Origin of the sequence: Pseudoduganella flava, assembly GCF_007830495.1 — a bacterium.
Classification (GTDB): domain Bacteria; phylum Pseudomonadota; class Gammaproteobacteria; order Burkholderiales; family Burkholderiaceae_D; genus Rugamonas; species Rugamonas flava.
In genome coordinates this window covers 172,527-229,177 of sequence record NZ_VLKW01000007.1, presented here as the reverse complement: position 1 = coordinate 229,177, position 56,651 = coordinate 172,527, and the positions used below count along the sequence as shown (strand labels likewise).

General features: G+C 66.7%; 53 protein-coding genes (2 of these 53 cut by a window edge). 32 read left to right on the top strand and 21 right to left on the bottom strand.

The features are described from left to right. Positions 1-74, bottom strand: the 5' portion of a protein-coding gene (locus IP92_RS18900) for a hypothetical protein (protein WP_145877890.1). It extends 637 nt beyond the left edge of the window; only the first 74 of its 711 coding nucleotides appear in the window; the start codon lies at positions 72-74; the stop codon falls past the left edge of the window. A 257-nt stretch (positions 75-331) separates the two neighbouring features. Here IP92_RS18900 and IP92_RS18895 point away from each other — a divergent pair, with 257 nt between their 5' ends. The 8 genes from IP92_RS18895 (at position 332) to IP92_RS18860 (ending at position 10,126) form a co-directional block, all read left to right on the top strand. Then, positions 332-1,141 (top strand): endonuclease/exonuclease/phosphatase family protein, encoded by an 810-nt coding sequence (locus IP92_RS18895; RefSeq protein ID WP_145877888.1) that lies wholly within the window; start codon positions 332-334, stop codon positions 1,139-1,141. A 4-nt stretch (positions 1,142-1,145) separates the two neighbouring features. After that, entirely contained in the window at positions 1,146-2,315 is a 1,170-nt protein-coding gene (clsB, locus tag IP92_RS18890) for a cardiolipin synthase ClsB (RefSeq protein ID WP_145877886.1), read from the top strand. Positions 2,316-2,324: 9 nt separating this feature from the next. Then, complete coding sequence (locus tag IP92_RS18885; protein ID WP_145877884.1) at positions 2,325-2,705, top strand: RNA-binding S4 domain-containing protein; 381 nt, start codon at positions 2,325-2,327, stop codon at positions 2,703-2,705. A 389-nt stretch (positions 2,706-3,094) separates the two neighbouring features. Further along, entirely contained in the window at positions 3,095-3,682 is a 588-nt protein-coding gene (locus IP92_RS18880) for a TetR/AcrR family transcriptional regulator (RefSeq protein WP_145878158.1), read from the top strand. Positions 3,683-3,742: 60 nt separating this feature from the next. Beyond that, on the top strand, positions 3,743-5,533 hold the full coding sequence (locus tag IP92_RS18875; RefSeq protein WP_145877882.1) for an acyl-CoA dehydrogenase C-terminal domain-containing protein: 1,791 nt from the start codon (positions 3,743-3,745) through the stop codon (positions 5,531-5,533). 19 nt (positions 5,534-5,552) lie between these two features. After that, positions 5,553-7,946, top strand: coding sequence for a 3-hydroxyacyl-CoA dehydrogenase/enoyl-CoA hydratase family protein (locus IP92_RS18870; RefSeq protein WP_145877880.1), 2,394 nt, complete (start codon positions 5,553-5,555; stop codon positions 7,944-7,946). 25 nt (positions 7,947-7,971) lie between these two features. Beyond that, the gene (locus IP92_RS18865; protein ID WP_145877878.1) at positions 7,972-9,168 is read left to right on the top strand and encodes an acetyl-CoA C-acyltransferase; all 1,197 of its coding nucleotides are present in this window, start codon (positions 7,972-7,974) and stop codon (positions 9,166-9,168) included. Between the two features lie 181 nt (positions 9,169-9,349). Next, positions 9,350-10,126, top strand: coding sequence for an enoyl-CoA hydratase (locus IP92_RS18860; protein ID WP_145877875.1), 777 nt, complete (start codon positions 9,350-9,352; stop codon positions 10,124-10,126). Between the two features lie 41 nt (positions 10,127-10,167). Here the strand turns inward: IP92_RS18860 and IP92_RS18855 are convergent, their stop codons facing one another. Then, on the bottom strand, positions 10,168-10,695 hold the full coding sequence (locus IP92_RS18855) for a DsbA family protein (RefSeq protein WP_145877873.1): 528 nt from the start codon (positions 10,693-10,695) through the stop codon (positions 10,168-10,170). A 135-nt stretch (positions 10,696-10,830) separates the two neighbouring features. Next, positions 10,831-11,766 (bottom strand): LysR substrate-binding domain-containing protein, encoded by a 936-nt coding sequence (locus tag IP92_RS18850; RefSeq protein ID WP_229418853.1) that lies wholly within the window; start codon positions 11,764-11,766, stop codon positions 10,831-10,833. Between the two features lie 74 nt (positions 11,767-11,840). Between IP92_RS18850 and IP92_RS18845 the strand changes: the two genes are divergently transcribed. After that, positions 11,841-12,731 carry an NmrA family NAD(P)-binding protein gene (locus IP92_RS18845; protein WP_145877869.1) on the top strand — a complete coding sequence of 297 codons (891 nt, stop codon included), beginning with the start codon at positions 11,841-11,843 and terminating at the stop codon, positions 12,729-12,731. 41 nt (positions 12,732-12,772) lie between these two features. Here the strand turns inward: IP92_RS18845 and IP92_RS18840 are convergent, their stop codons facing one another. After that, positions 12,773-13,672, bottom strand: a complete 900-nt coding sequence (locus IP92_RS18840) for a LysR family transcriptional regulator (protein ID WP_199271797.1) — start codon at positions 13,670-13,672, stop codon at positions 12,773-12,775. A gap of 103 nt (positions 13,673-13,775) precedes the next feature. Between IP92_RS18840 and gstA the strand changes: the two genes are divergently transcribed. After that, the gene (gstA, locus tag IP92_RS18835) at positions 13,776-14,381 is read left to right on the top strand and encodes a glutathione transferase GstA (RefSeq protein WP_145877867.1); all 606 of its coding nucleotides are present in this window, start codon (positions 13,776-13,778) and stop codon (positions 14,379-14,381) included. Positions 14,382-14,412: 31 nt separating this feature from the next. Here gstA and IP92_RS18830 read toward each other — a convergent pair whose 3' ends face one another. From IP92_RS18830 to IP92_RS18810, 5 genes are read right to left on the bottom strand one after another with little or no spacing between them, the layout of a single operon-like run. Then, entirely contained in the window at positions 14,413-15,027 is a 615-nt protein-coding gene (locus IP92_RS18830) for a DUF6928 family protein (protein ID WP_145877865.1), read from the bottom strand. 9 nt (positions 15,028-15,036) lie between these two features. Beyond that, on the bottom strand, positions 15,037-15,318 hold the full coding sequence (locus IP92_RS18825; RefSeq protein ID WP_145877863.1) for a formate dehydrogenase subunit delta: 282 nt from the start codon (positions 15,316-15,318) through the stop codon (positions 15,037-15,039). Then, complete coding sequence (fdhF, locus tag IP92_RS18820) at positions 15,315-18,158, bottom strand: formate dehydrogenase subunit alpha (protein WP_145877861.1); 2,844 nt, start codon at positions 18,156-18,158, stop codon at positions 15,315-15,317. The genes IP92_RS18825 and fdhF overlap by 4 nt, the downstream gene beginning before the upstream one ends. 10 nt (positions 18,159-18,168) lie before the next feature. Then, positions 18,169-19,740 carry a formate dehydrogenase beta subunit gene (locus IP92_RS18815; protein WP_145877859.1) on the bottom strand — a complete coding sequence of 524 codons (1,572 nt, stop codon included), beginning with the start codon at positions 19,738-19,740 and terminating at the stop codon, positions 18,169-18,171. Beyond that, positions 19,737-20,213, bottom strand: a complete 477-nt coding sequence (locus IP92_RS18810; protein ID WP_145877857.1) for a formate dehydrogenase subunit gamma — start codon at positions 20,211-20,213, stop codon at positions 19,737-19,739. The genes IP92_RS18815 and IP92_RS18810 overlap by 4 nt, the downstream gene beginning before the upstream one ends. A 161-nt stretch (positions 20,214-20,374) precedes the next feature. Here IP92_RS18810 and IP92_RS18805 point away from each other — a divergent pair, with 161 nt between their 5' ends. Both IP92_RS18805 and frc (IP92_RS18800) read left to right on the top strand, forming a co-directional pair. After that, a complete protein-coding gene (locus IP92_RS18805) occupies positions 20,375-21,406 on the top strand; it encodes a substrate-binding domain-containing protein (RefSeq protein ID WP_307724864.1) in 1,032 nt (343 codons plus the stop codon). A gap of 148 nt (positions 21,407-21,554) precedes the next feature. Then, complete coding sequence (gene frc / locus IP92_RS18800) at positions 21,555-22,802, top strand: formyl-CoA transferase (RefSeq protein ID WP_145877852.1); 1,248 nt, start codon at positions 21,555-21,557, stop codon at positions 22,800-22,802. A 9-nt stretch (positions 22,803-22,811) separates the two neighbouring features. Here frc (IP92_RS18800) and IP92_RS18795 read toward each other — a convergent pair whose 3' ends face one another. Then, positions 22,812-23,723, bottom strand: coding sequence for a LysR family transcriptional regulator (locus IP92_RS18795; protein ID WP_145877850.1), 912 nt, complete (start codon positions 23,721-23,723; stop codon positions 22,812-22,814). 113 nt (positions 23,724-23,836) lie between these two features. On the opposite strand from IP92_RS18795, the gene gcl reads away from it, so the two are divergent. The 4 genes from gcl to IP92_RS18775 all read left to right on the top strand — a co-directional run bounded on the left by gcl (position 23,837) and on the right by IP92_RS18775 (position 28,317). Further along, a complete protein-coding gene (gene gcl, locus IP92_RS18790; protein WP_145878154.1) occupies positions 23,837-25,579 on the top strand; it encodes a glyoxylate carboligase in 1,743 nt (580 codons plus the stop codon). Positions 25,580-25,588: 9 nt separating this feature from the next. Beyond that, entirely contained in the window at positions 25,589-26,374 is a 786-nt protein-coding gene (hyi, locus tag IP92_RS18785) for a hydroxypyruvate isomerase (protein ID WP_145877848.1), read from the top strand. A gap of 110 nt (positions 26,375-26,484) precedes the next feature. Next, positions 26,485-27,372, top strand: coding sequence for a 2-hydroxy-3-oxopropionate reductase (gene glxR / locus IP92_RS18780; RefSeq protein ID WP_145877845.1), 888 nt, complete (start codon positions 26,485-26,487; stop codon positions 27,370-27,372). 15 nt (positions 27,373-27,387) lie between these two features. After that, on the top strand, positions 27,388-28,317 hold the full coding sequence (locus tag IP92_RS18775) for a histone deacetylase family protein (RefSeq protein WP_145877843.1): 930 nt from the start codon (positions 27,388-27,390) through the stop codon (positions 28,315-28,317). On the opposite strand, the gene IP92_RS18770 is transcribed toward IP92_RS18775, so the two are convergent. Beyond that, the gene (locus tag IP92_RS18770; protein ID WP_145877840.1) at positions 28,254-29,252 is read right to left on the bottom strand and encodes a LysR family transcriptional regulator; all 999 of its coding nucleotides are present in this window, start codon (positions 29,250-29,252) and stop codon (positions 28,254-28,256) included. The two genes, IP92_RS18775 and IP92_RS18770, sit on opposite strands and share 64 nt — an antisense overlap. Before the next feature lie 113 nt (positions 29,253-29,365). Here IP92_RS18770 and IP92_RS18765 point away from each other — a divergent pair, with 113 nt between their 5' ends. The 4 genes from IP92_RS18765 (at position 29,366) to IP92_RS18750 (ending at position 33,273) form a co-directional block, all read left to right on the top strand. Then, positions 29,366-29,674, top strand: a complete 309-nt coding sequence (locus IP92_RS18765; RefSeq protein ID WP_145877838.1) for an HAD family hydrolase — start codon at positions 29,366-29,368, stop codon at positions 29,672-29,674. A 304-nt stretch (positions 29,675-29,978) separates the two neighbouring features. After that, positions 29,979-31,325, top strand: coding sequence for an oxalate/formate MFS antiporter (gene oxlT / locus IP92_RS18760; RefSeq protein WP_145877836.1), 1,347 nt, complete (start codon positions 29,979-29,981; stop codon positions 31,323-31,325). A gap of 102 nt (positions 31,326-31,427) precedes the next feature. After that, positions 31,428-32,195: a fumarylacetoacetate hydrolase family protein gene (locus IP92_RS18755; protein ID WP_145877834.1), complete on the top strand. Its 768-nt coding sequence runs from the start codon at positions 31,428-31,430 to the stop codon at positions 32,193-32,195. A gap of 16 nt (positions 32,196-32,211) precedes the next feature. Beyond that, complete coding sequence (locus IP92_RS18750) at positions 32,212-33,273, top strand: 2-dehydropantoate 2-reductase (protein ID WP_145877832.1); 1,062 nt, start codon at positions 32,212-32,214, stop codon at positions 33,271-33,273. A gap of 105 nt (positions 33,274-33,378) precedes the next feature. Here the strand turns inward: IP92_RS18750 and IP92_RS29950 are convergent, their stop codons facing one another. Beyond that, positions 33,379-33,525: a hypothetical protein gene (locus tag IP92_RS29950; protein WP_158206786.1), complete on the bottom strand. Its 147-nt coding sequence runs from the start codon at positions 33,523-33,525 to the stop codon at positions 33,379-33,381. A 188-nt stretch (positions 33,526-33,713) separates the two neighbouring features. Continuing rightward, entirely contained in the window at positions 33,714-34,319 is a 606-nt protein-coding gene (locus IP92_RS18745; RefSeq protein WP_145877830.1) for a Crp/Fnr family transcriptional regulator, read from the bottom strand. Positions 34,320-34,459: 140 nt separating this feature from the next. Here IP92_RS18745 and oxc point away from each other — a divergent pair, with 140 nt between their 5' ends. The 3 genes from oxc (at position 34,460) to IP92_RS18730 (ending at position 38,024) form a co-directional block, all read left to right on the top strand. After that, positions 34,460-36,166: an oxalyl-CoA decarboxylase gene (oxc, locus tag IP92_RS18740; protein ID WP_145877827.1), complete on the top strand. Its 1,707-nt coding sequence runs from the start codon at positions 34,460-34,462 to the stop codon at positions 36,164-36,166. A 101-nt stretch (positions 36,167-36,267) separates the two neighbouring features. After that, positions 36,268-37,518: a formyl-CoA transferase gene (gene frc / locus IP92_RS18735; protein ID WP_145877825.1), complete on the top strand. Its 1,251-nt coding sequence runs from the start codon at positions 36,268-36,270 to the stop codon at positions 37,516-37,518. Positions 37,519-37,595: 77 nt separating this feature from the next. Beyond that, positions 37,596-38,024 (top strand): PAS domain-containing protein, encoded by a 429-nt coding sequence (locus tag IP92_RS18730; protein ID WP_145877823.1) that lies wholly within the window; start codon positions 37,596-37,598, stop codon positions 38,022-38,024. A gap of 34 nt (positions 38,025-38,058) precedes the next feature. Here the strand turns inward: IP92_RS18730 and IP92_RS18725 are convergent, their stop codons facing one another. Next, positions 38,059-38,886: a class I SAM-dependent methyltransferase gene (locus IP92_RS18725; RefSeq protein WP_145877821.1), complete on the bottom strand. Its 828-nt coding sequence runs from the start codon at positions 38,884-38,886 to the stop codon at positions 38,059-38,061. Positions 38,887-39,054: 168 nt separating this feature from the next. Here IP92_RS18725 and IP92_RS18720 point away from each other — a divergent pair, with 168 nt between their 5' ends. After that, the gene (locus IP92_RS18720; RefSeq protein ID WP_145877819.1) at positions 39,055-39,861 is read left to right on the top strand and encodes a MipA/OmpV family protein; all 807 of its coding nucleotides are present in this window, start codon (positions 39,055-39,057) and stop codon (positions 39,859-39,861) included. On the opposite strand, the gene IP92_RS18715 is transcribed toward IP92_RS18720, so the two are convergent. Both IP92_RS18715 and IP92_RS18710 read right to left on the bottom strand, forming a co-directional pair. Continuing rightward, positions 39,849-41,219 carry a sensor histidine kinase gene (locus IP92_RS18715; protein WP_145877817.1) on the bottom strand — a complete coding sequence of 457 codons (1,371 nt, stop codon included), beginning with the start codon at positions 41,217-41,219 and terminating at the stop codon, positions 39,849-39,851. The two genes, IP92_RS18720 and IP92_RS18715, sit on opposite strands and share 13 nt — an antisense overlap. Next, on the bottom strand, positions 41,216-41,881 hold the full coding sequence (locus IP92_RS18710; protein WP_145877815.1) for a response regulator transcription factor: 666 nt from the start codon (positions 41,879-41,881) through the stop codon (positions 41,216-41,218). The genes IP92_RS18715 and IP92_RS18710 overlap by 4 nt, the downstream gene beginning before the upstream one ends. Positions 41,882-42,030: 149 nt before the next feature. Here IP92_RS18710 and IP92_RS18705 point away from each other — a divergent pair, with 149 nt between their 5' ends. The 6 genes from IP92_RS18705 (at position 42,031) to IP92_RS18680 (ending at position 49,053) form a co-directional block, all read left to right on the top strand. Continuing rightward, positions 42,031-42,486 carry a helix-turn-helix domain-containing protein gene (locus IP92_RS18705; protein WP_145877813.1) on the top strand — a complete coding sequence of 152 codons (456 nt, stop codon included), beginning with the start codon at positions 42,031-42,033 and terminating at the stop codon, positions 42,484-42,486. Further along, a complete protein-coding gene (locus IP92_RS18700) occupies positions 42,483-43,091 on the top strand; it encodes a hypothetical protein (protein WP_145877811.1) in 609 nt (202 codons plus the stop codon). Before IP92_RS18705 ends, IP92_RS18700 begins: the two co-directional genes overlap by 4 nt. A 316-nt stretch (positions 43,092-43,407) precedes the next feature. Next, positions 43,408-46,590, top strand: coding sequence for an efflux RND transporter permease subunit (locus tag IP92_RS18695; RefSeq protein ID WP_199271996.1), 3,183 nt, complete (start codon positions 43,408-43,410; stop codon positions 46,588-46,590). Then, the gene (locus tag IP92_RS18690) at positions 46,580-47,713 is read left to right on the top strand and encodes an efflux RND transporter periplasmic adaptor subunit (RefSeq protein WP_229418852.1); all 1,134 of its coding nucleotides are present in this window, start codon (positions 46,580-46,582) and stop codon (positions 47,711-47,713) included. Before IP92_RS18695 ends, IP92_RS18690 begins: the two co-directional genes overlap by 11 nt. A 55-nt stretch (positions 47,714-47,768) precedes the next feature. Beyond that, the gene (locus IP92_RS18685) at positions 47,769-48,227 is read left to right on the top strand and encodes a MarR family winged helix-turn-helix transcriptional regulator (protein ID WP_229418851.1); all 459 of its coding nucleotides are present in this window, start codon (positions 47,769-47,771) and stop codon (positions 48,225-48,227) included. A 103-nt stretch (positions 48,228-48,330) separates the two neighbouring features. Next, positions 48,331-49,053 carry a siderophore-interacting protein gene (locus tag IP92_RS18680; RefSeq protein WP_307724863.1) on the top strand — a complete coding sequence of 241 codons (723 nt, stop codon included), beginning with the start codon at positions 48,331-48,333 and terminating at the stop codon, positions 49,051-49,053. Between the two features lie 80 nt (positions 49,054-49,133). Here IP92_RS18680 and IP92_RS18675 read toward each other — a convergent pair whose 3' ends face one another. The 5 genes from IP92_RS18675 to IP92_RS18655 form a co-directional block, all read right to left on the bottom strand. After that, a complete protein-coding gene (locus tag IP92_RS18675; protein ID WP_145877805.1) occupies positions 49,134-49,349 on the bottom strand; it encodes a hypothetical protein in 216 nt (71 codons plus the stop codon). Between the two features lie 221 nt (positions 49,350-49,570). Continuing rightward, positions 49,571-50,668: a porin gene (locus IP92_RS18670; RefSeq protein ID WP_145877803.1), complete on the bottom strand. Its 1,098-nt coding sequence runs from the start codon at positions 50,666-50,668 to the stop codon at positions 49,571-49,573. A 115-nt stretch (positions 50,669-50,783) separates the two neighbouring features. Continuing rightward, a complete protein-coding gene (locus tag IP92_RS18665) occupies positions 50,784-52,079 on the bottom strand; it encodes a gallate dioxygenase (protein ID WP_145877801.1) in 1,296 nt (431 codons plus the stop codon). A 24-nt stretch (positions 52,080-52,103) separates the two neighbouring features. Then, entirely contained in the window at positions 52,104-53,432 is a 1,329-nt protein-coding gene (locus tag IP92_RS18660; RefSeq protein ID WP_145877799.1) for an MFS transporter, read from the bottom strand. A gap of 188 nt (positions 53,433-53,620) precedes the next feature. After that, a complete protein-coding gene (locus IP92_RS18655) occupies positions 53,621-54,826 on the bottom strand; it encodes a LysR family transcriptional regulator (RefSeq protein WP_145877797.1) in 1,206 nt (401 codons plus the stop codon). 116 nt (positions 54,827-54,942) lie between these two features. Here IP92_RS18655 and IP92_RS18650 point away from each other — a divergent pair, with 116 nt between their 5' ends. Further along, complete coding sequence (locus tag IP92_RS18650) at positions 54,943-56,034, top strand: 4-oxalomesaconate tautomerase (protein ID WP_145877794.1); 1,092 nt, start codon at positions 54,943-54,945, stop codon at positions 56,032-56,034. A gap of 32 nt (positions 56,035-56,066) precedes the next feature. Then, positions 56,067-56,651: the 5' portion of an amidohydrolase family protein gene (locus IP92_RS18645; RefSeq protein ID WP_145878148.1), read on the top strand. The gene runs 441 nt beyond the window's last position; the window shows 585 of its 1,026 coding nt (coding positions 1-585); the start codon lies at positions 56,067-56,069; its stop codon lies beyond the right edge, outside the window.

The window sequence follows — 56,651 nt, the reverse complement described above, 5'->3', positions numbered from 1 at the left end:
GCCGCGGCGGCGGCGCAGGCCAGCAGTGCGCCGGCCGGTGAGAGCAGTCTCCCGATTGCTGTGATGCGTGCCATGATGAGCCTCCCCGCTCGTCAATGCTCCAAGTGCAATAGAAATCGTTAATATATTTTTATTAACCCCAATGTAGGGGATAACTCAGCCGTTGTGCGCGTGTTCCAATCGTGCGCCGCACACACTGTTGCGTGCGCGCCGCAGGCCGGCGGGGTGGGCAGGATTACACTGGTTGGCTTTGCTCGGCATGCTGTCAATCGTGTCCCCTGCGCACGATTGCCAATGAAGAAAGAGCCCGGTTGGCGCTAGAATGGGTTTCATGAAGATCAAAGTCGCCACCTACAACATCCACAAGGGCGTGAACTACCGCAGCAAACCGCGGGTCGTCGCGCTCAAGCAGGCCATCTCGGCCTTTGATGCAGATCTGATCTTCTTGCAGGAAGTGCAGGGCCAGCATGACCGCATCGCCGCCCGCTTTGGCGAGGAGCACCATGGCCACCGCCACTGGCCGCAAAGCAGCCAGCACGAATTCTTCGCGGGGGAGTCGCACCAGTCCGTGTACGGGCTGAACGCGCAATACGACCATGGGCACCATGGCAATGCGCTGCTGTCGCGCTTCCCCATCGCGAAATGGACGAATACGGATGTGTCCGATCATGCGTACGAGGCACGCGGCATCCTGCACTCGATCGTCGAGACGCCGCAGGGAACCATCCACTGCTACGTGATCCACCTGGGCCTGTTCGAACGCAGCCGCGTGCGGCAGGCGGAGGCATTGATCGAGGCCGTCAATTCGTCCGCACCGAACAATGAGCCGGTGATCATCGCCGGCGATTTCAACGACTGGCGCAATACTCTGAGCGCCAAACTGCGCAAGGCGTTGGGAGTGGTCGAGGTCTTCGACGAGGTCGGTTCCGGCTCCAGCCTGGGCGACCTGGTCCGTACCCTGGCGCGGAGGCAGGCATCGATCCGTCCGGCCCGCACCTTCCCATCCGCCTTGCCCTTCTTCCGCCTCGATCGCATCTATGTCCGTGGCTTCAAGGTAGAATCAGCGGAGGTCCTGCATGGCCCGATGTGGGCCAAGCTATCGGACCATGCGCCGCTGGTGGCTACTTTGAAACTCTCCTAGTGTCATGCGTCCCGTCGATTTTATCGCCGATAACGAAGTCAAACTCCTGCACTGTGGCACCGAATTCTTCCCCGACCTGATGGAAGCGATCGATGCCGCGCAGTATGACGTGTATTTCGAGACGTATATCTTCGCGGACGACGACACGGGCCATGCCGTGCTGGACGCGCTGATGCGGGCGGCGGAGAGGGGCGTTACGGTGCGCATGATCACGGACTGGTTCGGCACCGGTGCCGGCCGCGTGAAGCGGATGCATGCGCAATTGCTCGCCGCCGGGGTCGAGCACCGTATCTTCAATCCGTGGTTCAAGCGCGGCATTGCCCGCACCCACCGCAAGATCTGCGTCGTGGACCGGTGCATCGCCTTCGTTGGCGGCATCAACATCAACGACGACATGTTCTGCGACTACGACCACAATATCGCGCTGTCCGCGCCGCGCTGGGACTTCGCCGTGGCGGTCAGGGGGCCGCTGGTGGCGAACATCCACCGAGAGGCCGTCGCGCAGTGGCGGCGGCTGGGCAAGATGCCGCTGACGGAGCGGATCGGCCTGTACAACGAGATGCGGCAGGCCAACAAGGCGGCCGTCGAGAACGCGACGACGGTACAGGCCGGCTTCGTCGTGCGCGACAACTTCCGCAACCGACATACGATTCAAAAGGCTTACCTGCAGGCGCTCGGGCGCGCGAAGAAAAGCGTGCTGCTGGCAAATCCGTACTTCGCGCCGGGCCGCAAGTTCCGCCGCGCGTTGTCGCAGACAGCCCAGCGCGGCGTCGAGGTGATCCTCTTGATCGGCGTGGGCGAACACTGGCTGCAGGACGCCGTGGCGCACTCGTTCTACCCCAAGCTGCTTGCATCCGGCGTGCGCCTGGTGGAATATCACAAGACCCAGCTCCACGCGAAGGTGGCCGTGATCGACGACGAATGGGCGACGGTCGGATCCTCCAACGTGGATGGGTTGAGCCTTTTTTTGAACCAGGAAGCGAACGTCGTGATCAAGGACGCCGCCTTCGCGAGGAGCCTGCGCCGGGAGATCGAGCAGGCGATCGCGGACGGCATCGAGGTGCACGAACACGAGTACCAGCACATCGGCCGCTTCCGCCGCATCGGCTACGAGATCGCGTACGTGGTCTACCGGACGCTGATGCGCATTTTTGCAGTAGGGAAATACGCTTGATGGACACGCATGGATAACGTCAGGATCGACAAATGGCTGTGGGCGGCCCGCTTCTTCAAGACCCGCAACCTCGCGATCGCGGCGATCGACAATGGTAAAGTGAAGATCGGCGGCGACCGGGTGAAACCGGCGCGGCTCGTGAAGCTGGGCGAGAAGCTCTACATCGACAACGGCTCCGACGAGTGGGACGTGCTGGTGGTCGGTCTGTCGGACCAGCGCCAGGGCGCGCCGATCGCCCGCACGCTGTATGAGGAAAGCGAGGAATCGCTGGCCCGCCGCGCCAAGGAATCGGAACGCCGGCGCCTGTTCCACGAGCCGGCCGCGGACTTCAAGGGCCGGCCGACGAAGCGCGACCGGCGGGTGCGGGAGCGGATCGATCACGGGGAATAACTCTGGAATGAAAAGGGCTGGAAGCGCGCGCTTTCACCCCAGAAGCAAACCCTGGGGTCCGACCCGCGGGGGCTTTGCCGGGGTTTCAAGGAGCAAAGCTCCTTGCCGGCAAAGCGGCGATGGCTTGCAAGCCATCGCTCCTCCCTGACCCCGGCCTCTGCCGTTGGGTTTAAAAACGGCTGTCAACACGCGAGCGCAACGCCCGCATCAAAATAGAACGCCGACTCTAACAACTCCGTTTGACATTTATCCAGCCCTGGATAATAGTACGAGCGTTCGTAATTTTTTTCACACGAAGCATACCCGTCGAGGGAGAATAAAGTTCCTTTTTCTCCTGAAGTCGGAAGCCCAAAGTGAGTACCTTAGCCATCAATACCTCGACAAAATTCATGCGCAAGGGCGAGATGACCCGCGCTGCCATCCTGGACGTGGCATTGGACCTTGCCAGCCGAGACGGGCTGGAAGGCCTGACCATCGGCCTGTTGGCGGACCGGATGAACATGAGCAAATCGGGCGTGTTTGCCCACTTTGGTTCGCGTGAAGATTTACAGCTGGAAGTACTGAAGCTTTACCACCGCCGTTTCGAGCAGGAAGTGTTCTATCCCAGCATCAAGGAACCGCGCGGCCTGCCTCGCCTGAAGGCGATGTTCGCGCACTGGGTCAAGCGCGTGTCGATCGAGATCGCGTCCGGCTGCATCTACATCAGCGGCGCGGTCGAGTATGACGACCGGCCGGGCCCGATCCGCGAGGAGCTGGTGGCGATGGTGGGGGCATGGCAGGGCGCGTTGCTGCGGGCGGCCAAGCAGGCGATCGAATGCGGTCACCTGAAGGCGGACACGGACGCGCAACAGCTGGTGTACGAGATGTATGGCCTGATCCTGGCCGTCCATCACGACGCCCGCTTCCTGCGCATCCCCGGCGCCGTCGAGCGTGCCACGGTGGGCTTCAACCGCCTGATCGAAAACTATCAGTCTTAGCATCCGGGCCCACAAGGTCCGGCAACAATCACACTTAGCCTTTAGTCGCAGGAGATAAACATGGGTCAATACGTCGCGCCAATCCGGGATATGCACTTCGTGCTGCATGAATTGCTGAAGGTCGAAGAGCAGCTCAAGGAACTGCCGGCCCACGCCGAGACCGACGCGGACATCATCAACGCCGTGCTGGAAGAAGGTGCGAAGTTCACGTCCGAAGTGCTGTTCCCGCTGAACCACTCCGGCGACCGCGAAGGCTGCCACCACGACGCCGAGGCGAAGACCGTCACGACGCCGAAGGGCTTCAAGGAAGCGTACAAGCAGTACGTCGAAGGCGGCTGGGCCGCGCTCGCGTGCGATCCGGAATTCGGCGGCCAGGGCCTGCCGGTGGTGCTGAACAACTCGTTCTACGAGATGCTGAACTCGTCGAACCAGGCATGGACGATGTACCCGGGCCTGTCGCACGGCGCCTACGAGTGCCTGAAGGAACACGGCACCGACGAGCAGAAGCGCCTGTACCTGCCGAAGCTGGTCTCCGGCGAATGGACCGGCACGATGTGCCTGACCGAACCGCACTGCGGCACCGACCTGGGCCTGCTGCGCACGAAGGCGATCCCGAACGAAGACGGTTCCTGGACCATCACCGGCAACAAGATCTTCATCTCGGCCGGCGAGCATGACATGTCCGAGAACATCCTGCACCTGGTGCTGGCCCGCGTGCCGGACGCACCGGAAGGCTCGAAAGGCATCTCGCTGTTCCTCGTGCCGAAGTTCCTGCCGAACCAGGACGGCACCGTCGGCGAGCGCAACCCGATCTTCTGCGGCGCCATCGAAGAAAAGATGGGCATCCACGGTAACTCGACCTGCCAGATGAACCTGGACGGCGCGAAGGGCTGGATCATCGGCCAGCCGAACAAGGGCCTGAACGCGATGTTCGTGTTCATGAACGCCGCCCGCCTGGGCGTGGGCATGCAGTCGCTGGGCCTGACCGAAGTCGCCTACCAGAACGCGCTGGTGTACGCCAAGGACCGCCTGCAGATGCGCTCCCTGTCCGGCGTGAAGGCACCGGACAAGCCTGCCGACCCGATCATCGTGCACCCTGACGTGCGCCGCATGCTGCTGACCGCGAAAGCGTTCGCCGAAGGCGCCCGCGCGCTGACCAGCTACGTGGCACTGCAGATCGACCGCGAACTGAACCACCCGGACGAAGACGTGCGCAAGGAATGCGCCGACGAAGTCGCGCTGCTGACCCCGATCGTCAAGGCCTTCATCACCGATAACGGCTGGATCGCCACGTCCGAAGCGATGCAAGTGTACGGCGGCCACGGCTACATCGCCGAGTGGGGCATGGAGCAGTTCGTGCGCGACGCGCGCATCAACATGATCTACGAAGGCACGAACACCGTGCAGTCGCTGGACCTCCTGGGTCGCAAGATCCTGATGGACAACGGCTCCAAGCTGCGCAAGTTCGGCGAGAAGATCCGCGCATTCGTCGAAGAGCATGGCACCGATGAAGCGATGTCCGAATTCGTCACCCCGCTGGGCGACCTGGGCGAGAAAGTCACGAAGCTGACGATGGAAATCGGCATGAAGGCCTTCCAGAACCAGGACGAAGTGGGCGCCGCCGCCGTGCCTTACCTGCGCGTTGCCGGCCACCTGGTGTTCTCGTACTTCTTCGCGCAGATGGCCAAGATCGCGCTGGAGAAGAAGGATTCGGGCGACCGCTTCTACGAAGCCAAGCTGCAGACCGCGCGCTTCTACTTCGCCCGCCTGTACCCGGAAACGGCAATGCTGATCCGCCAGGCACGCTCGGGCGCAGCGAACCTGATGGCGCTGGACGTCGACCTGTTCTAACAGATTAAAGGACCAACACATGAGTAACTTCTCCGTGAAAAAAGTCGCCGTCCTGGGCGCCGGCGTGATGGGCGCGCAGATCGCCGCCCACTGCGTGAACGCCAAGGTGCAGGTCGTGCTGTTCGACCTGCCGGGCAAGGAAGGTACGCCGAAGAACGGCATCGTCCTGAAGGCAATCGAGAACCTGAAGAAGCTGTCGCCGGCGCCGCTGGGCGACAAGGACGACGCAGCGCTGATCCAGGTCGCGAACTACGAGGACAACCTGGACCAGCTGGCCGGCTGCGACTTGATCATCGAAGCGATCGCCGAGCGCCTGGACTGGAAGCACGACCTGTACAAGAAGGTCGCCCCGCACATCGGCGCGAACGCGATCTTCGCGTCGAACACGTCCGGCCTGCCGATCCACCAGCTGGCTGAAGGCTTCGACGCGGAGCTGAAGGCGCGCTTCTGCGGCGTGCACTTCTTCAACCCGCCGCGCTACATGCACCTGGTGGAACTGATCCCGACCGAGTCGACCCGTCCGGAAATCCTGGATCAGTTGGAAACCTTCCTGACCTCCGCGCTGGGTAAAGGTGTCGTGCGTGCGAAAGACACGCCGAACTTCATCGCCAACCGCGTCGGCATCTTCGGCATGCTGGCCACGATCCACCAGGCCGAGAAATTCGGCCTGTCCGTGGACGTCGTCGACGACCTGACGGGTGCGAAGCTGGGCCGCGCCAAGTCCGGCACGTTCCGCACGGCGGACGTCGTCGGCCTGGACACGATGGGCCACGTCATCAAGACGATGCAGGACAACCTGAAGGACGACCCGTTCGCGGCCGTCTACAAGACGCCTGACGTGCTGGCGAAGCTGATCGAGAAGGGCGCGCTGGGCCAGAAGGCCGGCGGTGGCTTCTACAAGAAGGTCGGCAAGGAGATCCAGCGCCTGGACTTCGCCACCGGCGAATATGTGCCGGGCGGCGCGAAGGCTGCGGACATCATCGGCCGCATCCTGAAGGAAAAGGATCCGGTCAAGAAATTCAAGGCGCTGCGCGAATCGACCAACCCGCAAGGCCAGTTCCTGTGGGCGATCTTCCGCGACGCGTTCCACTACATCGCCTACCACCTGGAGTCGATCGCCGATAACGCGCGCGACGTTGACTTCGCGATGCGCTGGGGCTTCGGCTGGAAAGTGGGCCCGTTCGAAACGTGGCAGGCCGCCGGCTGGAAGCAGATTGCCGAGTGGGTCAAGGAAGACATCGACGCCGGCAAGGCGCTGACGAACGCACCGCTGCCTGCCTGGGTATTCGAAGTGGCCGACAAGGGCGTGCATACGCCGGAAGGTTCGTACTCCGCCAAGTCGAAGAAGTACGTACCGCGTTCCGACCTGGCTGTCTACAAGCGCCAGGAATTCCGTGCGCCGGTCATCGGCTCCGGCGACACCGATCCGGCGAAGGCCGGCACCACGGTGTTCGAGGATGATTCCATCCGCCTGTGGCACTCCGGCGACGACGTGCTGGTGGCTTCGCTGAAGACGAAGATGCACGTGATCGGCCAGGGCGTCATCGACGGCCTGAAGCTCGGCCTGCTTGAGGCCGAGAAGAACTTCAAGGGCCTGGTGATCTGGGGTACGGATGCGGCCGAAGGCGGCGCGTTCTCCGCCGGCGCCGACCTGCAATCGGCCCTGCCGGCGTTCATGGCCGGTGGCGCGAAGGCGCTGGACCCGCTGATCCGCGACCTGCAGAACACGTTCATGGCGATGAAGTATTCGAACGTTCCGGTGGTGGCCGCTGTCGCTGGCCTGGCACTGGGCGGCGGCTGCGAAATGGCGCTGCATGCGTCGCGCCGCGTCGCGTCGATCGAGTCGTACATCGGCCTCGTGGAAGTGGGCGTGGGCCTGATCCCGGCCGGCGGCGGCCTGAAGGAAGCCGCGGCACGCGCCGCGAAGGAAGCCAAGGGCAACGACATCCTGCAATTCCTGAAGACGGGCTTCATGAACGCGGCCACCGCGAACGTGTCGAAGTCGGCTCTGGAAGCGAAGGCGATGGGCTACCTAAAGGAAGACGACGTGATCGTCTTCAACCCGTACGAACTGCTGCACGTGGCGAAAGTCACCGCACGCTCGATGTTCGACCAGGGCTACCGCGCACCGCTGCAGCGCCCGATCACCGTGACCGGCCGCTACGGCTGGGCGACGATCCGCGGCCAGCTGGTCAACATGCGCGACGGCGGCTTCATCTCCGCGCACGACTACAAGCTGGGCGACATGATCGCCGAGATCGTGTCGGGCGGCGACGTCGACCAGGGCAGCGTCGTGTCCGAGCAGTGGCTGCTGGACATGGAACGCAAGGCCTTCCTCGAACTGCTGAACAACCCGAAATCGCAGGAACGGATCATGGGCATGCTGCAGACCGGTAAGCCAGTGCGTAACTGATCGCGGACTCTTTAGGATAAAGAACATGAGCAAACAAATTCAAGACGCATACATCGTCGCCGCGACCCGCACCCCGATCGGCAAGGCACCGCGCGGCGTGTTCAACAAGACCCGTCCGGACGACCTGCTGGTGCACGCGATCCGCGGCGCCATGGCCGCCGTACCGAACCTGGACCCGGCCCTGATCGTCGACGCGATCATCGGCTGCTCGTTCCCGGAAGCGGAGCAGGGCTTCAACGTGGCGCGTAACGCCGTCGTGCTGGCCGGCCTGCCGAACACCGTCGGCGGCGTGACCGTCAACCGCTACTGCGCATCCGGCATCACCGCGCTGGCGATGGCGGCGGACCGCATCCGCGTCGGCGAAGCCGATGTGATGATCGCCGGCGGCGTCGAATCGATGTCGATGGTGCCGATGATGGGCCACCACCCGTCGATCAACATGGACACGTTCAAGGACGAAAACGTGGGTCTGGCCTACGGCATGGGCCTGACGGCCGAGAAAGTGGCGCAGCAGTGGAAGGTGTCGCGCGAAGACCAGGACGCATTCGGTCTCGAATCGCACCGCCGCGCGATCGCAGCGCAGCAGGCTGGCTACTTCAAGGACGAGATCACGCCGGTGGAAGCGATCACCCGCACGCCGGACCTGCGTACCGGCGAGGTCAAGGTGTCCAAGCGCCTGGTCGAGCTGGACGAAGGCCCGCGCGCCGATGCGTCGATGGAAGGCATGGCCAAGCTGAAGCCCGTGTTCGCCGCAAAGGGCACCGTGACGGCGGCAACGTCGTCGCAGATGTCCGACGGCGCCGGCGCGCTGCTGGTCGTCTCCGAGAAGATCCTGAAGGAACACAACCTGACGCCGCTGGCAAAGTTCACGTCGTTCGCCGTGCGTGGCGTGCCGCCGGAAATCATGGGCATCGGCCCGAAAGTGGCGATCCCCGCCGCGCTGGCCGCCGCCGGCATCACGCAGGACCAGCTGGACTGGATCGAACTGAACGAAGCCTTCGCCGCGCAGGCGCTGGCCGTGATCCGCGACCTGGGCCTGGACACGTCGAAAGTGAACCCGATGGGCGGCGCGATCGCGCTGGGCCACCCGCTGGGCGCGACCGGTGCGATCCGCGCCGCGACCGTCGTGCACGCACTGCGCCGCAACAACCTGAAGTACGGCATGGTGACGATGTGCGTCGGCGCCGGCATGGGTGCCGCGGGTATCATCGAGCGCGTGTAATGCTGTTTGCGCGCCGGTGCGCATCCTCGCACCCCAAGTGCAAACCCTGGGGTCAGACCCGACGGGTCTGACCCCGGCTTCTGCCTCCGGGTTTCGCCTGACGCTTCCGGCTCGCTAGCGTTCAAAGGGCGCCGTGGACACAATCCCCGGCGCCCTTCATCATTCAAAACAAGGAAGAGACATGGCTATCGAAGTCACCAAATCAAACGGCATCCTCACACTGGAATTCAACCGCATCGAGCGCAAGAATGCGATTACCTCCGCGATGTATCAAACGCTGGCGGACGCGCTCAACGCCGCCCAGGGCGACAACGAAGTGCGCGCGATCCTCCTGACCGGCAAGCCGGAGGTGTTTACGGCCGGGAACGACCTGGAAGACTTCATGAAGACGACGGCCACCTACACGGGCGCCTTCGCGGACCGCCCCGTGTTCCAGTTCATGCGCGCGCTGTCCGGTTCCGCCAAGCCCGTCGTGGCGGCCGTTGGCGGCCTCGCGATCGGCATCGGCACCACCTTGCTGATGCACTGCGACCTCGTGTACGCGGGCGACAGCGCGAAGTTCTCCGTGCCGTTCTCGCAGCTGGGCCTGTGCCCGGAATTCGGCTCGTCGCTGCTGATGCCGCTGGCCGGCGGCCATGCCCGCGCGGCCGAGAAGCTGATGCTGGGCGAGCCGTTCACCGCGCAGGAAGCTTACGACATGGGCATCGTGTCGAAAGTGGTCCCAGCGGCCGAGGTGCTGGAGCATGCGCGCAACCAGGCATTGAAGCTGGTCGCCCTGCCGGCGGGCTCGATCCGCACGACGAAGCGGCTGATGACGTCCACGCGCAAGGCGCAGCTGGAAGCGGTGATCGCGGAAGAGAGCAAGCTGTTCTTCGAGATGCTGCAGGGTGCGGAGGCGAAGGAGGCGTTTACGGCGTTCTTCGAGAAGCGCAAGCCGGACTTTTCGAAGTTTGCGTGATCGCAGCGTGAGCGGCACGTGCCGCTCACGGCTGTCCGCTCTCAGGCGGCGCTGGCCGCCTGCAGCAACACCTCCAGCAACGACTCATCATCATACGGCCCGTCATAGCGCTCGCCGTCGATGAAAAACGCCGGCGTCCCCTGCACGCCACTGCGCTCGCCACCAGTGAAGTCGGCGCGCACCTTGCCGGCATACGTGCGGCTGCGCAGGTCCGCGGTGAAGCGCGGCATGTCGAGGCCCAGCCGCGTCGCCAGCGTCGTGATCGTGGCGGGGCTCAGCTGGCGCTGGTGTTCGTACAGCGCGTCGTGCATCGCCCAGAACTTGCCCTGTGCACCAGCCGCCTCCGCCGCTTCGGCGGCCAGTTCCGCCATCGGGTGGATGGCGGAGAGGGGCATGTGGCGGAACACGAAGCGCAGCCGGTCGCCAAGGCTGGCGCGCACCTTCTTCAGTTCGAAGTATGCCGCGCCGCAGTACGGACATTGGAAATCGCCATACTGCACCAGCGTGACCGCGGCGCTGGCCGGCCCTTGCACATGGTCGTTGGGATTGACCGGGATCGTGAGGCTCATCGCATGCTCCTTCATGTGGATCGATGAGCAGATTTTCCCCGCTGCAGCGGTCGCGGTCTTATCCCGTCGGATGTGCCGCCGCCTGCCCGCAGGAGGGACACGCCACGCCCCGTTTCAACGCGGGCCGTCTGACTGTCACTCTCCCGATGGCGCGACCGGATCGAACGCCGCGGCAACGTCGACAATCTGGCGCCTGATCCACACATGGGCAGGGTCGCCGTGAAAGCGCCCGTGCCAGATCATCGACGGCGACAAGGGGGCGACATCGAGCGGCAGCTTCAACACCGCGAGCGGAAGCACGGCGGCAAGGCGTTCGGCCAGCCGGCCTGGCAGGGTGAGGATCATGTCGCTGTCCGCCACCAGCATCGCGCCGGCGAGGAAGTGGGGAACCTTCAGGGCGACATGGCGGGTCAGCCCCAGCGCTGAGAGAGCGACGTCGATCGCGCTTTCTCCTACTCCTGAAATGGTCACGGCGACGTGGCGCAGGGCTGCGTAGCGCTCCAGGGTGAGCCCGTCCGCTGCAGGATGACCCGCGCGCACGACACACGCAAAGCCGTCCTCGTACAGGTGGCGCCGGTGCAGGCTACCAGGCGGTGACTCGAAAACCCCCAAGGCCAGATCGACCGCTCCCTGTTCGACAAGCCGCACGTTGTCGCCGGAAGGTTGCGCGATGTGGAGACTCAGTGCCGGCGCGTGCCGCTCGAGACGGGCCATCAAACCGCCAAGGATCAGCAGGCTCAGATGATCATGCGCTGCGATTGTGATCCGGCCTGTCGCGGCGGCAGGATCGAAGACCGCGGGTGCAACGATGCGGCGCGCATCCTCGAGCAGCCTTGCCACCGGCTCGATCAGCGTCTCACCCCGCGGGGTCAATTCCAGCCCGAGCTTGCCGCGCACGACGAGGCGATCACCCAGCATCGCCCGCAACCGTCCAAGCGCGCGGCTGGCGGCCGGTTGGCTCAGCCCCAGGCGCAGGCCGGCCTGCGTGACGCTGCGCTCACGCACCAGTGCTTCGAACAGTTTCAACAGGTTTAGGTCGAGCGACGTCAAATCCACTTGGTGCATGGTCATTATGCTTTTCATGCCATTGAGAGATGTCGGATAAGCATGCACGATGAAGGTTCATCTGAACAGGAGATTCTTGCATGACCACTTCCACTCCCTATGCCGTCTTTGGCGTCTCCGGCCGTACCGGCGCGGCCACGGCCGATGCGCTGCTGCGTTCCGGTCAACCGGTGCGCGTCGTCGTGCGCGATCCCGCCAAAGGCCGTCCCTGGGCCGCGCGCGGCGCCGAGGTCGCCGTGGCTGATGCCACGGACCTGGCCGCGATGACCCGGGCGCTCGTCGACGTCCGCAGCGCCTATGTCATCAATCCACAGCACTACCATCGCGAAGACTTGTTCGAGCTGGCCGGCCTGATTGCCGACACCACGGCGCGTGCCGCCGTTGCCGCAAGCGTGCCAAGGCTTGTGGCGCTGTCGTCGGTCGGCGCCGACCGTGAAAGCGGAACGGGGTGGATCACGATGAACCGCGTGTTCGAGCAGCGTTTGGCCGCGACGGGGATCCCTACCGTTTTCCTGCGTGCGGCCTATTTCATGGAGAACTGGGCGCCGCTGGTGGCGCAGGCCATGCGCAGCGGCGTTCTGCCTACGTTCCTGGCACCGCCGCAGCGCGCCATCCCGATGGTGGCGACCGTGGATGTCGGCAGCGCGGCGGCGGCCTGGCTGCGGGATGACGGGAAGGAGAGCCGCGCTGTCAGCGTGTCCGGGCCTGCGGCGTACGCCCCGACCGATGTTGCGGCCATCGTTTCAGCGAAGCTCGGCAAGGCGGTCGACATCGCTGTCTTGCCCGAAAGCGAGTGGGCCGCGGCGCTGGCGCAGGCATCATTCTCGAAGGCCGCGCTTGCCGGGTTCACTGAAATGACGCGCGCCCTGAATCGCTCGCATATCGACATGGCCAGCGATGCAAGCGCCGTGGCATGGTCGGGAACTACCGCACTGGAAGCCGTCATCGCTCGCTTGTGCGCGCAGTCCTGATGGCAGCGGCATCGCGCTGAGTCGATGCCACGGACAAGCGATCAGCGGTGGCCCGGTGTGGCAAGATCCCCCGTGCGTGCCAGCTCCGCCAGCAGGGCCTGCACCGGGCGCGAAGCCGTCCCTGCCGGCGAGCAGACCAGGCCGAATTCGCGATGGATGGCCGGCGCCAGCGGCATCACGCGCAGGCCGCGCAGTTCCGCCGGCAGTGTCGATTCGGGCACGACGGCCACGCCGATGCCTTCGCGTACCAGCACGCATGCGCTGGCCCAGTCGCGCACCGTCACCCGCACGTCCGAGAGGTGCAGGCCTGCCTGCTGCATCAGGCGCTGCGCATTCGTGGCGCAGCCGCCGGTGGCAAGGATGAAGGGCAGCGTAGCCAGCTCCGCCAGGGAGACGCCGCTGGCGCTGGCGCGGCGCCCCAGTGGGTGACTCGTCGGCAGCACCGCGACCCACGCATCGCGCCCCAGCAGGACGGTCGCGCGGCCAGGCGCGGGATTGAGCACCACGCCCAGTTCCACGGTGCCGGCGGCCAGCCAGTCTTCCACTTCCTCGTCGGTGCCTTCCAGCGCGACGACCTCGATGCCCGGATGGCGGCGCTGGAAGTCGCGCAGCAGGCCGGGCAGCAGGGTCGACATCACGGATGGAAAACATGCGAGGCGGATGCGCCCGCCGCTCAGGCCCCGGCTGTCGTCGGCCAGCACGCGGATCGCATCGAGACGCACGAGCATCGCGCGGGCGTGCTCGATGACCTGTTCGCCCAGCGCAGTGAGGCCGATGTGCCGCCGTTCGCGGGCGAACACCTGGAAGCCCAGCATGCCTTCCAGTTGGGCGATCGCCTGGCTCGCGCCGGACTGGGTGATGCCAACGCGCGCCGCGGCCCGCGAGATATTGCCGCCATCGGCCACGGCCACCAACAGGCGCCAGTGCAGGAGGTTCATCATCGTGATCAGTAGCTCAGCTAATACCTGGGAATCGAATAGTAATTTTACAGCCCGGCTGCTGGCGAGCACACTGCCATGCCGTTCAACTTTTCCCGGAGTCTCGATGAAGCTGTATTACGCCCCCTACACCTGTTCGCTGTCGCCGCACATCGTGCTGCGTGAACTCGGCCTGCCGTTCGAGCTTGTCAGGGTGGACAACAAGACCAAGCAAATGGCCGACGGCCGCGATTTCCGCACCATCAATCCCAAGGGCTACGTGGCCGCGCTGGAACTGGATGACGGCCAAGTGCTGACGGAAGGCCCGGCCATCGTGCAGTACCTGGCCGACCTCAGGCCGGAAAGCGGCCTGGCACCGCGTGCGGGCAGCTGGGAGCGGGTGCGCCTGCAAGAGTGGCTGAACTTCGTCACCAGCGAAATCCACGCCGGCTCGGCGCCGTTGTTCAATGCCGCGCTACCCGGCGAAGCCAAGTCGTTCTTCCGCAAGAAGCTGTTCAAGCGCTTCGACTTCCTGCAGCAGACGCTGGACCGGCAGGACTACCTGACGGGCACCGCGTTCACCGTGGCCGATGCCTACCTGTTCACGGTGCTCGGCTGGTGCAAGTTCTTCGCGATCGACCTGGGCCCCTGGCCCGCGCTGCCGGCCTATGTGCAGCGGATCGGAGCGCGGCCCGCCGTGCGAGCGGCGTTGCGTGCGGAATCGCAGCCATAGCGAGCTGGCCGGCACACGCCGATCCCGCGCTTCAACGCCGGCGAAAATAACTCAGCGTCGGCCCTGTCCCCGCCAGCCGGTCGATACCGCAGCCGAACATCCGCGCCGACGCGGCCAGCACCAGTTCTTCCCCGGCGCCGGCCTCGTTCAACTGCTCCAGCGGCGTGCGCGCCAGCACCTGCACCTCCTCGGGCAGGGGCCGGCCGCCGTCGGCAAACACGCCTTCCTGCGCGGAGCCGGCGGCGGTGCGGATGCGCTGCCCCTGCCGGTACGCCGCAAAGCCCCACAGCCGCGCAACGCAGTGCAGAGCCAGCGCCATCACTTCGCCGGATGGATACAGCTTCAGCACGCGTTCGCGGAAGTCCGAGCGCAGGCTGCCCGTCACGCGCGACCACGCGTTGCCGTGGATGAGCGCCCCGGCCAGGTCCGCGTGGCAGACCAGCACGCCGCCGGGATAGGCGCCGACGAACATCGCGTCTTCCGGCGCATGCAGCGCATCCCACAACGTCACTTCGCCGACGTGCTCGTAGCGGTCCGCCGCCAGCTCGCGCTGGATGCGCCTGGCGCGGGCGGGATCGTTCGCGTGCTGTGCGCCGAAGCTGCCCGGCTGCTCCGTCGCGCAGACGGCGAACAGGTGCCAGTGCATCGGCGGCGCTCAGCCGGCGTCGCCGCCGGTGTCCTCGTCGTCCGGCACGGAGGTGTCAACTGGCGGCACGTCATGGCCCGTGCGGTGGGCGACGATGGCGTCGAGCACGATCGGGTCCAGGCCAGCGCCATGCGTGAAGTCCACGTGGGCATACAGGCGGTTGCGCATGCGCGGCTCCCAGTAGCGCTGGATGTGCATCGCGATGCCCGTATGCGCTTCCTCGCGGTCCGGGAACGACGAGAAGAACGTACCGATCTGGTTGGCCATCCTGACCAGGTGGTCGATGTTCATGCACGCACCTCCGCAAGGCCCAGTTGCGCCGTGTTGAAGCGCTCGTACTCGCGCTGCCATTCGGATGGCTGGCGCACCGGCATCACCTGCACGGCCGTCACCTTGTACTCGGGGCAGTTGGTGGCCCAGTCGGAGTTCTCCGTCGTGATCACGTTGGCGCCCGATTCGGGGAAGTGGAACGTCGTGTAGACGACGCCCGGCTGCATCCGCTCCGTCACCAGCGCGCGCAGCACCGTCTCGCCGGCGCGGCTCTGGATGCCGACCCAGTCGCCATCGGCGATGCCCCGTTCCTGCGCATCGTGCGGGTGGATCTCCAGCCGGTCCTCCGCGTGCCAGCGGACGTTTTCCGTGCGGCGCGTCTGCGCACCCACGTTGTACTGCGACAGGATGCGCCCCGTCGTCAGAACCAGCGGATACTTGCGCGTCACCTTTTCGCTGGTGGCCACGTACTGCGTGATGATGAAACGGCCCTTGCCACGCACGAACTCGTTGATGTGCATCGTCGGCGTGCCTTCCGGTGCCGCGTCGTTGCACGGCCACTGGATGCTGCCCAGCTGCTCCAGCCGCGCATAGCTGACGCCCGCGAACGTCGGGGTCAGTTGCGCGATCTCGTCCATGATCTCGGCCGGGTGTCGATAATTCATCGGGTAGCCCAGGCGGTTCGACAGCGCCATCGTGACTTCCCAGTCCGCCATGCCGGCACGCGGCGGCATCACCTTGCGCACGCGCGAGATGCGGCGTTCGGCGTTCGTGAACGTGCCGTCCTTCTCCAGGAACGACGAGCCGGGCAGCAGCACGTGCGCATACTTGGCCGTCTCGTTCAGGAAGATGTCCTGCACCACGATGCACTCCATCGCCGACAGCGCCGCCGTCACGTGCTGCGTGTTCGGGTCGGATTGCACGATGTCCTCGCCCTGGCAGTACAGGCCCATGAAGCTGCCGTCCAGCGCCGCCTCGAACATGTTGGGAATGCGCAGGCCCGGTTCCGGCTGCAGCGGCACGCCCCACGCCTGTTCGAACATGCCGCGGACGGTGCCGTCCGAGACGTGCCGGTATCCCGGCAGCTCATGCGGGAACGAGCCGATGTCGCACGAACCCTGCACATTGTTCTGACCCCGCAGCGGATTGACGCCCACGCCTTCGCGGCCCACGTTCCCCGTCGCCATCGCCAGGTTCGCGATCGCCATCACGGCCGTCGAGCCCTGTGCATGTTCCGTCACGCCCAGGCCGTAGTAGATCGCCGCATTGCCGCCGGTCGCATACAGCCGGGCGGCCGCGCGAACCTGCTGGGCCGGCACGCCGGTTGCCTCTTCCGTCACTTCCGGTGAATTCTCCGGCCGCGCCACGAACTCGCGCCACTGGGAAAATGCCCGTTCCTCGCAACGCTCGGCGATGAACTCCTCGGCCAGCAAGCCTTCGGTGACGATCACGTGGGCCAGCGCCGACAGGATGGCCACATTGGTGCCCGGCCGTAGCTGCAGATGGTGGTCGGCCCGCACGTGCGGTGCCTCGACGAGGTCGATGCGGCGCGGGTCGATGACGATCAGACGCGCGCCCTGGCGCAGCCGGCGCTTCATCCTCGAGCCGAACACGGGGTGGCCGTCCGTCGGATTCGCGCCGATCACCAGTACCACGTCCGTGTGCTCGATCGACTTGAAGCTTTGCGTGCCGGCCGATTCGCCCAGCGTCTGCTTCAGGCCATAGCCGGTAGGCGAGTGGCATACGCGGGCGCACGTGTCGACGTTGTTGTTGCCGAACGCGGCGCGCACGAGCTTCTGCACCAGATAGCCTTCCTCGTTCGTGCAGCGCGACGACACGATGCCGCCGATCGCATCGCGGCCATGCTTGGCCTGGATGCGGCGGAACTCGGAGGCCGCGTAATCGAGCGCCTCGTCCCACGACACCTCACGCCATGGATCGGTGATCTTCGCGCGGATCATCGGCTTCGTGATGCGGTCCTTGTGCGTCGCATAGCCCCACGCGAAGCGGCCCTTCACGCAAGCGTGGCCTTCGTTCGCCTTGCCGTCCTTCGCGGGCACCATCCGCACCACTTCATTGCCCTTCATCTCCGCGTTCAGCGAGCAGCCGACGCCGCAATAGGCGCACGTCGTCGTTACCTTGTGCTCGGCCTGGCCCAGCCAGATGACGGTGTTCTCCTGCAGCGTGGCGGTGGGGCAGGCTTCGACGCAGGCGCCGCACGATACGCATTCCGATGCCATGAACGGCTGGTCCTGGCCGGGCGACACGCGTGAATCGAAGCCGCGGCCGGAGATCGTCAGCGCAAACGTTCCTTGCGTTTCCTCGCAGGCGCGCACGCAGCGGTTGCAGACGATGCACTTGGACGAGTCGAACGTGAAGTACGGATTCGATTCATCCTTCTTCAGCTTCAGGTGGTTGGCGCCATCGTAGCCATAGCGCACCTCGCGCAGGCCCGTCACGCCGGCCATGTCCTGCAGTTCGCAGTTGCCGTTGGCGGGGCAGGTCAGGCAGTCGAGCGGGTGGTCCGAGATGTACAGCTCCATCACGCCCTTGCGCAGCTGCTGCAGTTTCGGCGACTGCGTGCGCACCACCATGCCTTCCTCGGCGGGCGTCGTGCACGAGGCGGGATAGCCACGCCGGCCCTCGATCTCGACGAGGCACAGCCGGCACGAGCCGAACGGCTCCAGGCTGTCCGTCGCGCACAGCTTCGGGATGTTGATGCTCGACAGTGCGGCGGCGCGCATCACGGATGTGCCGGCGGGGACGGTGACCCGCTGGCCGTCGATCGAGAGGGTGACATAGTCCGTGATGACGGCCGGTGGCGGCGTGCCCAGGTCGCGGGAAAGGATGGTTTCGATCATCGTGCTCTCCTCAGGCGGCGTGCTGACTCGTGTCAGCCTGGCCGAAGTCTTGCGGGAAGTGGTTCAGCGCGGACAGCACCGGATAAGGTGTCATGCCGCCCATCGCGCACAGCGAACCATGCAGCATCGTGTCGCACAGGTCGCGCAGCAGCACCACTTGTCGTACTGTCTCCTGCGCCGGTTGCGTGCCGGCGCGGATCTTGTCGATCACCTCGACGCCCCGCGTGGAGCCGATGCGGCATGGCGTGCACTTGCCGCACGATTCCACGGCACAGAATTCCATCGCATAGCGGGCCAGCTTCGCCATGTCCGCACGGTCGTCGTGCACGACGATGCCGCCGTGGCCCAGCACGGCCCACAGCGCGGCGAACGCCTCGTAGTCGAGCGGCGTGTCCCATTGCGACTCGGGCAGGTAGGCGCCCAGCGGTCCGCCCACTTGCACGGCCTTGATCGGACGGCCGGACGCGCTGCCGCCGCCGTAGTCGTACAGGATCTCCCGCAGCGTGACGCCGAACGCCAGCTCGATCAGGCCGCCGTGCTTGATGTTCCCGGCCAGCTGCACGGGCAACGTGCCACGCGAACGGCCCATGCCGTAGTCCTGGTAGTAGGCGGCGCCCTTGTCGAGGATGATCGGTACGGTGGCCAGCGACAGCACGTTGTTGATGACGGTCGGCTTGCCGAACAAGCCGGCCAGCGCGGGCAGCGGCGGCTTCGCGCGCACGATGCCGCGCTTGCCTTCAACGCTTTCCAGCAGCGCGGTTTCCTCGCCGCAGATGTAGGCGCCGGCACCCTTGCGTACCTCCAGCTCGAACGCGCGGCCAGAGCCCAGCACGTCGTTGCCGAGATAGCCGTGGTGGCGGGCGATCGCGATCGCCGATTCGAGCCGGGCGATCGCATGCGGGTACTCGCTGCGCACGTAGATGTAGCCGCGCGTGGCGCCCACGGCGATGCCGGCGATCGTCATCCCTTCCACCAGCACGTACGGGTCGCTTTCCATGATGATCCGGTCCGCGAACGTGCCCGAGTCGCCTTCGTCCGCATTGCAGACGATGTACTTCTCGGTGCCCGGGGCCTTGAGCACGGTGTTCCACTTGATTCCTGTCGGGAAGGCAGCACCGCCGCGGCCGCGCAGGCCGGACGACGTAACGGCGGCCACGATCTCCGCCGGCGCCATCGCCAGCGCATTGCGCAGGCCTCGGTAGCCGTCATGGGCCAGGTAATCGGCCAGCGAGCGCGGGTCGGTGATGCCGACGCGGGCAAACGTCAGCCGCTGCTGGCGCGCCAGGTAGGGGATCTGTTCGACGAGGCCCAGCGACAGCGGATGCGCTGACGCACCGGTGTGAAAGCCCGTGTCGAACAGCGCCGCGACATCGGCCGGGTCGACGGGGCCGTAGCCGACGCGGCCGGCCGGCGTCTCCACTTCGACGAGCGGCTCGAGCCACAGCAGCCCGCGGGTGCCGTTGCGCACGACGCGCACGTCGATGCCCCTTTGCGCGGCTTCGGCGGCGATCAGCGCGGCCACCTCGTCGGCCCCGACGGCCAGCGCGGCCGAATCGCAGGGAACGTGGATGCGGATCGTCATACGGCCTCCGTCGTCGTCACATCGGCGATCAGCGCATCGAAGCGGGCCGGCGTCACGCGGGCGAACACGGCTTCGTTGATCGTCAACGCCGGCGAGCTGGCGCAGAGGCCCAGGCAGTACACGGGTTCCAGCGCGAACGCGCCGTCGGCCGTGTGGCCATGCATGCCGCAACCCAGCGTGCGTTCCGCATGTGCCGCGAGTTCGTCCGCGCCCATGCTCTGGCACGCCTCGGCGCGGCAGATCTGCACCACGCAGCGGGCCGGCGGTTCGCTGCGGAAGTAGTGGTAGAACGTGATCACGCCGTGCACCTCGGCGCGCGACAGGTTGAAGTGGCGGGCGATGCCGTCGACGTGGGCGGACGGAATATAGCCGACGCTGTCCTGGATCGCGTGCAGTGCGGGGAGCAGCTGGTCTTGCCGGCCGCCGAAACGCGCGAGCGTGTCGGTGACGATGCCGTCGATGGGTGCTTGCATGGCGCCTCCTTGTGGGCCGCAGATATGCTCGTCAAAACATATGCATGCGGCGATTGTCGGTGTAAATTGTGGGTCTAAATTCAGACTAGCACCCCAGGAATGCGGCATCAATATGAAGGATTCTGCATATGCTCAAAGTTGAGATACGACCGGACTGGATCTTGCGGGACGCCCAGGGCGCGCCCACCGCGCTGCCGGCGTTGCTGGCGTTGCTGGCGGACGTCAGCGAGACCGGCAGCATCAGCGCGGCGGCGAAGAACTCGCGGATGTCGTACCGCCACGCGTGGGGGCTGCTTCAGCGCTTTTCCGAGCAGTTCGGCACGGAGCTGGTGCACAAGGTGCGGGGGCAGGGCACGGCGCTGACGCCGCTGGCGGAAAAGCTGATCTGGGCGGACCGCCGCATCGCCGCCCGATTGACGCCGCTGCTGGACAGCCTCGCCTCCGAGCTGCAGCAGGAACTGGCGCGCGTGCTGGCCGGCGATGCGCAGCGGTTGCGGCTGACGGCATCGCATGGCTTTGCCGTGGCCGCGCTGGTCGCCCAGCTGCGCGAACAGGGGCTGACGGTGGACATCCAGTACCGCAGCAGCACGGAAGCCGTGGCGGCGCTGGCACGGGGGGAGTGCGACCTGGCGGGCTTCCACCTGCCGATCGGGAAGTTCGAACAGGCCGCCGCCGCGAAGCACCGTCCGTGGCTGGACAACGAGCGGCATGCGTTCCTGCACCTGGCATCCCGCGCGCAGGGCTTGTTTGTCGCCCCCGGCAATCCGAAGGGCGTCACCGGCCTGGCCGACCTGGCGCGGCGCGACCTGCGCTTCGTGAACCGCCAGCAGGGCTCCGGCACGCGCGTGCTGCTCGAACTGCTGCTTGGTGAAGAAGGCATCGACCCCGCGTCGATCGTGGGCCACGACAGCGCGGAATTCACGCATGCCGCGGTGGCGGCGTACGTCGCCAGCGGCATGGCTGACGTCAGCTTCGGCGTCGAGACGGCGGCGCGCCGCTTCGGCCTCGACTTCATTCCCGTGTGCCGCGAGCGCTACTTCCTCGCCTGCGACAGGAGCGCGCTGGGCGAACCGCTGCTGGCCGCGGCGGCGCAGGCGATGGCGGACGATGCCTACCGCGCCGCGCTGGCCGCGTTGCCCGGTTACGACGGCACGCTGTCCGGCAAGGAGGCCGATCTCGCCACGCTGTTCTGACCTGCACGCGGCATTTGGCGATTCTTAACCGCGGTCAATGATGACCTGCGCGGGCCGTCGCTATGATCGGTTGGCAGGGGCTTGTTCAGTTTCAGGCTCAGGCGCAGAATACAAAAAACACAAGCCCAGCAAACCGAGGAGACACGGCATGAGCAAGGCACTGGAAGGCGTTCGCATTCTCGACTTCACCCACGTCCAGTCCGGACCCACCTGCACCCAGCTCCTCGCATGGTTTGGCGCGGACGTGATCAAGGTGGAGCGGGCCGGCGAGGGCGATGCCACCCGTGCCCAGTTGCGCGACATCCCCGACGTCGACAGCCTGTACTTCACGATGCTGAACCATAACAAACGCTCGATCACGCTCGATACGAAGCGCCCGGCCGGCAAGGAAGTGCTGGAGACGCTGATCCGCGATTGCGACGTGCTGGTCGAGAACTTCGCTCCCGGCGCGCTCGATCGGATGGGCTTTTCGTGGGAACGCATCCAGGAACTGAACCCGCGCATGATCGTCGCCTCCGTGAAGGGCTTCGGTCCCGGTCCGTACGAGCATTGCAAGGTGTACGAGAACGTCGCCCAGTGCGCCGGCGGCGCGGCCGCCACGACAGGCTTCGACGACGGCCCGCCGGTCGTCACCGGTGCGCAGATCGGCGACAGCGGCAGCGGCCTGCACCTGGCGCTGGGCATCGTTACGGCGCTGTACCAGCGCACCGTCAGCGGCCGCGGCCAGCGCGTGCAGACGGCGATGCAGGACGCAGTGCTGAACCTGTGCCGCGTAAAGCTGCGCGACCAGCAGCGGCTGGACCGCAACGGCGTGCTGGAAGAGTATCCGCAGTATGCCAATGGGACGTTCGGCGAGTCCGTCCCGCGCGCCGGCAACGCGTCCGGCGGCGGGCAGCCCGGCTGGATCCTGAAGTGCAAGGGCTGGGAAGACGACAGCAATGCCTACATCTACTTCATCACGCAGGCGGCCGCGTGGCCGGCGATCTGCCGCGTGATCGGCAGGGAGGCGTGGATCGACGACCCGGCGTACGCGACGCCCCGCGCCCGCCTGCCGCGGCTGATGGAGATCTTCGCGACGATCCAGGAATGGACGAAGACGCTGACGAAGTTCGAAGCGATGGACATCCTGAACAAGTACGACATCCCGTGCGGCCCGATCCTGTCGATGAAGGAGCTGGCCGAGGAACCGTCGCTGCGCGCCACTGGCACCATCGTCGAAGTGGACCACCCGGAGCGCGGGCCGTATCTGACGGTCGGCAATCCGATCAAGCTGTCCGACAGCCCCACGATCGTGACGCGCTCGCCGCTGCTGGGCGAACACACGGACGAGGTGCTGGCGCAGCTGGGCTACAGCGGCGAGCAGATCGCGCGGCTGCGCGAGGAACGCGTCATCTGACGACAGCCTTCAGCGCGGCCGGGTCCAGTACCCCGGCTGCGCATACTGCGCCTTCAGCATGTCGATGAACGCGCGCACCCGGGCCGGCAGGTGGCGCTGCGGCATGTAGACGGCCATGATGTCGTAGGCCGGCAGCGCGTATTCGTCCAGCACCGTCATCAATTCCCCCGACGCGAGCTGCGCCTGGATTTCCCACGTCGAGCGCCATGCGAGGCCCAGGCCTTCGCTGGCCCAGCGGTGCAGCAGCTCGCCATCGTTGCAATCGAGCTTGCCGTCCACCTTGATCGTCACCGGCTTGCCATCCTTCTGGAAGTACCACCCCCGCTGCTGGCCGCCCTGCAGGTTGAACGCCAGGCAGTTGTGGCGTGCCAGATCGTCGAGCGTCCGCGGGATGCCGCAGCGTTCGAAGTAGGCCGGCGTGCCGCACACGACGCGCCGGTTCGTCGCGAGCTTCACCGCGACGAAACTCGGGTCCAGCACGCCGCCGATCCGTATTCCCAGCTCATAGCCTTCGCGCACGAGGTCCACCACCTGGTCAGTCAGGTTGAACGAGATGCGTACCTTCGGATGCGCGGCCAGGAAGGCCGGCGCGTGCGGCGCCACGTGCAGCCGGCCGAACGCGGCGGGCGCGGACACGATCAGGTGGCCGCTCGCTTCGTCGCGCCCTTCGGACACGATCGTCTCCGCCATCTCCAGGTCCGCCAGCAGCTGGCGGCAGTGCTCGAGGAAGCGCGTGCCGGCTTCCGTCAACGTCAGGTGACGCGTCGTGCGGTGCAGCAGCTTGACGCCAAGCCGGCGCTCCAGCGCATCGATGCGGCGGCCCAGCATCACCGGTGTCACGTGCTGCGCCAGCGCCGCGCGGGCCAGGCTGCCCTGGTCCACGGCGTCGACGAACGCGGTCATCTCCTTGATCTTGTCCATGCAGTGAGTATTCCATACCCCAGGTATCGGATAAATGGATTTTTTGTGTTCTTATCAAGGCCGCCGCAAAGCCCTAGCATCGGGTCATCGACATCAACACAGCCGGAGGCATGATGGCCAAGATGACCGCAGCGGAAGCAGCCGTACTGGTGCTGGAAAAAGAGGGCGTCCACGTCGCATTCGGCGTGCCGGGTGCCGCGATCAACCCGTTCTACGCGGCGTTGCGCAAGCGCGACAGCATCCGCCACATCCTCGCGCGGCACGTCGAAGGCGCGTCGCACATGGCCGAGGGTTTTACCCGCGCCGCGCACGGCAACATCGGCGTGTGTATCGGCACATCCGGCCCGGCGGGTACGGACATGATCACGGGCCTGTATGCGGCCCACGCCGATTCGATACCTATTCTTTGCATCACGGGCCAGGCGCCGCGCGCCCGGCTGTACAAGGAAGACTTCCAGGCCGTCGACATCGAATCGATCGCCAAGCCCGTCACGAAATGGGCCGTCACGGTGCGCGAGCCGGCGCTGGTGCCGCAAGTGTTCCAGCAGGCGTTCCACCTGATGCGCTCGGGCCGGCCCGGCCCCGTGCTGATCGACCTGCCGGTGGACGTGCAGATGGCGCAGATCGAGTTCGACCCGGAGACGTACTCGCCGCTGCCAGCGTACAAACCCGCGGCGACGCGGGCGCAGATCGAGAAGGCGCTGGACATGCTGAATCGCGCGCGCCGCCCGCTGCTGACGGCCGGCGGCGGCATCATCAACGCCGATGCGTCCGAGCTCCTCGTCGAATTCGCGGAGATCACGGGGGTACCCGTCATTCCCACGTTGATGGGATGGGGCTCGATTCCCGACGATCACCCGCAGATGGCCGGCATGGCCGGCCTGCAGACGAGCCACCGCTACGGCAACGCGACGTTGCTGGCATCGGACTTCGTGATGGGCATCGGCAACCGCTGGGCCAACCGGCACACGGGCGGCGTGGACGTGTTCACGAAGGACCGCAAGTTCGTCCACATCGACATCGAGCCCACGCAGATCGGCCGCGTGTTCGGGCCGGACTTCGGCATCGTGTCCGATGCGAAGGCGGCGCTGCAGCTGCTGGTGGAAGTGGCCCGCGAATGGCGCGCCAGCGGGCGCCTCGCGGATCATTCCGAGTGGCTGGGCGAATGCCAGGAACGCAAGCGCACGATGCTGCGCCGCAGCGACTACGACAACGTGCCCGTCCACCCGCTGCGCGTGTACCACGAGATGAATGAATACTTCGGGCGCGACGTGCGCTATGTCGCCAGCATCGGCCTGTCGCAGATCGCCGCCGCCCAGTTCCTGCACGTGCACCACCCGCGCCACTGGATCAACTGCGGCCAGGCCGGCCCGCTGGGCTGGACGATTCCCGCCGCGCTGGGCGTGCGCGTGGCCGATCCGCAGGCCGACATCGTGGCGATCTCCGGCGACTACGACTTCCAGTTCCTGATCGAGGAGCTGGCCGTGGCGGCGCAGTTCAAGCTGCCGTACATCCACGTGCTCGTGAATAACGCCTACCTGGGGCTGATCCGCCAGGCGCAGCGCAACTTCGAGATGGACTACTGCGTGCAGCTGGCGTTCGAGAACGTCAACTCGCCCGAGCTGGAAGGCTATGGCGTCGATCACGTGGCCGTCGTCGAAGGGCTGGGCTGCAAGGCGCTGCGCGTGTTCCGGCCGGACGGCATCGTGCCCGCGTTCGAGCAGGCCCGGGCGCTGATGCGGCAGTACCAGGTGCCCGTCGTCGTCGAGATCATCCTGGAGCGGGTGACGAATATCGCGATGGGCACCGAGATCGATGCGCTCAACGAATTCAACGACGTCCTCGACATCCAATAAGGGATCACCATGAAGCTCGCCGCCAACCTGACGATGCTGTTCAACGAAGCCGATTTCCTCGACCGTTTCCGCCTGGCCGCGCAGGCGGGCTTTCACGGCGTCGAATTCCTGTTCCCGTATGCGTACCCGGCACAGACGTTGGCCGCGCAGCTGGATGCGCACCGCCTGGAGCTGGTGCTGCACAACCTGCCGGCCGGCGACTGGGCCGGTGGCGAGCGGGGCATCGCCTGCCACCCGGACCGGCGCGGCGAGTTCGAAGACGGCGTCGGCGTCGCGCTCGCGTATGCGCAGGCGCTGGGCGTGAAGCAGCTGAACTGCCTGGCGGGCATCCTGCCGGCCGGCGTGTCCGCGGACGCGGCGCATGCGACGCTGGTCGCCAACCTGCGCTTCGCCGCGCACCGGCTGAAGGAAGAGGGCATCGCGCTGCTGATCGAACCGATTAACACGTTCGACATCCCCGGCTTCTTCCTGAACGGCAGCCGGCAGGCGCTGGACATCATCCGCGAGACGGGATCTGACAACCTGTTCCTGCAATACGACATCTACCACATGCAACGGATGGAAGGCGAGCTGGCCGCGACGATCCGCGCGTACCTGCCGCTGATCCGGCACATCCAGCTGGCCGACAACCCGGGGCGCGGCGAGCCGGGCACCGGCGAGATCAACTACCGCTACCTGCTGCCGCTGCTGGACGATATCGGCTACACGGGGTGGGTGGGGTGCGAGTACAAGCCGCGGGCGGGGACGGTGGCGGGGCTGGGGTGGATTGCCGAGCAGGCCGAAACGCTCGCTTGAACCCCAAAGCAAAACCCGGGGTCAGACCCGGCGGGTCTGACCCCAGCCGTTCGCCGTTGGGGTGAAAGCACGCCGTATCGACACCTTTGTTCTTTCTACTGGAGACCATCATGACCAAAACAGGATTCATCGGCCTCGGCATCATGGGCGGCCCGATGGCCGGCCACCTGCAAGTGGGCGGCTGCAAGCTGTACCTGCACGACGTGAAGAACCCGCCGCTGGCGCTCGTCGAGAATGGCGCGACCGTCTGCACCAGCGCGGCCGAAGTGGCCAAGCGGGCCGACATCATCTTCGTGATGGTGCCCGATACGCCGCAGGTCGAGGAGGTGCTGTTCGGCGAACACGGCGTGGCGGCCGCGCTCACGCCGGGCAAGATCGTCGTCGACATGAGCTCGATCTCGCCGCTCGCGACGAAGGAGTTCGCGAAGAAGATCAACAAGAAGAGCTGCGACTACATCGACGCGCCCGTGTCCGGCGGCGAGGTGGGGGCGAAAGCGGCCACGTTGACGATCATGGCCGGCGGCACGCAGGAGGCGTTCGACCGCGTGCTGCCGCTATTCCAGCTGATGGGCAAGAACATCACGCTGGTCGGCGGCAATGGCGATGGCCAGACGGCGAAGGTGGCGAACCAGATCATCGTCGCGCTGACGATCCAGGCCGTGTCGGAAGCGCTGCTGTTCGCATCGAAGGCGGGCGCCGATCCCGCCAGGGTGCGGCAGGCGCTGATGGGCGGCTTCGCGGCGTCGCGCATCCTCGAGGTGCATGGCGAGCGGATGGTCAAGCGCACGTTCGCGCCCGGCTTCCGGATCGCGCTGCACCAGAAGGACCTGAACCTGGCGCTGCAGGGTGCGAAGAGCCTCGGCATCTCGCTGCCCAATACCGCCGTCACGCAGGAGCTGATGAACAGCTGCGCCGCGCACGGGCTGTCCCAGCTGGATCACTCGGCGCTGTGCCAGGCGATCGAGAAGATGGCGAACCATGCGATCGCCGCCGCGTAACGGGAAGGAGGCGCCATGCGCACGCTGGTGATGTTCCACCCGGACTGCCTGGAGCACCGGCCCGGCCCCGGCCACCCGGAATCGCCCGAGCGCCTGCACGCCGTGATGCGCACGCTGTGGCAGCCGGAGTTCGCGCACCTGGAGTGGCGCGAGGCGCCGCGCGGTACACGCGAGCAGGTGCTGCTGGTACACGAGGCGGACTACGTCGATACCGTCGCTGCGCTGGCGCCCCGCGAAGGCTTGCAGGTGCTCGATGGCGGCGATACGGTGATGTCGCCGAAGTCGTGGGATGCCGTGATGTGCTGCGTGGGCGCCGCCTGTGCGGGCGTCGATGCCGTGATGGCGGGCGAGGCGGACAACGTGTTCTGCGCCACGCGGCCGTGCGGCCACCACGCTGAGCCGGACCGGGCGATGGGCTTCTGCATCTTCAACCAGGTCGCCATCGCCGCCGCGCACGCGCTGCACGCGCATGGGCTGCAGCGGGTCGCCGTCATCGACTTTGACGTCCACCACGGCAACGGCACCCAGGCGGCGTTCCGGCACCGCCCCGAGCTGTTCTTCGGTTCCAGTCACCAGTCGCCGCTGTATCCGGGCACCGGGGCGGCCAGCGAGCGGGGTGTCGGCAATATCGTCAACGTGCCGCTGCCGCCCGGCTGCGGTTCGAAGCCGTTCCGCAGCAGCGTCGGCACGCGGCTGTTGCCGGCGTTGCGCGCGTTCGCGCCGGAGCTGATCCTGGTCTCGGCCGGCTTCGACGCGCACAAGCTCGATCCGCTCGCGCAGATGGAGCTGGACGACGACGACTTTTACTGGATCACCCGCGAGGTGATGGACATCGCGGCCGACGTGTGCCAGGGCCGCATCGTCTCCGTGCTGGAAGGCGGCTACAGCGGCACCGGCTTGGCCGGCGGCTGCGCGGCCCACGTGCGGGCGCTCAACGGGCGCTGAGCGCCGTCGCCGGCGCTAGTGGGGATCAGCCGGGCGATCCACTCGGCGCCATCTTCCAGCAGGAACTGCCGGAACGCGCTGGCCACCGGCGGCAGGCGCTTCTCGCGGCGGTGCACCACGTACCAGTGCAGCATCAGCGGGAAGCGCTCGGCGGGCAGCACGACGAGGCTGCCCGCGGCCAGCTCGCGCCCGATCGTGTGGGCCGACATGAAGCCCAGGCCGATGCCCGCGATGACGGCCTGCTTGATCGTCTCCGTGCTCTTGATTTCCATCGCCACCTGCAGCGCCGCCAGGTGGTGCCCGAGCGCGTCTTCCATCGAATGCCACGTATCCGAGCCCCGTTCGCGCACGACGAACGGGTGGCGCACCAGCTCGCGCAGCGGAATCTGGCCGCGGTGCGCCGCGAGGGGATGATCCGGCGCCGCGACGATCACGTAAGGGTGGGGCGCGAAGGCGTCGTTCTGCGTGTCGGCATCGGACGGCGGGCGGACCATTACCGCCAGGTCCGTGCGGTTCGCCGCCAGCTCGCCCAGCAGCTCTTCGCGGTTGTGCACAGTCAGGTTCAGCTGCACGCCCGGGTGGCGCCGCGCGAACGCCACCATCAGCTGCGGGAAGAAGTAGTCGCCCGCGCTGATCACGGCCACGTTCAGCCGGCCGCCGGACACGCCGCGGTGCTGCGCCATCGCCGCTTCCGCCTCCTCGAACTGCAGGATGATCGCGCGGCTGTAGGGCAGCAGCTCGACACCGGCCTGCGTCAGGTACGTCTTCTTGCCCAGCTGCTCGAACAAGGTCGCGCCCACGTGTCCTTCCAGCGTGCGGATCTGCGTCGACACGGCCGGCTGCGTCAGGTGCAGTTCCTCGGCGGCGCGGGAAAAACTGAGGTGGCGGGCGACGGCCTCGAACGTCTTCAGCTGCCGCAGTGTGGCGTTGCGCATCGAGCCTCCATCCATAAGGTATCGCTGATGATTATCCCTAAAAACTTTAACTTTTACTAATCATTTGATGGCCCTACCATGGCTCCGTGGTCAATCGCACAACGGAGGAGACGATGACGGTGATGAACGGCGCAGCCGCGGCGCAACGCAATGCGTGGAACGCGGCCTTTCACGAGCTGGGCCTGCCCTGGTACTGGGATGTGGATTGCGACCTGCCCGATGCGGGCGCCGAGCGCGCCTGCGTGCGCGACTACCTGGCGCGGCACCAGGCGCACCTGCTGACAGCCTACGACGCGGACTTCCTCGTCGACGCGATCATGGCGACGAAGGAACGCTGCGAGGCGCAGTTCGTCGCCTGCGGCGCGGACGTGACGGCGGCGATCGACTGGCGCGAGCTGCGCCAGCAGCAGATCGGTATCTAACGAACAGGGAAGAGGCGGTGTGCGAAAGCCACTACTTCAGCCGAATTTTTGATTCTTAACCGCGGTCAAGGATATGCGAATTTTGTTCTTCCACAATCGTCCCATCTGTTGAACTTCAAATAAGGGATCAATGATCGATCCCGCGGTTCCAGAGTCGTCATTTGGTCGCAGTCGTGAACACAAAACAGGAGACAAAGGTCATGCACAACCTACTGCACCGCAGCATCGCCAGGCCCCGAGCGCCCCAGCCGCAGCCCACGCCCGATCCTGGAAGCGTACCGACAAAACAGAGGGGAGACACCGCATGAAAACCGAGGCATCGACCGCATTTGAAAGGCCAGCGTCGTTCCGCTGGATGCAACTGGTCATGGGCATCATCTGCATGGCCATGATCGCCAACCTGCAGTATGGCTGGACCTTGTTCGTCAACCCGCTGTCCGAGGCGCATGGCTGGAGCAAGGCTTCGATCCAGGTGGCGTTCACGATCTTCATCCTGACCGAGACGTGGCTCGTGCCCGTCGAAGGCTGGGCCGTCGACAAATGGGGCCCGCGTCCCGTCGTGCTGTTCGGCGGCCTGCTGTGCGCGATCGGCTGGGTGATGAACTCGTTCGCGTCGTCGCTGTTCGTGCTGTACGTGGCCGCCGCCATCAGCGGCATCGGCGCCGGCGCCGTTTATGGCACCTGCGTGGGCTCGGCACTGAAGTGGTTCCCGGACCGCCGCGGCCTGGCCGCCGGCTTGACGGCTGCCGGCTTCGGCGCCGGCTCGGCCGCCACGATCATCCCGATCTCGAACATGATCGAAAGCCGCGGCTATGCCGATACGTTCCTGTACTTCGGCCTCGGCCAGGGCGCGATAGTGATCCTGCTTGCGCTGATGATGGCCCGCCCGCCGCATGCGGCCAGCAAGTCCGCCAAGAAGAAGGCCAGCCCCGCCGTGCTGCAGACGACGGCCGACTACAAGCCGTCGCAGATGGTGCGCACCCCCGTGTTCTGGGTGATGTACTTGATGTTCGTGCTGGTGGCCGCGGGCGGCCTGATGGCGACGGCGCAGATGGGCCCGATCGCGAAGGACTTCGAGATCGACGGCATCAAGTTCAACGTGATGGGCATGGTGCTGCCGGCGCTGACGTTCGCCCTGGCGATCGACCGGGTGCTCAATGGCTTGACGCGGCCGTTCTTCGGCTGGGTGTCCGACCAGATCGGCCGCGAGAAGACGATGTTCATCGCCTTCGCGCTGGAGTCCGTCGGCATCATCGCGCTGTACTACTTCGGCCGCGACCCGATCATGTTCGTGATCCTGACGGGCCTCGTGTTCTTTGCCTGGGGCGAGATCTACAGCCTGTTCCCGGCAACGACGGCCGATACGTTCGGCACGCGTAACGCGGCAGGTAACGCGGGCCTGATGTACACGGCGAAGGGCACGGCCTCGATCTTCGTGCCGATCTCCAGCCTGATCACGGCCGCCAGCGGCAGCTGGGAAGCGGTGTTCTTCGTCGGCTGCGGCATGAACGCGCTGGCCGCGGTGCTGGCCTGGTGGGTGCTGCGCCCGATGCGCAAGCGCTTCATCGAAGAGGCGTCCGGCACCGTCACCGTGCAGGACGACGACACCGTGCTGACCGCCAGCACCGGTGCGGCCCGCCTGGTCAACTGACCTTCCATCACAGACGGCACCTCGCGCAGTTGATTCTGCATCCCGTGCATGCCCGCCGCATGCACGGGGCGGGCACGGCCGCACCATCCGAAAGAGGCTCCCATGATCCAGCACTGGATACGTTTCAGGCACCTCGACATCGTGCGCTTCGGCACGCTCGAGGGCGACAAGATCCGCGTCTTCAAGGGCGACATGTTCGACAGCCCGCAGCGCACGGACATCGCGATCAACCTGGCCGAAGTGGAAGTGTGCACGCCGGTCGTGCCGGGCAAGGTGCTGGCGATGTGGAACAACTTCCATGCGCTGGGCAAGAAACTTGGCCTTGCGCCCCCGCCCGAACCGCTGTACCTGATGAAGCCCCCCACGTCGTACCTTGCGGCGGGCGGCACGATCAAAAAGCCCCGCGTCGATGCGAAGGTCGCGTTCGAGGGCGAGCTGGCGATCGTCATCGGCCGCACCTGCAGCGGCGTCTCCGCCGACAGCGCGCCCGACTACATCTTCGGCTACACGTGCGCCAACGACGTCACCGTCGGCGACATCATCAACCGCGATCCCACGTTCCCCCAATGGGTGCGGGCCAAGGGCTTCGACACGTTCTGCCCGTTCGGCCCCGTGATCGCCACGGGCCTGAACCCGGCGATGCTGGTGGTGCGCACGATCCTGAACGGCGAGGTGCGGCAGGACTATCCGATCAACGACATGGTGTTCTCCTGCGCGGAGCTGGTCAGCCGCATCTCGCAGGACATGACACTGGAGCCCGGCGACCTGCTGTTGTGCGGCACGTCGGTCGGCGTGGGCTCGATGCGGCCGGGCAGCACGATCGCGGTGGAGATCGACGGCATCGGCACGCTCAGCAACCGTTTCGAGTAACCATGAGGAGCAGGTGATGAAGATCGCAGTGATCGGAGCGGGCGCCATCGGCGGCCTGGTGGGGGCGCGGCTGGCGCTGGCGGGCGAGGACGTGACGTTCCTCGTGCGCGGCGCCAACCTGGACGCCATCCGCAACCGGGGTATCCGGCTCGTCGAGATGGACGGCCGCGTGCAGGTGGCGGCCGGCGTGCGGGCCACGGATGACTATGACGCGGCGGGGCCGCAGGACATCGTCATCGTCGCGCTGAAGGCGCACCAGGTGGCCGACGTGGCGGGCCGGATCGGCCGGCTGTTCGGGCCGCGGACCATCGTCGTCACGATGCAGAACGGCATACCGTTCTGGTACTTCCACCGGCACGGCGGCCCATTTGAAGGGCGCGCCGTGCACAGCGTGGACCCGCAGGGCGACCTGGCGCGGCGCATCCCGCCGGAACGGATCCTCGGCTGCGTCGTCTATCCGGCGGCGGAGCTGATGTCGCCCGGCGTGATCCGCCACATCGAGGGCGAGCGCTTCCCGCTCGGCGAACTCGATGGCAGTACCAGCGAACGCGCGCTGGCCGTGTCCGCGTGCTTCCAGCATGCGGGGCTGAAGGCGCCCGTGCTGGAGGACATCCGCGCCGAGATCTGGCTGAAGCTGTGGGGAAACCTGTCGTTCAACCCGATCAGCGCCCTCGCGCATTCGACGCTGGTCGACATCTGCCAGCACCCGCTGGCGCGCGACCTGGCGGCGAACATGATGCGCGAGGCGGAAGCGGTGGCGGCCAAGCTGGGCATCTCGTTCCGCGTGACCCTGGACCGGCGCATCGCCGGCGCCGAAAAGATCGGCAAGCACAAGACGTCGATGCTGCAGGACGTGGAAGCGGGACGGGGCCCGGAGATCGATGCGCTGGTGGGCTCCGTCATCGAGCTGGCGCGGATGACGGACACGCCGACGCCGCACATCGATTCGGCTTACGCGCTGGTGAAGCTGCTGGAGCAGACGATGACGGAGGCGCGGGGTGGGGTGAGGTTGCAGTTCAGGGTCAGACCCGATGGGTCTGACCCAAGCAGTTCGCTTCTTGGGGTGAAAGCGTGCTGAGGGGTAGGTGAGAGCCGTGGAGGCGTTCTAACCCCAGACTCTTGCCTTCTGGGGGAAAGGGTGCTGCGCTATAGGGTCAGACCCGACGGGTCTGACCCTGATGAATCACATGCCCCAGGTGTAGGCGCCTTCGTCCTGCTCCGGTTTCTGCTCGCTCAGTTTGTCGCGCAGGTCCAGGTTGAAGATCGACAGCAGGAAGGCTGCCAGGGAAAATCCTTGCTCTTGCTTTGCGGTATCGGTGAAGCCGTTCATTTTGATGCTCCTCTGGATGGTTGAAAGCTCGTATGCCCTTGATTATAAAGGGAGCAGACCCCCGGTCCAATTGACGCGGACGATATCCGTCATTCACATTTCGGATATCTGTCTATGAAAAAGCGCTCAAAAATAAGGCAGAAAAATTTCTTGATTGCCGCCCGAAAACTGTTGCTTTTCGGATCGATTCAAATCTTGCCCTGGTGCTTCAAGCGGCTCAGCGTTTCCGGCGACAGGTTCAGGTAGTACGCCAGTTCCTTTTTCGGCAGGCGCTCGAACAGCTCGGGGAATTTGCGCATGAAGCGGTGCACGCGGCCCGGCGCGTCGAGCAGGTGCAAGGTGATCGTGTGCGCCATGATGCCGCTCATCAGGTTCATCACCTCGTGCTCGAACGCCTGCTTCAACAGGCTGTGGCTTTGCAGGAAGTCGACCCACTGCGGCAGCGGCATCGTCGCCACGCGCGCCTTCGTCACGCACACGATGCTGTACGGCGTCGGCGTCTTCAGGCACCACGCCGCATAACTCGTCTCGATATCGCGCTCCGATGAAAAGCGCAGGATCATCTCCTTCGCTTCGTGGTTCGTCACCTGGCGCTTCACGATGCCGTCAAGGATGAAGAACTGGTCCATCTCATACACGCCCTGGTTCTGCAGCAGGTCGCCCTTCTGGTGATTGGTCACCGTCAGGTACGGCTCGAGGGCCGCCATTTCGCTGTCCCGCAACGCCTTCAGCACGATGTTCTGCTTCAGCTGCGCGCGGATGATGTTCCGTTCCGGGTGGTTCGCAATCAGCATGGATAACCATCCAACATACACGAATTGACATCATGCGGCGAATCTTGACCGCGGTCAATGATCCAAATCAGAGGGGCTGGCTATGATGATTTCACGGCCCTGGACCGACAGGCACCTCGAAAAAATCACCGGAGACAACCATGACCCACAATGTATCGGTAGAAGTCACCGACGGCTTCCACCTGGTGATCGATGCGCTGAAGCAGAACGGCATCGACACGATTTTCGGCCTGGTCGGCATACCGATCACGGACCTCGCGCGGCTCGCGCAGGCCGAAGGCATGCGCTTCATCGGCTTCCGCCACGAGCAGAACGCGGGCAACGCCGCGGCCATCGCCGGCTACATCACGCAGAAGCCCGGCATCTGCCTGACGGTCTCCGCACCGGGCTTCCTGAACGGACTCACGGCGCTGGCCAACGCCACGACGAACTGCTTCCCGATGATCCTGATCTCCGGTTCCTCCGAACGCGAGATCGTCGACCTGCAGCAGGGTGACTACGAAGAGATGGACCAGCTGAACATCGCCCGCCCGCATGCAAAGGCCGCGTTCCGCGTGCTGAAGGCGGAGGACATCGGCATCGGCATCGCCCGCGCGATCCGCGCCGCCGTCTCGGGCCGCCCCGGTGGCGTGTACCTCGACCTGCCGGCCGCGCTGCTGGCGCAGACCATCGAAGCGAACCATGGCAAGCGCTCGCTGGTGCAGGTCGTCGATCCCGCGCCGCGCCAGCTGCCGGCCCCGGAATCCGTGGACCGCGCGCTGGCGCTGTTGAAGGGCGCGAAGAAGCCGCTGATCCTGCTGGGCAAAGGCGCCGCGTATGCGCAGGCCGACGACGACATCCGCGCGCTGGTCGAGCGCACCGGCATTCCCTACCTGCCGATGTCGATGGCCAAGGGGCTGCTGCCCGATACGCATGCGCAATGCGCGTCCGCCGCGCGCTCGTTCGTGCTGGCCGAGGCGGACGTGGTGGTGCTGGTCGGCGCGCGCCTGAACTGGCTCCTCGCGCACGGCAAGGGCAAGACGTGGGGCAAACCCAAACAGTTCGTGCAGATCGACATCGCACCGACGGAAATCGACAGCAACGTGGCGATCGCCGCGCCGCTGATCGGCGACATCGGCTCCTGTGTCGGCGCGCTGCTCGCTGGCCTGGACCGCGCCGGCATCGACAAGCCCGAGGGCGAATGGCTGGCCGCGATCGCGGAGAAGAAGGAAACCAATGTCGCGAAGATGGCGGCGCTGCTGGACAAGAACCCTGCGCCGATGAACTTCCACAGCGCGCTGCGGGCGATCCGCGACGTGCTGAAACAGCACCCGGACATCAACCTCGTCAACGAAGGCGCCAACACGCTCGACTACGCGCGCAGCATCATCGACCAGTACCAGCCGCGCAAGCGTTTCGATTCCGGCACGTGGGGCATCATGGGCATCGGCATGGGCTATGCGATCGGCGCCGCGGTTGTCTCCGGCAAGCCCGTCGTGGCGGTGGAAGGCGACAGCGCGTTCGGCTTCTCCGGCATGGAACTGGAAACGATCTGCCGCTACGACCTGCCCGTCACGACAATCATCTTCAACAACAACGGCGTGTACAAGGGCACCGACGTGAACCCGACCGGTGGCGCCGAGCCGGCACCGACCGTGTTCGTGAAGAACGCCCGTTACGACAAGATGATCGAAGCATTCGGCGGGATCGGCTACAACGCCACCACGCCGGAGGAGCTGACGCGCGCGCTGTCCGAGGCGATTGCCGCGGGCAAGCCGGCACTGATCAACGCGGTCATCGACGAAACGGCCGGCACCGAGAGCGGCCGCCTGACGAACCTGAATCCGCAGAGCGCCGCGAAGAAATAAGCCACTGCGAGTAACCCGTTTTGTTTGACATGCCATGGCCCGGCACGCCCCAGGCGCGCCGGCAGGGCCCCGCTACGACCAAAATCACCAAGGAGACTGACATGAGCAAACCGCTGGAAGGCATCAAGATCATCGACTTCACCCACGTACAGGCGGGGCCGGCATGCACGCAGATGCTGGCATGGTTCGGCGCCGACGTGATCAAGGTCGAGCGGCCCGGCGCTGGCGACGTGACGCGTTCGCAGCTGCGCGACATCCCGGGCGTCGACGCGCTGTACTTCACGATGCTGAACTCGAACAAGCGCTCGCTGACGCTGGACACGAAGACGCCCGAGGGCAAGGAGATCCTGACGAAGCTGATCAAGGAATCGGACGTGCTGGTCGAGAACTTCGGCCCCGGCGCGCTGGACCGGATGGGCTTCACGTGGGAGCACATCCGTGAGCTGAACCCCGGCATGATCGTCGCCTCCGTCAAGGGCTTCAGCGACGGGCACCATTACGAGGACCTGAAGGTGTACGAGAACGTGGCCCAGTGCGCCGGCGGTGCCGCGTCGACGACGGGCTTCGACGACGGCCCTCCGACCGTCAGCGCCGCCGCGCTGGGCGACAGCAACACGGGCATGCACCTGGCTATCGGCATCCTGACGGCGCTGCGCGCTCGCGACGTGACGGGCAAGGGCCAGAAGGTGGCCGTGTCGATGCAGGACAGTGTGCTGAACCTGTGCCGCGTGAAGCTGCGCGACCAGCAGCGGCTGGACCGCGTTGGATACCTGGAAGAGTATCCGCAGTACCCGCACGGGAAGTTCTCGGACGTGGTGCCGCGCGGCGGCAATGCCGGCGGCGGCGGCCAGCCGGGCTGGGTGTTGAAGTGCAAGGGCTGGGAGACCGACCCGAACGCCTACATCTACTTCACGATCCAGGGTCACGCGTGGGCGCCGATCTGCCGGGCCATCGGCAAGGAAGAGTGGATCGACGATCCGGCGTACATGACGGCGCAGGCGCGGCAGGACAAGATCTTCGACATCTTCGGCACGATCGAGGAGTGGCTGAAGGACAAGACGAAGTTCGAGGCCGTCGACATCCTGCGCAAGTTCGACATCCCGTGCTCGCCGGTGCTGACGATGAAGGAACTGGCCAACGACCCGTCGCTGCGCGCCAGCGGCACGATCGTCGAGGTCGACCACAAGGAGCGCGGCAAGTACCTGACCGTGGGCAGCCCGATCAAGTTCTCGGACATGAAGGTCGAGGTCAAGGGCTCCCCGCTGCTGGGCGAACACACCGACGAGATCCTCGAGCAGCTCGGCTACAATTCCCAGCAGATCGCCGCGCTGCACGAGCAGCGGGTGGTGTGACCGAACGAGGCTGGCGGTAACGAGAGTATCCATTGCGCGCCCGCCGGGCGCGCTTTTTTTCTTCATCAGGAGGCAGCATGCAAGCGGCAGATTTCGAACAGCTCGTACGCGCGATCGGCGACGGCGTCATCGTTTGCGATGCCGCCGGCGCGATCACGTTCTGGAACGACGCGGCGACCCGCATCTTCGGCTTCACGGCCGACGATGCGCTCGGCAAGTCGCTCGACCTGATCATCCCCGAACGCCAGCGGCAGCGGCACTGGGACGGTTACCACAAGACGATGGCGACGGGCGAAACGCGCTACGGCCACGACCTCTTGCGTGTGCCGGCCGTGCACAAGGAAGGCAAGCCGCTGTCGATCGCGTTCACCGTCGCGCTGCTGCATGACGCCGCCGGTGCGGTGTCCGCCATCGTCGCCGTCGTGCGCGACGAAACGGCGCGCTGGAACGACGAGCGGGCGCTGCGTGCCCGTATCCGCGAGCTGGAGGCCGTGCCGGCGAAGTAAGCGTCAGCGCTGGCGCTGTGGCGCGCGCAGCGCCTCAACCATTGCGCGCGCGGATCTCCCAGCACGCGGCCGTGAACATGACCGCTTCGCCCTGCACGTGCGGCGCAAACCCCGCACAGGCCTCTTCGACGATGCGCGCGCGGCTTGCCTCGTCCAGCGTGGGCAGGATGCGGCCCAGTGGCCCCATGCGGCTGACGTAGCGCGGCAGTGCGACCAGAGGCATTGAGCAGCGCACGTCGGCCGGTGCGATCGTCACGTCCTGCCAGCCGCTGTCGTGCAGGATGCCTTCCACCCGCTGCCGGCGCGCGAACGCGAACTGGCCCGGCTCGTCCGGATCGCGCTCCGGCAACGGCACCAGGTGCGCGACCGCGCGCTCGGCCGCGGTCATGAACGGATTTTCCGCCGCGTCGCGCCACGCATACAGGTGCAACGTGGCGCCCGGGCGCGCCGCGCGGCGCAGGTTCGCAAAGGCGGCTACCGGGTCGGCGAAGAACATCACGCCGAAGCGCGACACGATGGCGTCGAGGCTGTCCGGCGCGAACGGGTGGCGCTCGGCATCGGCGCACAGGAACGTCGCGTCGATATCCAGCCGCGCCGCCGTCGCGCGCGCGGTGTCGATCATCGCTTCCGAAATGTCGAGACCCGTGGCATGTCCCGTGCCGGCCAGCTGCCGCGCGATGGCCAGCGTCGTGCTGCCCGTGCCGCAGCCAACGTCCAGTACCTGCGCGCCGGGTGCGATCGCCGCGGCCAGCAGCGGCTCGAACGGCCGGAACAACGCTTCCAGCAGATCCTGGTTGTCCACCCACGCGGCGCCGGCGCTGCCGTTCCACAGCGCCGCCTGCGGATTGTCGTTTGCTTCCATCGTCCCTCCCTCTCAGTGGTCCATCCCATTTTGCCACTTCAAGTTCGCTTGAAGTCAAGCGGGGACGTTCCCGGTAGCGCCCTTAAAAAACGGTTAATCGCGATCCCCCATGCTTCGGCCTGCGCGCGCTGACGCGGCGCGCTTCCCCTGTCACCGAAAAGGATGTCCATGAATCGAATATCGTTCAGCTATCGCTTCACCCGCCTGCTGCCGCCAGCCGCATGCGCCTTCGCGCTGGGCTTGCCCGGCACCGCTCCGGCCCAGGTGCTGGCGCCGGAGCTGGCGCAGGCCGAGGCGGCCGGGCCGCAAGCGCAATGGGGCCTCGGCCTGGGTGCCGGCTACGAGCGCAAGATCTACCGCGACTTCGACAACAAGGCCAAGGCGCTGCCGCTGGTGCTGTACGAAAGCCGCTGGCTCAGCGTGTTCGGGCCGAAGCTCGACGTCAAGCTGCCCATCGGCGGCCCCGTCTCGCTGCGCCTGCGCGTGCGCTACGCGGGCGACGGCTACGAGGCGGAGGATTCGCCGTACCTCGCGGGCATGGCCGAACGCAAGGGCGGCGTCTGGGTCGGCGCCGCCGCGATCTGGAAGAACAGCGTGGCGAACGTGGCGGCCGAGGCGCTTGCAGCCACCGGCGACGCGGAAGGCAAGCGCTTCAAGCTGGAAGTGAACCGCGAGTTTCGCGCCGGCGCCTTCACGGTCACGCCGCGCATCGCAGCCGACTGGTACGACAGCAAGTACGTCGACTACTACTACGGCGTGCGGGCCGACGAGGCGCGCACCTGGCGCCCCCAATACAGCGGCGATTCGACCAGCGCCGTCGAAGTGGGCGTGCGCTTCAGCTACGCGCTGCGCCAGCGGCACCGCTTCTTCGTCGACGTCAGCGCAAGCCGGTCCGGCAGCGCGATCAAGGACAGCCCGCTCGTCGAACGCGCCACGGAACCGGGCGTGCGGCTGGGCTACCTCTACGCGTTCTGAGCGGGGCAGGGCGGGAAGGCCACGCTGACCGCGAAGCCCCGTCCCGCCAGCCCCGTTCCGGTGACGATGCGCGCGCCATGCAGGCGCGCGATCGCCGCCACCAGCGACAGGCCGATGCCGCTGCCGCGGCCATCGTTGGCGCCATCCGTGCCGGCGCGCCGGTAGAAGCGCTGGAAGATGGCTTCCTGCTCGGCGGCCGGCACGCCGGGGCCGTCGTCCGCGACGGACAGGTAGACGTGGTCGGCCGCCGTGCCGCAGCGCACCAGCACCCGCCCGCCGGCGCCGGCAAAGCGCACCGCGTTATCGACGAGGTTGCGCAGCAGGGTCGCCACTTCGTCCATGTCGCCGGCGATCGGCGCGGCCGCGGTATCGAGGTCGATCGTGCAGCCGCGCCGGCTGGCGTGGAACTGCTGCTCGCGGGCGACATGCATCGCCAGCACGGCCAGGTCCAGCGGCTTGCCGCGGTCGACGGCGGCGCCGGCATCGAGGCGGGCGACGTCGAGCAGCTGTTCCGCGAGCCGGGCGCTGCGCCGCGCCACCGCTTGCAGCGTGTGCAGCGCGGCGTCCTTGTCGGCCGGCGTGGCCGCGTGCAGCGCCACGTCCGCTTGCGCCTGCAGTGCGGCCAGTGGCGTGCGCAGTTCGTGCACCGCGTCGCCGATGAAGCGGCGCTCGGTGCCGATCGCGGCGTCCAGCTGCTGCAGCACATGGTTGAACGAGCGGACGAGCGGGTGCAGCTCCAGCGGCAGGTCGCGCAGCGGCAGCGGGGCCAGGTCGAAGTCGCGCCGCCGCCGCAACGCGCTTTCGATGTCGGCCAGCGGACGCAGCGAGCGGTCCAGCACCCGGCCCAGCAAGGCCGCCACCACCAGCAGCACGGCCGTCAGCATCGCCAGCGCGACCAGCGCCTCGTATTGCATCTCGCGGTCGGCCACGCTTTGCAGGTTCGCCACCTGCACGGAGACCTGGTGGTAGCGGTCCGAGATCGTGTAGATGCGCCACTTCCTGCCGGCGACCACACGGCTGGTGAAGCCGTCGACGAACGTCGGCTGGAACGGGGCCTCGGGCGCGGACGGCGTCTTGATGAACAGCTTGCGGTCGGTACGCCAGATCTGGAACGCGAAGTGCTCTTCCATCCGCTGCATGGCCGGTGGCAGCTCAAGGCCCGGACCGAACGGCCCGCGGCCCACCTTGCCGGCCGGGATGGTGAGCAGCAGCCGCGTGCCGAACGTCTGCAGCCGGCTGTCCCAGCGGCTGCTTTCGCTATGGGCCGTGTACGTGACGACGAGGCCGACGCCGCCGATCCAGCAGCACGCCAAGGTCAGGCCGAGGACGGCGCGCAGGCGGGCGCGCAGCGATGTCACGCGCTCTCCTTGCGCAGCACATAGCCCTGGCCATGCACGGTTTCGATGATCCGTTCGCCCAGCTTGCGGCGCAGCTGGTGGATGAACACGGCGACCGTGTTGCTGCCGATGTCGCTGCCGTCGCCGTAGATCAGGGTCTCCAGCTGCGCGCGCGTGACGATGCGGTTGGCCCGCTCCATGAAGACAAGCAGTGTGCGGTATTCGAAGGCGCTCAGCGTGACGGGCGTGCCGGCCCGCGTGACGCGCTGCGTGGCCAGGTCCAGGCGCACGTCGCCGCACGTGAGGACCGGCACGGCCTTGCCTTCGCTGCGCCGCGTCACCGCGCGCAGCCGCGCCCACAGCTCGTCGAAGTCGAACGGCTTGACCAGGTAGTCGTCCGCGCCCGCATCCAGGCCGGCAATGCGCTCGGACATCTGGCCGCGCGCCGTCAGCACGATCACGGGCGTGGCGTCGTACGCTGCGCGCAGGCCTTGCAGCAGCACGAGCCCGGATTCGCCGGGCAGGCCCAGGTCGAGCAGGATCGCGGAATAGGCGTGATCGACCAGCGCGACGCGGGCCGCCGGCGCATCGCGCGCATGGTCGATGCAAAGGCCGGCTTGCCGCGCGCGCTCGCAGACGGCGGCGGCAAGCATCGGGTCGTCCTCGACGAGAAGGAGGTGCATGGATGATGGAGGCGCAAGGGCGGCACGCAGTTGGAGTGCGCCAGTATAGCGGCGGGCGATTAATGGACTTTTAAGCGGGGCTCCGCAAGCCCTCTGCCGGCGGCGTGCGGTCATGGTATCGTGCCGCGTCACATCCTATCGAGGTCGGCATGGCGTTACTGGATATCGGCGAGGTGGCCCGGCGCAGCGGCATGGCGCCGTCCGCGCTGCGCTACTACGAAGCGAAGGGGCTGATCGCGGCGAGCGGCCGGCATGGCTTGCGCCGGCTGTTCGACGGGGCCGTACTGGAACGGCTCGCGCTGATCGCGCTGGGCCGCGCGTCCGGCTTCACGCTCGACGAGATCGGCGCCATGTTCACGCAGGAGGGCAAGTTGAACATCGACCGCGCGCTGCTGCTGGCGAAGGCCGATGACCTCGACCGCACGATCCGCCGGCTGACGGCGCTGCGCGACGGCCTGCGCCACGCAGCCCGCTGCCAGGCACCCAACCACCTCGAATGCCCGACGTTCCAGCGCATCCTGCACGCCGCGGCGGCCGGTGCGCTGGGCCCGCAGCCGCAGCACGGCGGGGGCCGTCCACCATCCCGACAAGGAGCCCACTCATGAATCAACCCACCCAGCTCACCTTCATCAACGAGGCCGCCGACAGCGGCGACGTCAGCGTCGTCTTCTATCAACGCAATATGGCAGGGGGCGCGAACGACGAACCTCTGGCATGGCACGTGATCGGGCAACCTGCGCGCGACAAGCCCTACACGTTCGACGTGCCCGCCGGGTTGACGATCCACCTGGTGGACAACTGGAACAACCAGACGCCGATGCACCCGGTGGCGCCCGGCGACGTGTTCGAAGTGATTACCGACCATTCGGGCGAGCTGTTGCGGCCCACCAGCCACGCGTCCCTGCATCCCGCGGAATTCGAGGTCCACAACGGCACGCCGCGCGTGACGTTCACCGCCGAGGTGCGGCGCGGCGACCGGCCCCTGGCCCGCAAGCCGAACTTTGCGCCGGGCGCGAAGGCGCACTTCGCATTCCGCCCGACCATCTGGGTGGCCGCCGTGACGCAGGCAACGCCGGGCGCGGTACTGCCCCCATCCCCGCAAGCGCCCACCGAGTTCGCGCTGCCCGGCGCCGGCAGCGCCACGATCACGATGCACGGCGGCGGCGCGGCGCCGCTGACCTTCACGATGGACCTGTCGGCGCGCCGCTGACACGCCAGATCAACGGCCGAGCCCGTGTCCACCGTGGGGTCAACCCCGAAATCGGACACGAGCTCGGCCGTTCAGCAGTCGAGCTCGTGTCCTGTCCGGGTCTGACCCCAGAGGGACACGATCTCGGCCGTTACATTGTGCTACACAAGAATTTGTTCATTCCGGTAGGATATGTCATGCCAATTTGCAATTGATAAGTCCGGCTCATAAGCCCATGCGGCTTGGGGCAACTTATCGACACGGCCCCTGCCGGCTACAGTAGAGGGATTTCCCTTGCCTGATCGTCCACCGGGCCCCGACCTCTGGAGTTCCCATGCTGCTAGGTGCAGTCCGCGTCGCGTTGCGGCGCCCGTACACGTTCGTCGTCCTCGCGTTGCTGATCCTGATCATCGGCCCGCTGGCCGCTCTGCGCACGCCGACCGACATCTTCCCCAACATCCGCATCCCCGTCATCGCGGTGGCCTGGCAGTACACGGGCCTGCCGCCGGACCAGATGGCCGGCCGCGTGTCGACGCTGTTCCAGCGCACACTGACGACGACCGTCAACGACATCGAGCACATCGAAGCGAATACGTATCAGGGCGTGTCGATCGTGAAGATCTTCTTCCAGCCCGGTGTCGACATCGCGGTTGCGAATGCGCAAGTGACGGCGATCGCGCAGAGCGCGCTGCGGCAGATGCCGGCCGGGATCACGCCGCCGCTGATCCTGAACTACAACGCCGCGACGGTGCCGATCCTGCAGCTGGCGCTGTCCGGCGCCGGCCTCTCCGAGCAGCAGCTGTTCGACCTGGGCATGAACACGCTGCGCACGCCGCTGGTCACCGTGCCCGGCGCCGCGATCCCGCTGCCGTACGGCGGCAAGCAGCGGCAGGTGCAGATCGACGTGAAGCCGGCGGCACTGCAGGCACTGGGCCTGTCCGCGCAGGACATCGCCACCGCGCTCGCGGCGCAGAACGTGCTCACGCCGGTGGGCACGCAGAAGATCGATACACTTGAATACACGATCCAGCTGAACAGCGCACCGTCCGCCATCGACGACCTGGGGCGCCTGCCAGTGAAGGTGGTGAACGGCACCACCGTGTACCTGCGCGATGTGGCCGACGTCCACGACGGCAATGCGCCGCAGACGAATATCGTGCACGTGGACGGTGGCCGCTCGGTGCTGATGTCCGTGCTGAAGAACGGCTCCGCATCGACCTTGGCGATCGTCGACGGCGTGCGCGCCAAGCTCGATCAGCTGCGCGCCGGCCTGCCCGATGCCCTGAAGGTCGTGCCGATCAACGACCAGTCAGTGTTCGTGCGCGCCGCCGTGAAAGGCGTGGCGCTGGAAGGCGCGATCGCCGCCGCGCTGACGAGCATCATGATCCTGCTGTTCCTCGGCAGCTGGCGCTCGACGGTGATCATCGCCGTATCGATCCCGCTGTCGATCCTGGGTTCCATCATCGCGCTGGCCGCGCTGGGCGAGACGTTGAACCTGATGACCCTGGGCGGTCTCGCGCTGGCCGTCGGCATCCTCGTCGACGATGCGACGGTGACGATCGAGAACATCAACTGGCACCTGGAGCAGGGCAAGGACGTCGAGACGTCGATCCTCGACGGCGCCCAGCAGATCGTCACGCCGGCGCTCGTGTCGCTGCTGTGCATCTGCATCGTGTTCATCCCGATGTTCTTCCTGGAAGGCGTGGCGCGCTACCTGTTCGTGCCGATGGCGGAAGCCGTGATCTTCGCGATGGTGTGCTCGTTCATCCTGTCGCGCACGCTGGTGCCGACGATGGCGAACTGGCTGTTGCGCGCCCATGTGCCGCACGGCCATCTGTCCGAAGGCGGCAATCCGCTGGCGCGCTTCCAGCGCGGCTTCGAAGCCCGCTTCGAGAAGCTGCGCGAGGGCTACCACGGCGTGCTGAGGGGCGCCATCGCGCGCCGGCCGCTGTTCATCGTCGTGTTCCTTGGCGTCGTGCTGCTGTCGTTCGCGCTGCTGCCCTTCATCGGCAGTAACTTCTTCCCGTCCGTCGATTCCGGCCAGGTGTTGATGCACGTGCGTGTGCCGGTCGGTACGCGCGTGGAAGAGACGGCGGTGCGCTTCGCCCAGATCGAGCAGGCGATCCGCCGCGTGATCCCGTCCGCCGAGATCGAAACGCTGGTCGACAACATCGGCCTGCCGTCGTCGTCGATCAACCTCACGTACAACAACACGGGCACGATGGGCTCGCAGGACGGCGACTTCCAGATCGCGCTGAAGGAGGGCCACGGCCCGACGGCAGATTACGTGCGCAAGCTGCGCGACGAGCTGCCGCGCCAGTTCCCGGACACGACGTTCTCGTTCCCGCCGGCCGACATCGTCAGCCAGATCCTGAACTTCGGCGCCCCCGCGCCCGTCGATGTGCAGGTGCGCGGCCGCGACGTCGCCGCCAACTACGCGTATGCCCAGCAACTGCTGAAGCGCATCAAGGCGATCCCCGGCGTCGTCGATGCCCGCATCCAGCAGTCGAACCGCGCGCCGATGTTCAACGTGGACGTCGACCGCACGCAGGCGCAGCTCCTCGGCCTGACGACGCGCGACGTCACCAACAGCCTCGTCGTCAACCTCGCCGGCAGCAGCCAGGTGTCGCCCACCTACTGGCTCAATCCGCAGAACGGTGTGACGTACCCGATCGTGATGCAGACGCCCCAGTACGAAATGGACTCGTTGGCCGCGCTGTCCAATCTCCCGGTCGGTAACGGCAGCAACGCGAACGCGGCTACCCTGGGCAGCATCGCCAGCATCGAACGATCGAACGGCAGCGCGTTGATCAGCCAGTATGACGTGCAGCCGATGGTGCAGATCCACGCGACGACGCAGGACCGCGACCTGGGCGGCGTGGCGCGCGACATCCGCAAGGTGCTGGCCGACACGAAGGCCGACGTGCCGAAAGGTGCCTCCGTCGAAGTGCTGGGCCAGGTGCAGACGATGGAGCGCGCCTTCTCCGGCCTGCTGTTCGGCCTGTTGGGCGCGATCGTGCTGATCTACCTCCTGATCGTCGTGAATTTCCAGTCGTGGCTCGACCCGGCCGTGATCGTGTCCGCGCTGCCGGCCGCGCTGGCCGGCATCGTGTGGATGCTGTTCGTGACGGGCACCACGCTGTCCGTGCCCGCGCTGACGGGCGCCATCATGTGCATGGGCGTGGCCACCGCCAACAGCGTGCTGGTGATCAGCTTCGCTCGCGAACGCCTGGCCGAACTGGGCGACGCCTCCGCCGCCGCGCTGGAAGCGGGCTACGTGCGCTTCCGCCCCGTGCTGATGACGGCACTGGCGATGATCATCGGCATGCTGCCGATGGCGCTGGGGCTGGGCGAAGGCGGCGAACAGAATGCGCCGCTGGGCCGCGCCGTCATCGGCGGCCTGATTTGCTCGACCTTGGCCACGCTGGTGTTCGTGCCCGTCGTTTTCAGTCTCGTGCATGACCGGCACGCCCGCCGTGCCGCACAGCCTTCCTCTACCGGAGTACCCGATGCCATCTAAGTTCACCTCGCGGCCCACCGTGCTGGCCGCCGCCGCCGCCATCCTTGCCGCCGCCGTCGTCACGAGCGGCATCGTCAGCCGCCGCAGCCATGCCGAGCAGCTCACGCACAGCACTGCCGAACGGGCCATTCCGACAGTGGCGCTGCTGACGCCAAAGCCCGCCGGCGCCGATGCGATCGAACTGCCCGCGCGCGTGGAAGCGTGGTCGCGCGCGCCGATCTATGCGCGCGTCACGGGTTACGTGCGCAAGTGGAATGCCGACATCGGCACGCCCGTGAAGGCGGGCCAGGTGCTGGCCGAAATCGAAGTGCCGGACCAAGACCAGCAACTGCGCCAGGCGCAGGCCGAACTGGCCACGGCGCGCAGCAACCTGGCGCTGGCGAAGAGCACGGCCGAGCGCTGGCAGGCGCTGCTCGATGCGAAGGCCGTGTCGCAGCAGGAAGTCGACGAGAAGATCGGCGACCTGGCCGCACGCCAGTCGAACGTGCAGGCGCTGCAGGCCAACGTCGAGCGGCTGTCCACGTTGCAGCGCTATGCGAAGCTGGTAGCGCCGTTCGATGGCGTGGTCACCGCCCGCAATACGGACGTCGGTGCGCTGATCAACGCGGGCGGCAGCGCGGGCAGCGAATTGTTCGTCGTGTCCGACCTGCGCAAGCTGCGCGTCTACGTCAACGTGCCGCAACGCCAGCTGGCCCGCGTCAAGCCGGGCAGCACGGCGCAGATCACCGTGCCGGAGCGGCCCGGCCAGGTGTTCACGGCCACCGTGCAATCGCTGGCGCAGGCGATCAGCGCGTCGTCCGGCACGATGCTCGTGCAGCTCGCAGTTGAAAACCCCGACGGCGCGCTGGTGCCCGGGGCGTTCGCGACGGCGCGCTTCGATGCCGACGGCGGCACGGCCGGCGTCACGGTGCCGCCGGGCGCGCTGATCGTCGGGAAGAACGGCGTGCAGGTGGCCACCGTCGATGGCGGTAACAAGGTGCGCCTGCAGCAGGTGACGATCGCCCGCGACCTGGGCAGCGCCGTGCAGCTGGCGGGCCTCGCCGCCGGCGTCAAGGTCGTCGCCAATCCGCCGGACGGCGTGGTGGACGGCGACACGGTGCGGGTGGCGGGCGCGCGTCAATAGGCCGCTGCCGGGCGGGGCGCGGTATACTCACGGCGCCCCGTTTCCGACATCGACCATGCCACCTGCCGACCACGCCGATTCCGACGCCTCCGCCGTGTTCGAGGCGATCCACACCCTGATGCACATGTACCGCGCGCGCCAGTTCCGCGCGCTGCGCGGCGACGCGCACGAGCTCACGCACCTGGAGGGCAAGGTGCTGGGCTACTTCGCCCGTCACCCGGGCGCCACGCAGAGCGACCTGATCGCCCACTCGGGGCGCGACAAGGCCCAGCTGGCCCGCCTCGTGCGCGGCCTGCGCGACAAGGGCCTGCTGGACGCCGCTGTCGACGAGGAAGACCGCCGCAGCACGCGGCTGCACGTCACGGAGCAGGGCAAGGCCGTCGCGCGCAGCCTGCACCGTGCCGGCGAGAAGCTTGCCGAGGCGGCGATCGCCGACCTTGACGCGGCCGAGCGCCGCCAGTTGCTGGCACTGCTGGACAAGGTGCGCAGCAAACTCGATTCCCAGCCTGAATAAATTTTCGATCATCCAGCCGCGCGCACGACTGCGCCAAATTAGTTGACAAGGTCCACCGATCTTCGCGACAATAGTGGATATTGTCAACCAACAGGGGTAGCCCATGGCAGCGATGGAAACGGTAAGCCGCGTGCAGCGTGTGCGGCATGAATTGAAGCGGCGCGAGGTCGAGGTGGTGCGGATGGCGCCGTTGGGAGAGCATTTCGTGGCGATCACGTTCGGCGGCGACGATCTGGCGGATTTCGTGTCCGCGTCGTTCGACGATCACGTGAAGTTCATCTTCGACGATCCCGAAGGCGAGGTGCGGCGCGACTACACGCCGCGGCGCTACGACCGGGAAGCGCGCGAGCTGACGATCGAGTTCGCGCTGCATGGCACCGGCAAAGCTGCCACGTGGGCGCGGCAGGCGCGCATCGGCCAGCGTGCCGCGATCGGCGGGCCGCGCGGCTCGATGATCATCCCGGCCGACTACGGCTGGCACCTGCTGGCCGGCGATGCGGCCGCGCTGCCGGCTATCCGGCAGCGGATGGAGGAATTGCCGGCCGGCGTGCGGGCGATCGTCATCGTCGCGGGCGCCGGGCCGGTGGAGCTGTCCGGCGCCGCGCAGCTGGACGTGTGGCAGGTGAACGATGGCGCGGCGCTCGTCGATGCGATCCGCGCGATGCCGCTGCCGCGGGACGATGCGTTTGTGTGGTTCGGCGGCGAGGCCGCCATCGCCGCGCAGGTGCGCGACGTGGTGCATGGCGAGAAGGGCTTTCCCCGCACGGCGAGCCGGATCTCCGCCTACTGGAAGCAGGGCGCTTCCGGCCACCACGAGGATCTGTAAGACCTCCCGCGCAGTGGTTGAAGGTCGGTGGCCGAGGGGCAGTGGCTGAAGGTCAGTGGCCGAAGATCGGTGGCTGAAGGTCAGTGACTGAACGCGCCCCCGTAGCTGCGATCGCGGTCGCGCGCGAAGCGGGGCCCGCTCAGCACGCGCACTGCGATATCGCGCGGCACGCCGCTGCGCACCATGAATTCGAGGGCCTGCGTGACGCCGTCCGCGCGCGACAGGCGCACGCCCGTCGCCACGCAGCATGCCATGCGCCAGTCGGCGCGGGGTTCGTCGTTCAGCTGCTTGTCCATCGCACTCTCCGTTCTGTCCGGTTGCGGCCCATCATAGCAAGTTCGGCACTTAGCACGAATTCTTCACAATTCACTTTAAGTCCGAACCCGTTGCTGAGTGGCGATGACGCAACTCAGCAGCGCGTACGAAAGGCCTCTGGCCGGCGTCCGGGTTGACTCCGACGCCGGTTTACCTCTTTAACGCGGCTGTACGGGTAAGTGGTTGACAGGAGAGGCCTGGTTCAGAAGGAGTGCTTGATGCCCGTGATGATGCCCGTCTGCGACAGGCCCGCGCCGACGGAGCCGCCGGCCGACAGGGCGACGGCGGCGGTGCCGTCGTTGTTGACGCGCCCGCCCGCCACGTACACGGCGGTGCGCGTCGACAGCAGGTAGGTGGCGCGGATCAGTGCCTGCTTCGTGTCGTTGCCGGTGGCGCGGTAGTCGAGCTTCGCGACATGGCCGTCGATCGTCACCAGCGGCGTCAAGTTGTACGCCGCACCCAGGTAGTACAGGCGGCTCTTCGGCTGCGTGGCCGAGCCGTCGTTATCGCGCAGCAGCACGCCGCCGCCGATCTTCCAGTCCGTGCCCTTCACGAGGCCGGCCACGTGCAGGCGGCTGTCCGTCTTCGCACTCGTCGTCAGGCCGTTGGCCGCTCCGGTGCCGCCGTGGATGCGGTCGTACGCGGCCAGCACGGCCCACGTCGGGCGGTCGTAGCGCAGCAGCGCGGACCATTCGCGGCAGGCTTGCGCGTCGGTCGCCGATTCGCCGGCGCAGCTGGTGCCCGATGCGCCACCGGCGGACGACGTGTCCCGACCCAGGCTGTACGTGGCGCCGACCGTGACGCCATTGAACGTCCCCTTGTAGGCGATCGAGTTGTCGCTGCGGCCGTTCGGCACGGCCGGGTCGAGCGAGCCGACGCCGTATTGCGACGGGCCGAACACGTCGACGTCGAACGACGACACGTACAGCATGTTGTAGTTGCGCCCGACGGTGACCTGGCCCCAGTTGCCGGCCAGGCCCACCCACGCCTGGCGGCCGAACAGGCGGCCGCCCTGGTTCAGCGTGCCTGAGTCAGGCGCGAAGCCATTCTCCAAGGTGAAAATGGCCTTCAGGCCGCCGCCCAGGTCCTCGGTGCCGCGAAAGCCGATCCGCGACGGGAACATGCCGCCGCCCAGGCTGGGCGAGCGGGTCACGCCGTTGCCGGCGGCATTTGCGTTCGTGTAATGCTCGACGGCGCCGTCGATCAGGCCATACATGGTGACGTTGCTTTGCGCCCGGGCGGGCAGCGTGGCAGCGATGGCGCAGCCGAAAAGGGCTGCGGCGGTCAGTTTCTTGTTCATGCTTTCTCCTCCAAAGAATCGATGTGCAGGGGCGCACGCCGCCCGCCGCTGCCGGGGCGGAAGCGGTGCGTCCTGTGTGTCGGGATGGGTAGCCGGGCCCGCTACGGCGGCCGGTTCAGTTCTTGGCGTTCCAGTCGGCGTTCTTCGCCGCGCCGCCGACGGAGTACAGCGCGCGGGTGTTGCGCGTCTTCTGGAACTGCTCCAGCGTTTCGCCGCGCATGGCGGCATAGATGTGCAGGTTCGACACGCCAACGCAGGCGCCCAGTTTCTCCAGCAGGAAGAAGATCACGCCATAGTGGATCATGCCGCGCCAGTCGCGCGCGGCGATCAGCTGGCGCTCCGTGTCCGTCAGGCCCGCTTCGTCGTAGGTCGCTTCCGGCGCGTCGTGGAAGCGCTGGCGGAACGCGGGGTCGATCAGCTGGTGCAGGTATTTGTTGATGCGGTAGGCCCGCGCGCTCGTCTCCAGGGTGAACGGATAGGTGCCCGGCAGCGCCTCGGCGCCGGCCGTCTGCCATGCCATGTGCTCACGATGCTTCGCGAGCGCGCGCTGGTGCAGTGCCGGGTCGGCCGCCACGGCGTTCTCGTAGATCGTCACGGCGATGCCCGTCATCGACGGCAGGTAGTACTCGCGGTGCAGGCAGTTCACCTTGGCGGCCATCGCGCCGCGCATGATCATCCACATCACCACTTCCGCGCTTTCCCAGCCGCCCAGGCGCGCGAGGTCGGCGTGCGTCAGGTCCAGCAGCGCTTCCGGATCGGACTCGAACAGGTCGAGGAAGCGGCTGTCCCACTCGGTGCTGTTGAAGCCGCAGCGTTCGCCGTGCACCTGGTGCGACAGGCCGCCGGTGGCGACGATCGCCACGTCCAGGTCTTCCGGATAGCTTTCGATCGCCCGGCGCAGCGCCTGGCCCAGCTTGTAGCAGCGGCGGCCGGACGGCACCGGGAATTGCAGCACGCCGACCTGCAGCGGCACGATGCTGCCGGGCCATTGCTGTCCATCGTGCGGCCACATGATCGACAGCGGCGAGAAGCAGCCGTGATCGAGCGGCTTGTCCTGGAAGAACGACATGTCGAATTCGTCGGCCACCAGCGACTGGCCGATGTGCTGCGCCAGCCCCGTATGGCCCGCGATCGGCGGCAGCGCGCGGGCGCCGCCCCCTTCGTCCGCGGGACGGTACTCGTTGCCGATGCCGAGCGCGAACGCCGAGTAATGGTCGAAGAAGAACGACGTCACGTGATCGTTGAAGATCATCAAGAGGACGTCCGGCTTCTTGTCGGCCAGCCAGCGCTGCACCGGCTCGTAGGCCTGGAAGATCGGGGCCCAGACGGCGTCATGCTGCTTGTTCGCATCGAGCGCGAAGCCGATCGTGGGGGTGTGGGAAGAGGCGATGGCGCCGATGATGTTAGCCATGTCGAATCCAGTGTTTTTTGAAGATCAAGCCAATACGGGGCGGGGCGTGGAACGCGACAGCACGATCGACAGCGCGGCAATGGTCGCCGGGATCGCCAGGATCGCGATGACCGCCGAGAAGCCCCAGCCCAGCGACAGCAGCACGCCGCCGAGGAACGAGCCGGTGATGCTGCCGAAGCGGCCGATGCCCAGCATCCAGCTTACGCCGGTTGCCCGCACGATGGTGGGATAGCACTGCGGTGCGAACGCGTTCAGGCCCGTCTGTGCGCCGCTCATGCAGAAGCCGGCCAGCAGCACGAACAGCGCGAACGTTGCCGATTGCACGCTGCCCGATGCCAGCAGCAGGATGAACGCGGCGCCACCGATGTACGCGGTGGCGATCACGCGGTTCGGCGCCCAGCGGTCCATCAGGTAGCCGACGACGAGCGCGCCGACGGTGCCGCCCAGCTGGAACAGCGCCGTGATGTTGGCGGCCTTCTCGATCGGCAGGCCGGCATCCTTGATCAGCGTGGGCAGCCAGCCGCTCAGCAGGTAGATCACCAGCAGGCCCATGAAGTAGGTGGCCCACAGCGACACGGTGATGCGGCGGAAGTCGGGCGACAGCAGCGCTTTCGCCGGTGTGCCGGTTGGCACCTTGCGCTCGCTGATCGTATAGGCGGCAGCCTGCGGCACGGCGGCACCGCATACGCGACGCAGCGTGCGGCCGATGCGCTCGGGCGAGTGCTGGCGGGCGACGAGAAATTGCGTCGACTCGGGAATCAGCCACAGGTAGAACGGCAGGCAGGCCAGCGGAATCGCGCCGCCTACCATCAGCACCGTGCGCCAGCCGTAGTCGGGCAGGATCGCTGCCGCGCCAAAGCCCACCAGCGCGGAGCCCAGGTTAAAGCCCGTGAACATCACGGCGATCAGCGTGCTGCGCGATTTCTCCGGCACGTACTCGGACAGCAGCGTGGTCGTCGTCGGCATCGCCGCACCCAGCCCCAGGCCCGTCAGGAAGCGCAGCAGCGATAAGGAAATCACATCGCTCGCGGTGCCGCACAACACGCTGCACAGGCCGAACCAGAACACGGATGCCATCAGCAGTTTCTTGCGGCCGTAGCGGTCCGACAGCGGGCCGACCAGCAGCGCGCCGATGGCCAGGCCGATCGGCGCGGCGCTCATCACGGCGCCGAACGCCGCTTTCGAGATGCCCCATTCCTTCGTGATCGCCGGCGCCAGGAAGCCCATGATCGCCACGTCCATGCCGTCCGTCGTCACGATCAGGAAGCACAGGCCCAGCAGCAGCCATTGGTAGCCGCTCATGCCGCGGCTGTCGATATACGCCCGGACGTCGAGCGAATGTACGGTATTCATTAAGTCTCCTGTCGGTTTATTGTCGGAAGGCCGCTGCCGCGTTCACTGCGCGAAGAGGAACCATCGCAGACCAGTGTACGTTTGGACTTCGCAACAAGTATTGCTTTTGCCTGCCGCAGCGTTGCAATCTGCTTATCGGCATGCGGAAACAGGAGTAACGAAATGTAAGCCCGGAGTACCGGCGCGGCTCAGCGCCAGCGCGCGGCCACGGCCTCGATCTCGGCCAGCAGCGCATTCGCGCCGGGCGAAAGGTGGGCGCCGCGCCGCGTGATCATGCCGATGCGGCGTTCGAGTCCGGCCATGTCGTAGGGCAGCACGGCCAGCTGCGCCGTGGCGATTTCGTAGTGCAGCTGGTGGGCCGACAGCACCGTCAGCATGTCGCTCTCGACCAGCAGGCCGCGCAGCAGCGCCAGGTCGCCCGTCTCGACGGCGGGTACCGGCGGCGTCATGCCGCGCGCGCGGAAGAATGCCTCCAGCGATTCGCGCAGCGGCGTGCCGGCGCGCGACAGCACCCACGGGTAGCCGTCCAGGTCGGCCGCCCGCACCTTGCGCTTGCCGGCCAGCGGGTGGCCCCGGCGAGCGATCAGCTCGACCCGGTCCTCGATCAGCACGCGGGTATCGAACGCGTCGCCGGCGCCGGCCCGCAGCGCGCCGACGAGGAAATCGACACGGCCCGACAGGAGGCCGGCCGTCAGCTCCTCGTACGGGCTTTCCAGCGAGCGGATACGCAGTTTCGGGTGTTTCTGCAGCACGGCGGCGATCGCCAGCGGCAGCAGTTGCGAGCGGGCCAGCGGCAGCGCGCCGACGGTGACGACGCCTTCGACGACGCCGGCCAGCGCGGCGATGTCCTCGGGGATGTGGCGCAGCTCGGCCAGCACGCGCTCGAAGCGCTCGATCCAGCGCCGGCCCGCGTCGGTGGGCACCATGCCGTGCGCGGTGCGCAGGAACAGCGGCTGGCCCAGCATGTCTTCGAGCCGGGCGATCGCCTGGCTGACGGCCGATTGCGACGTGCCCATCGTGTGCGCCACCGTCGGCATGTGGTGCACCTCGGCCAGCAGCGCGGCGGCCTGCAGCCGGCGTTCGTTGAGCAGCGCCTCGATGCCGCCTACCTTGGCGCCGCTGTTGCGGTCGCGCAGCCGCAGCGCATCGTCGCGCACGTCGCGCAATTCCCCTTCGATGCGGTCGGCGCGCAGCTGGGCCAGGCGGCCGGCCGCGGTCAGCAGCATGCCGCGGCCCTTGCGCTCGAACAGCAGCGCGCCGAGGCTCGCCTCCAGCGCCGACACGGAACGGGCCACGGCGGATGAGGCGCGGAACAGCGCGTCCGACGAACGGCGAATGCCGCCGGTGGCGGCTACGACGGAAAACGCGTGCAGGTGGCGCAGGCTGATGGACATCGGCTCGTGGAGGAAGGGCAATAAGCGAATTAGAACAAAACGCCGGCCACAACGCAACCACGCGGCAGGCGCCGGCAACCATACTGGCCGCATCGACAACCAACGCCAGCCGAATCATGGAATACGCACAATCGGACTTGCGCGCCGTGCCCTGCATGCTGATGCGGGGCGGCACGTCACGCGGTCCCTTCTTCGTCGAGACCGACCTGCCGGGCGACACGGCGGCGCGTGACCGGCTGCTGCTGGCCGCACTGGGGTCGCCCGATCCGCGCCAGATCGACGGCCTGGGCGGCGCCCATCCGCTGACGAGCAAGGCCGGCATCGTCCGCCGCAGCACCACGCTCGGCGTCGACCTGGACTTCCTGTTTGCCCAGCTGCAGCCGCACAACGACACGGTGGACGTGACGCCCAACTGCGGCAACATGCTGGCCGCCGTGCTGCCGTTCGCGCTCGAACGGGGCCTGCTGCCGATCGGGCAGGGCACGACGACGGCGCGCATCCTCACGCTGAACACGGGCATGCAGTGCGACGTGACGGTGCCGACGCCCGGCGGCCGCCTGCAATACCGCGGCGCGACGCGCATCGACGGCGTGCCGGGCACCGCGGCCCCCGTCTCGATCGCATTCCTCGACACGGCCGGCTCCGTGTGCCCGTCCTTGCTGCCGACCGGCCGCACGCTGGACCGCGTGGACGTGCCGGGCTTTGGCGCCATCGACGCGACCCTGATCGACAACGGCATGCCGATGGTGCTCGTGCGCGCCGCCGATGTCGGCATCGACGGCAGCGAGACCGTGGCCGCGCTGAATGCGCACACGGCGCTGAAGGACAAGCTCGAAGCGCTGCGGCTGGCCTGCGGCCCGCTGATGGGCCTGGGCGACGTGCGGAGCAGGAACTACCCGAAGATGTGCGTCGTGTCGGCGCCGCGCGACGGCGGCGCATTGGCCACGCGCTGCTTCATCCCGCACGTTTGCCACGAATCGATCGGCGTGCTGGCCGCCGTCACGGTGGCCACCGCGTGCGTGCTGGAGAGCTCCATCACGCAGGGCATCGCCGTCGTCCCGCCCGGCCGCACGAAGTCCGTGTCGGTGGAACACCCGACGGGCGAATTCTCCGTCGAGCTGGAAGTAGACGAACAGCAGATCACTCGCGCGGCCCTGCTGCGCACCGCCCGCCCGATCATGCGCGGCGAAGTACTGATACCGGAATGAATACTGAGAGGAACACAAGGATGGACAAGCCCCTGATCATCGACTGCCATGGTCATTACACGACGGCGCCCAAAGCGCTGGAAGAATGGCGCAACAGGCAGATCGCCAACCTGAACACGCCGGAGCTGGGCCCGAAGGTGGCCGAGCTGAAGATCTCCGACGACGAGCTGCGCGAGTCGATCGAAAGCAACCAGCTGCGGCTGATGAACGAGCGCGGTTCCGATATCACGATCTTCTCTCCGCGCGCCAGCTTCATGGCCCACCACATCGGCAACTTCGAGACGAGCGCTACGTGGGCGGCGATCTGCAATGAGCTGTGCCACCGCGTGGCGCAGCTGTTCCCGGACCGCTTCGTCGGCGCGGCGATGCTGCCGCAGTCGCCCGGCGTCGACCCTGCCACCTGCATCCCAGAACTGGAGAAGTGCGTCAACGAATATGGCTTCGTCGGCATCAACCTGAATCCCGATCCGTCCGGCGGCCACTGGACGTCCCCGCCACTGTCCGATCGCCACTGGTACCCGATCTACGAAAAGATGGTGGAGTACGACATCCCGGCGATGATCCACGTGTCCACGAGCTGCAACGCATGCTTCCACACGACGGGTGCGCATTACCTG

Bases quoted from the DNA above. Each gene is read 5' to 3' on its own strand.
- IP92_RS18895 (WP_145877888.1), top strand. From the start codon at position 332: ATGAAGATCAAAGTCGCCACCTACAACATCCACAAGGGCGTGAACTAC.
- clsB (WP_145877886.1), top strand. From the start codon at position 1,146: ATGCGTCCCGTCGATTTTATCGCCGATAACGAAGTCAAACTCCTGCAC.
- IP92_RS18885 (WP_145877884.1), top strand. From the start codon at position 2,325: ATGGATAACGTCAGGATCGACAAATGGCTGTGGGCGGCCCGCTTCTTC.
- IP92_RS18880 (WP_145878158.1), top strand. From the start codon at position 3,095: ATGCGCAAGGGCGAGATGACCCGCGCTGCCATCCTGGACGTGGCATTG.
- IP92_RS18875 (WP_145877882.1), top strand. From the start codon at position 3,743: ATGGGTCAATACGTCGCGCCAATCCGGGATATGCACTTCGTGCTGCAT.
- IP92_RS18870 (WP_145877880.1), top strand. From the start codon at position 5,553: ATGAGTAACTTCTCCGTGAAAAAAGTCGCCGTCCTGGGCGCCGGCGTG.
- IP92_RS18865 (WP_145877878.1), top strand. From the start codon at position 7,972: ATGAGCAAACAAATTCAAGACGCATACATCGTCGCCGCGACCCGCACC.
- IP92_RS18860 (WP_145877875.1), top strand. From the start codon at position 9,350: ATGGCTATCGAAGTCACCAAATCAAACGGCATCCTCACACTGGAATTC.
- IP92_RS18855 (WP_145877873.1), bottom strand. From the start codon at position 10,695: ATGAGCCTCACGATCCCGGTCAATCCCAACGACCATGTGCAAGGGCCG.
- IP92_RS18850 (WP_229418853.1), bottom strand. From the start codon at position 11,766: ATGACCATGCACCAAGTGGATTTGACGTCGCTCGACCTAAACCTGTTG.
- IP92_RS18845 (WP_145877869.1), top strand. From the start codon at position 11,841: ATGACCACTTCCACTCCCTATGCCGTCTTTGGCGTCTCCGGCCGTACC.
- IP92_RS18840 (WP_199271797.1), bottom strand. From the start codon at position 13,672: ATGATGAACCTCCTGCACTGGCGCCTGTTGGTGGCCGTGGCCGATGGC.
- gstA (WP_145877867.1), top strand. From the start codon at position 13,776: ATGAAGCTGTATTACGCCCCCTACACCTGTTCGCTGTCGCCGCACATC.
- IP92_RS18830 (WP_145877865.1), bottom strand. From the start codon at position 15,027: ATGCACTGGCACCTGTTCGCCGTCTGCGCGACGGAGCAGCCGGGCAGC.
- IP92_RS18825 (WP_145877863.1), bottom strand. From the start codon at position 15,318: ATGAACATCGACCACCTGGTCAGGATGGCCAACCAGATCGGTACGTTC.
- fdhF (WP_145877861.1), bottom strand. From the start codon at position 18,158: ATGATCGAAACCATCCTTTCCCGCGACCTGGGCACGCCGCCACCGGCC.
- IP92_RS18815 (WP_145877859.1), bottom strand. From the start codon at position 19,740: ATGACGATCCGCATCCACGTTCCCTGCGATTCGGCCGCGCTGGCCGTC.
- IP92_RS18810 (WP_145877857.1), bottom strand. From the start codon at position 20,213: ATGCAAGCACCCATCGACGGCATCGTCACCGACACGCTCGCGCGTTTC.
- frc (WP_145877852.1), top strand. From the start codon at position 21,555: ATGAGCAAGGCACTGGAAGGCGTTCGCATTCTCGACTTCACCCACGTC.
- IP92_RS18795 (WP_145877850.1), bottom strand. From the start codon at position 23,723: ATGGACAAGATCAAGGAGATGACCGCGTTCGTCGACGCCGTGGACCAG.
- gcl (WP_145878154.1), top strand. From the start codon at position 23,837: ATGGCCAAGATGACCGCAGCGGAAGCAGCCGTACTGGTGCTGGAAAAA.
- hyi (WP_145877848.1), top strand. From the start codon at position 25,589: ATGAAGCTCGCCGCCAACCTGACGATGCTGTTCAACGAAGCCGATTTC.
- glxR (WP_145877845.1), top strand. From the start codon at position 26,485: ATGACCAAAACAGGATTCATCGGCCTCGGCATCATGGGCGGCCCGATG.
- IP92_RS18775 (WP_145877843.1), top strand. From the start codon at position 27,388: ATGCGCACGCTGGTGATGTTCCACCCGGACTGCCTGGAGCACCGGCCC.
- IP92_RS18770 (WP_145877840.1), bottom strand. From the start codon at position 29,252: ATGCGCAACGCCACACTGCGGCAGCTGAAGACGTTCGAGGCCGTCGCC.
- IP92_RS18765 (WP_145877838.1), top strand. From the start codon at position 29,366: ATGACGGTGATGAACGGCGCAGCCGCGGCGCAACGCAATGCGTGGAAC.
- oxlT (WP_145877836.1), top strand. From the start codon at position 29,979: ATGAAAACCGAGGCATCGACCGCATTTGAAAGGCCAGCGTCGTTCCGC.
- IP92_RS18755 (WP_145877834.1), top strand. From the start codon at position 31,428: ATGATCCAGCACTGGATACGTTTCAGGCACCTCGACATCGTGCGCTTC.
- IP92_RS18750 (WP_145877832.1), top strand. From the start codon at position 32,212: ATGAAGATCGCAGTGATCGGAGCGGGCGCCATCGGCGGCCTGGTGGGG.
- IP92_RS29950 (WP_158206786.1), bottom strand. From the start codon at position 33,525: ATGAACGGCTTCACCGATACCGCAAAGCAAGAGCAAGGATTTTCCCTG.
- IP92_RS18745 (WP_145877830.1), bottom strand. From the start codon at position 34,319: ATGCTGATTGCGAACCACCCGGAACGGAACATCATCCGCGCGCAGCTG.
- oxc (WP_145877827.1), top strand. From the start codon at position 34,460: ATGACCCACAATGTATCGGTAGAAGTCACCGACGGCTTCCACCTGGTG.
- frc (WP_145877825.1), top strand. From the start codon at position 36,268: ATGAGCAAACCGCTGGAAGGCATCAAGATCATCGACTTCACCCACGTA.
- IP92_RS18730 (WP_145877823.1), top strand. From the start codon at position 37,596: ATGCAAGCGGCAGATTTCGAACAGCTCGTACGCGCGATCGGCGACGGC.
- IP92_RS18725 (WP_145877821.1), bottom strand. From the start codon at position 38,886: ATGGAAGCAAACGACAATCCGCAGGCGGCGCTGTGGAACGGCAGCGCC.
- IP92_RS18720 (WP_145877819.1), top strand. From the start codon at position 39,055: ATGAATCGAATATCGTTCAGCTATCGCTTCACCCGCCTGCTGCCGCCA.
- IP92_RS18710 (WP_145877815.1), bottom strand. From the start codon at position 41,881: ATGCACCTCCTTCTCGTCGAGGACGACCCGATGCTTGCCGCCGCCGTC.
- IP92_RS18705 (WP_145877813.1), top strand. From the start codon at position 42,031: ATGGCGTTACTGGATATCGGCGAGGTGGCCCGGCGCAGCGGCATGGCG.
- IP92_RS18700 (WP_145877811.1), top strand. From the start codon at position 42,483: ATGAATCAACCCACCCAGCTCACCTTCATCAACGAGGCCGCCGACAGC.
- IP92_RS18690 (WP_229418852.1), top strand. From the start codon at position 46,580: ATGCCATCTAAGTTCACCTCGCGGCCCACCGTGCTGGCCGCCGCCGCC.
- IP92_RS18685 (WP_229418851.1), top strand. From the start codon at position 47,769: ATGCCACCTGCCGACCACGCCGATTCCGACGCCTCCGCCGTGTTCGAG.
- IP92_RS18680 (WP_307724863.1), top strand. From the start codon at position 48,331: ATGGCAGCGATGGAAACGGTAAGCCGCGTGCAGCGTGTGCGGCATGAA.
- IP92_RS18675 (WP_145877805.1), bottom strand. From the start codon at position 49,349: ATGGACAAGCAGCTGAACGACGAACCCCGCGCCGACTGGCGCATGGCA.
- IP92_RS18670 (WP_145877803.1), bottom strand. From the start codon at position 50,668: ATGAACAAGAAACTGACCGCCGCAGCCCTTTTCGGCTGCGCCATCGCT.
- IP92_RS18665 (WP_145877801.1), bottom strand. From the start codon at position 52,079: ATGGCTAACATCATCGGCGCCATCGCCTCTTCCCACACCCCCACGATC.
- IP92_RS18660 (WP_145877799.1), bottom strand. From the start codon at position 53,432: ATGAATACCGTACATTCGCTCGACGTCCGGGCGTATATCGACAGCCGC.
- IP92_RS18655 (WP_145877797.1), bottom strand. From the start codon at position 54,826: ATGTCCATCAGCCTGCGCCACCTGCACGCGTTTTCCGTCGTAGCCGCC.
- IP92_RS18650 (WP_145877794.1), top strand. From the start codon at position 54,943: ATGGAATACGCACAATCGGACTTGCGCGCCGTGCCCTGCATGCTGATG.